Here is a 57,671-nt window from a genome sequence, read left to right as displayed (position 1 = left end):
ATCACAAATAAAAACCTTAATAATTTGTAAATATTCTTTAAGGGCACGTTTTTCACATCCTTTCTAAAAGCTAATAAAATATAAAAATTCGGAGATGTATAGCGGAAGCGGACTACCCGACTAAACATCTTTGTGATAAAAACCCCTACATAGATGTTCGTCTTAACCTGCCCTAGGGTGAGCATAAAGGAATGCTCCATGGAAAGTCTTCGCAGAAACAAGGGATTTTCTTGTTTCGAAGGTGCCCCGATCTTTTCTTACTATAAAGATATTTTTAATTTATGAATAATATGTGGTACTATTAAAATTAGCTTTCGTTTATTAAAGAAAGTAGGGACGAACATGCTAAATCAATCAACCATCTTTTTATTGATTTTATTTTTACTGGGGTATATTGGGAAGAATCAATCAATAATGATCGCAGTATATGTTCTGATTGGATTACAACTATTTAAAATGGATGATAAGTTGTTTCCTTATATTCAGGATAAAGGAATTGGTTGGGGTGTAACAATCATAACTGTGGCGGTATTAGTTCCAATTGCAACTGGAGAGATAGGTTTCAGTGAATTGGCGCAAAGTGTAAAATCTTATTATGCTTGGATAGCTATTGGTGCTGGTATATTTGTTGCAGTAATTGCAAAGAATGGATTAACTCTTCTCGCAGATGATCCGCACTTAACAACAGCTTTAGTAATGGGAACAATCTTAGCTGTGGTATTTTTTAATGGTGTTGCTGTGGGCCCACTAATAGGTGCAGGTATAGCTTATATGATTATGAGAGCCGTTGACTTTTTCTTACCATAGGAATATTGAAACACGAAATTTTTAGGATGAATTCTACATATTTTCTAACCGGATCACTTGTTTAATTACTTTTATAAGCCTTTCTGAAGGATTTCTATTTAATACAAGTCTTATCAAGAAAGATAATGACGTATGGTATGATTCAGTTTTAAGGTTATTATATTCAAAAAAAACAAGTAATTACTTAATTTAATTACATTTCTAAAAATTTAATCGGTTTCATTTCACAAACAATTCCAAATTGTTTATAATTGATAAGGGGATATTCAAAAGCATTATTTCACAGTTTGTTACGATGTTTTTGAAATGTAGAGAAAGAAGTTAGTTGCTAAACAGTCCTTACAATGTTTTGTTAACTAATCAATAAGGATAAAGAAAAGGAGAGGGATGCAATGTCAACCGCCAAAGGACTAGAAGGGGTTATTGCCACAGAGTCATCAATTAGTTCGATTATCGATGATCAATTAACTTATGTGGGTTATAAAATTGATGACCTTGCTGAGAATTCTAGCTTTGAGGAAGTTGTTTACTTACTATGGAATAAGCAGCTGCCAAACAGTGAAGAATTAAAAAGCTTCAAAAAAGAATTAATTAATAACATGGAGCTTCCGAAAGAAGTATTAGATCATTTGAAATCCTATGATTTAGCTACTGTTCATCCAATGGCTGCTCTAAGGACAGCAGTTTCTTTACTTGGGTTATTTGATTCAGAAGCTGACGAGATGGACCAGGATGCGAATGTAAGAAAAGCAATCCGACTTCAAGCTAAAATTGCAACAATTGTGGCAGCATTTGCTAGAATTCGTAACGGCAAGGAGCCAGTAGCTCCCAAAAGTAATTTAGGTTATGCTGAAAACTTTCTTTATATGCTAAACGCAGAGGAACCAAAAGATTTAGAAGTAGAAGCTATTAATAAAGCACTAGTATTACACGCTGATCATGAACTAAACGCGTCCACTTTTACTTCTCGTGTATGTGTTGCAACTTTATCGGATGTTTACTCAGGTATCACTGCTGCTATAGGGGCACTAAAAGGACCATTGCATGGTGGTGCAAATGAACGTGTAATGAAAATGCTTACCGAAATTGGTGAAGTTGAAAATGCTATACCTTATATAAAAGAAAAGATGGCTAATAAAGAGAAAATTATGGGAATGGGACATCGCGTTTATAGAAAAGGTGACCCAAGAGCTAAACACTTGAAAAAGATGTCTAAAGAGTTGACAGAATTAACTGGTCAATCAAAATGGTATGAGATGTCTGTTGAGATAGAAGATTATATTAAAAATGAAAAAGGCTTGCCAGCAAATGTCGACTTTTATTCGGCATCCGTATATCATAGTCTGGGAATTGAGCACGATCTATTTACGCCTATTTTTGCGATGAGTCGTTTTTCAGGTTGGTTAGCGCATATTTTAGAACAATATGATAACAATAGATTAATTCGTCCTCGTGCAGAGTACGTAGGACCAAAGAACCAAGAATATGTTCCTGTTGAAGATAGATAGTACATCTAAGTAATGTGGAGTTAATATTAATTAATTATTCGATTTGAAACACTAAAAATAGTTTTTATTTGTTACAAATCGATGTTAGTAAATAAATAGGAGGATTTTATTTATGGCACAAGGAGAAAAGATTACAGTAAGCAATGGGGTAATTAATGTACCAAACAAACCAGTAATACCATTTATTGAAGGTGATGGAACTGGTCCTGACATTTGGGCATCAGCAAAAAGGGTAATAGAGGCTGCAGTAGAGAAAGCCTATAACGGTGAAAAAGCGATTGAATGGAAAGAAGTTTATGCTGGCCAGAAGGCGTTCGACCTTACAGGTGAGTGGTTACCATCAGAAACACTAGACACAATTAGAAATTATAAAATTGCAATTAAAGGGCCTTTAACTACGCCTATTGGTGGAGGCATACGTTCTTTAAATGTAGCACTTCGTCAAGAATTAGATTTATTTACTTGTCTTCGTCCAGTTCGTTATTTTAAAGGTGTTCCATCTCCTGTAAAACGACCTGAAGACACAGATATGGTTATTTTCCGTGAAAATACAGAAGATATTTATGCTGGGATTGAATGGCAAGAGGGCTCACCTGAAGTAAAAAAGGTAATTGAGTTCTTACAAAATGAAATGGGAGTTACAAATATACGTTTTCCTGAAACTTCAGGGATTGGTGTGAAGCCAGTATCACAAGAAGGTACTAGTCGTCTTGTACGCTCAGCAATTGAGTATGCGATTAACGAAGGTCGTAAAAGTGTAACGCTTGTACATAAAGGTAACATAATGAAGTTTACGGAAGGTTCCTTCAAAAATTGGGGTTATGAGCTTGCTGAAAAAGAATATGGCGATAAAGTATTTACATGGGCAGAATATGATCGCATTGTAGAAAAAGAAGGCAAAGATGCAGCTAACAAAGCGCAGGATGCAGCTGAAGAAGCTGGGAAAATCATTATAAAAGATTCTATTGCTGATATTTTCTTGCAACAAATTTTGACTCGTCCACGTGAATTTGATGTCGTTGCGACAATGAATCTAAATGGTGATTACATTTCAGATGCACTAGCAGCACAAGTGGGTGGAATAGGAATTGCACCTGGAGCTAATATTAATTATGAAACAGGTCATGCGATTTTTGAAGCTACACATGGTACAGCACCTAAATATGCTGGATTAGATAAAGTAAATCCTTCTTCTTTACTGTTATCAGGGGTATTAATGCTTGAACATTTGGAATGGAGAGAAGCTGCAGATTTAATAACTAAAGCCATGGACAAAACGATTGCATCTAAAGTTGTAACGTATGACTTTGCACGAATGATGGAAGGTGCAACAGAAGTTAAAACATCTGGGTTCGGTGATGAATTAATTAAAAACATGGACTAAGGGGATGAAGGATCCATTATGGCAATAAAAAGGAAGAAGGTTTCAGTAATTGGTGGAGGTTTTACAGGTGCTACTACGGCACTGATGGTTGCGCAAAAAGAGTTAGCTGATGTTGTATTAGTAGATATTCCTGATATGGAAGATCCAACAAAGGGAAAAGCATTAGATATGTTGGAGGCAAGTCCAATTCAAGGGTATGATGCTAAGATTACAGGTACTGCTAATTATGAAGATACGCAAGATTCAGATATCGTAATCATTACAGCTGGCATTGCCCGTAAACCAGGAATGAGTCGTGATGATTTAGTTAATACAAATGCGAAAATAATGAAAAGTGTTACAAAAGATATTGTGAAATATTCTCCTAACACTGCAATTATAGTATTAACTAATCCAGTTGACGCAATGACTTACACCATATTTAAAGAATCAGGATTACCAAAAGAAAGAGTAATCGGGCAATCGGGTGTGTTGGATACTGCGAGATTCAATACCTTTGTTGCAGAAGAATTAAATATATCTGTAAAAGATATTACTGGATTTGTATTAGGTGGGCACGGTGATGATATGGTGCCACTAATTCGTTATTCCTTTGCAGGTGGTATCCCATTGCAAAAACTAATTTCTAAAGACCGCTTAGATGCCATCGTTGAACGCACTAGAAAAGGCGGCGGAGAGATTGTAGGACTATTAGGAAATGGTAGTGCCTACTATGCTCCTGCTGCTTCTTTAACAGTGATGACAGAAGCTATTCTTAAAGACCAAAGGCGTTTATTGCCAACAATTGCATATCTTGAAGGTGAATATGGATATTCCAATATTTATCTTGGAGTACCTACGATAATTGGGGGAAATGGTCTTGAAGAAATTATTGAGTTAGATTTAACTGATGAAGAAAAAGCTGCACTAGATAATTCAGCGAAATCTGTGAAAAATGTATTAAGCGTATTAGAGTAAATTAATGGTCCTTGTTGCTTTTTTAGTAACAGGGGCTTCTTTTGTTCTCTTTGCAAAGAATTTATCTTTATGAGAGTTTTATTACAATGTAAATAAAATTTTACATTCAGAGCTCAACTTTGTTCTTTACTAGTATTCACATAAAGGAATCTTCATTGTATGATGAAACTAGTATAAATGATGGGGTGTTAGGATGAATCAAAAGGTATTAATTGTCGATGATGAAGAATCAATTGTAACTTTGCTTAAATATAATATAGAAAAAGCGGGTTTTCAAACGGATGTAGCCTATACAGGGATGGAAGGATTACAAAAAGCAATTTCACAACCCTTTGATTTAATTATATTAGATTTAATGTTACCAGAATTAGAAGGTACAGAAGTATGTAAGCAATTAAGGCAAAAGCAAATAGATACACCAATATTAATGTTAACAGCTAAAGATGATGAGTTTGATAAAGTACTAGGTTTGGAACTTGGTGCTGATGATTACCTTACTAAACCATTTAGTCCAAAAGAAGTAGTAGCAAGAATCAAAGCAATCTTAAGGAGAACAATAAAAAGAGAAATCGAGTTGGATAAACCTTTTATAAAAGTTTCAGAACTTTCCATTTATCCAGAACAATATGAAGCGGAAATAAGAGGCGAAACATTATCCTTTACTAGAAAAGAATTTGAATTATTGTTATATTTGGCTAAACATAAAGGAAAAGTACTTTCTAGAGATCAGTTGTTAAGTGCAGTTTGGAATTATGATTTTGTTGGAGATACAAGAATTGTTGATGTACATGTAAGTCATTTAAGAGAGAAGATAGAACCAGATACAAAGCATCCAGTTTATATAAAAACAATTCGTGGTCTAGGTTATAAAATGGAGGAACCGTATTAAATGCAATCATCAAATTCCCGTTTGTTCTTTTTATATGGAATTATTGTCCTTATTGTAATGATTTGTATAGGTGTTATCATTCTTCCATTAATACAAGGGCAAGAAAAGATTATTGTAGGACTAAGTCTTTTTGGTGGCTCAATTGTATTTTTGGTTCTTATATATAATATTTTTGATAAATACATAAAACCAGTGCAATCTTCAGCAATGGTAGCAAATGAATTAGTTAAAGGTAATTATAAAGCTAGAACATATGTCAATCACTTTGGAGATGCAGGTAAATTAAGTAATGCAATTAATGTCCTAGCGAGAAGCTTGCAAGAGATGACTATACAAGAAAAGATGCAAGGGAGTCAGCTTAGAACAGTTATTGACAATATGGAGAGCGGTTTGATGTTAATCGATGAAAGAGGATATGTTCATCTAGTTAACAGAAAGTTTCTTAATACTTTTGGAAAACACGCAAAGGATTATATAGGTTTTTTATATTATGATGTATTAGAGCAAGAAAACATACATAAAGCAGTGCAAGAGGCCTTTTTATATGAAGAAAAAGTTAAAAACTCATTTACTATATCATTAGAAATTGAAAAGAAGAGGTATTTTGAAATCGTCGGTGCACCAATATTCAATGAAGCTAACGATTTAAAAGGAGCAGTTCTAGTCTTTCATGATATTACTGAATTAAAGCGTTTAGAGCAAATGAGAAAAGACTTTGTTGCGAATGTGTCACATGAATTAAAAACTCCTATTACATCTATTCGCGGTTTTGCTGAGACATTGCTAGAAGATGACATGGTTAATGAGGAGATTAGAAATCAGTTTTTAACAATTATTTTAACGGAAAGTGAACGTTTACAAGCATTAGTGTACGATTTGTTAGAATTATCAAAGCTAGAAAAAGACGAATTAAGACTAAACTATGAAACAATACATATAAACGAACTACTAGTTGGAATTTTAACAATTGTTGAACAACAAGCGCAGAAAAAACAAATTAACTTTACTACTACAATAGAAGAAGACTCCAAAATTAGAGCTGACAGGGATCGGTTAAAACAAATTTTTATTAATCTAATTAGCAATGCTATTAACTATACTCCCGTAGGTGGAAAAGTGGATTTAGGAGTACATATAACAAAAGACTCCATAGAAATAGTTGTAAGTGATACAGGAATAGGTATTCCTGAAGAATTCAAAGATAGGATTTTTGAACGATTTTACCGGGTTGATCGTGCTAGAAGTAGAAATACAGGTGGCACAGGTTTAGGTTTAGCTATTGTAAAACATATTGTAGAAGCACATAGAGGATCGATTAAAGTAGAGAGTAAAGTAGACAAAGGAACAATATTTAGGGTTAATTTGCCTAAGTCTTTTCTTGATTAGTTAATCATTATAAACTATGGATATACAATTAGAGTTCTTGCAAATAAATAAAACATAAAGGAAAGCCACAAGGCTTTCCTTTATGTTTTTAGAAGAAAAGCAATGGTTATTGTCACAATTTCCAGGTAATAAAAATTGAATGATTCTTTTTGTAAACATTGTTGCTGAACAGCGGTCGAACTTGATATGAAATTTGCACTAAATATGCTTAACTTTTTGCACTTTTTCTAGTTAAGTTGTAATTACGCCGCTTTGGAAAAACACTCGCTTTCCATGAGGACCGCTTCAGTCTTTCGCGAGCAAATGTTTTCGGGTGGGCCGAGTAACCGCAGGCCAAAAAAACACTCACTGTAGGGCCTTCAGACTGTTCCTTTCCCACAGGATTCTCGTATTTTTCCTTCGCTCATTAGGTTTATTAATTCATGAGAGCGGTGAGTCGTTCAAAAGCGTAGTATATTTCTTTAGCTGGGTATAGATGTAGTGCTTTTTTTAGAAAACTGCCTTTACTTTTATCTACAAGGAAGAAATAACTTTTCGATCACAAAATAACTGTTTAAATATTTCTATCAAAAATGAAACAAACATATCTTCTATTACGTACAGTTAATATATATATAAAGGGGAGAGAGATGAATGACTTTAAAACAAATATATTCTTGGATTGCAATTGTAATAGGCGTTGCAATTTTAGGTATCGTAGGGCTTACAAGCTGGTACACGGTCGATGAGTCTGAACAAGCAGTAATTTTAACCTTTGGTCATGCCGAAGAAGGTATAACAGACCCAGGTTTGCATTTTAAGATGCCTTGGCCAATTCAAGAGGTTGAAACATTATCAAAAGAAACGTTTAGTTTAGATTTTGGATTTAACCGAGATGAAAAAGAAAATGCAGATAAAGTACGAATGATTACAGGTGATGAAAATATAGTTCAAGCAGATTTAGTTGTACAGTGGAAAATTACGGAGCCTTCTAAATATTTATACAATTCAGAAGACCCCAGAACAGTTCTTTATAATGCCACTTCTGCTTCGTTAAGAGGTGTCATTGGTTCTTCTAAGATTGATGATGCACTAACTTCAGGTAAAGCAGAGATTGAAAACTCTGTCTTTGAATTATTGGTCACATTGATGGAAGATTATGATATTGGGGTTTCTATATCTGACGTAAAGCTTCAGGAAGTTGATCTTCCTAATGAAGAAGTTCGAACAGCCTTTATGAAAGTAACAGATGCAAGAGAAACCATGAATACAAAAATTAATGAAGCAAGAAAATATGAAAATCAAATGGTTGAAGAAGCTTTAGGGGAAAAAGATGCAATAAAAACAAGAGCTGAAGGGGATAAGATAGAGCGGATTGAGATTGCACGTGGAGATATAGCAGGTTTCGATGCGTTATATAATGCCTATTCAAATAATCCTGAAATAACAAGACAGAGACTTGTAATAGAAACTTTAGAAAAAGTCTTACCTAATGCAAATGTTTATATTATGAATGATGATGGTAACACATTAAAATATTTGCCTTTGACACAAAATAGTAGCCAGTCAACAACCACACCTGTCCCAGCTCCAGATGCCGACACATCAACGGAGAGCAGTGAAGAGGAGGGCGAAACAAATGACAGATGAAAACGTAGTGGAAATGAATAGTAAATCCTCTAAAGATGTAAAGAGATATATGAAAATGGGAATCTCGATTCTTGTTCTGATAGCAATTATCGTTTTATTTTTGAGTAGTATGTTTATCGTAAAAGAAGGCGAATATAAGGTTGTTAGACAATTTGGTGAAGTAATACGGATTGAACAAGAGCCAGGTCTTAAATTTCGGGTACCATTATTACACACAATTACAACGCTCCCTAACAAAAAAATGGTATATGATGTAATGGAAAAAGAAATTAATACACTTGATAAAAAGCGAATGATTATTGATAATTATTCGATATGGGAAATAACAGACCCTGAACAAATGATATCCAATGCAAGAACTCAATTGAATGCAGAATCAAGAATGGGCGAATTTATTTTTTCTGTTATCCGATCTGAACTTGGTACAATGAATTATGATGAAATAATAAATGAAGAAGGTTCTACGCGAGGTAGCTTGAACGAGCGGGTTACTGAACGAGTAAATGAATTGTTATCAAGAGATGAATACGGTATTCAAGTAGATGATGTTCGAATCAAACGAACCGATTTACCAGATGAAAATGAACAGTCCGTATTTAATCGAATGATCTCAGAACGTGAATCAAAAGCGCAGGAATATTTATCACAAGGTGAAGCAGAAAAGAACAGAATAAGAGCCCAGACCGATCGGGATGTGCAAGAAATGCTATCTGTAGCTGATGCTCAAGCTGCTCAAATACGTGCTGAAGGTGAAGAAGAAGCAGCAAGTATGTACAATGAATCATTCTCAAGAGATGAAGAGTTTTATCAGTTATACAGAACGCTAGAATCCTATAAAAAGACAATAGATGGAGAAACTACAATTATATTACCAAGCGATTCTCCTTATGCTGAATTATTAACAGGTTATTTAGAGTAAAGTATATTTTTAAAGAGAAATCGTAATATAAATTTAGTGAAAATGGAATGACTCAGGCAGGTGAACTATTTTCCTTCCTGAGTCATTTTTTTATTCTTTAACTAATCATGGTAAAATAAAGCTGAGAACTTTTCGTTAATCACTTTTTACCAAGTTCAGAATGAATTAGAAGGAGTGCAATATATGACAAATAAACTTATTCTTATCGATGGAAATAGCATAGCTTATCGTGCTTTTTTTGCTTTGCCATTGTTAAACAATGATAAAGGTGTCTATACCAATGCGGTTTTCGGATTTACAACGATGCTTTTAAGAATATTAGAGGACGAAAAACCAACTCATATGTTAGTCGCCTTTGATGCGGGTAAAACTACTTTTCGTCATAAGACTTATGGAGAGTATAAAGGTGGAAGACAAAAAACCCCTCCTGAATTATCTGAGCAATTTCCATTAGTAAAAGAATTATTAGATGCATTTAATATTATGCATTATCAATTAAATCAATATGAAGCAGATGATATTATTGGTACACTCGCGAAACATGGAGAAAAACAAGGTTGGGAAGTTAATGTTATTTCTGGAGATAAAGATTTACTACAGTTAGTCTCAAATAAAGTGAAGGTAAGTTTAACTAAAAAAGGATTAAGTGATGTAGATACATATACTCCAACGTTTATGGAAGAAAAGATGGAAGTAAGTCCTGAACAAATTATTGATATGAAGGCTTTAATGGGAGATAGCTCTGATAATATCCCTGGAGTGCCTGGAGTTGGACAGAAAACTGCTGTCAAATTGTTAAAAGAATTTAAGACCCTAGAAGTTTTATACGAAAATCTAGATAAAGTGAGTGGTAAAAAGCTAAAAGAGAAACTTGAAAATCATAAAGAAGACGCTTATATGAGTAAAGAACTTGTCACAATTGAATGTGAGTCTCCAATTGAAATTAGTCTTGAAAATATAACATACAACGGCTATGAGCCTAATCAAGTAAGTGCAATTTTTAAAGACCTTGGTTTTCAATCTTTATTAACGAGGATTGAAGGCGATGTAACAATACCAGTCGAAGAAAAGGAAGAATTAAGTAATTTAGAGATTGAAGTTTTAGATAAAGTTGAAGATAATATCTTCACTGGCGTTGAAGCATTTGAAGTAGAAATGTTAGGTGATAACTATCACTTGGCTGCAATTGAAGGATTTGGGTTAGTTAATGAAAATAAAAAGTACTTTATTCCAACAGATGTTGCTATTAAATCTGATGCTTTTAAACGTTGGGCAGAGGATGGTAAATATAAAAAATGGGTATTTGATGCTAAGAAAGTGACAGTTGCATTATTAAAACATGATATCCAAATAAAAGGGATTGAATTTGATTTATTATTAGCATCGTACTTAATCGATCCTTCTGAGAATCATCACGACATTCCAGCAATAAGTCATCGTTTAGGGCAAAAACAAGTATTATTTGATGAAGAGGTATATGGAAAAGGTGCAAAAATGAAGGTGCCAGAATTTGATGAATTAGTAAATCATATTACTCGTAAAGCAAATATGATTTACTTATTAAAGGAAGAGGTAGAAAAAGAATTAGAGCAAAACGAGCAATTAGAGTTATTGAAGGAATTAGAATTGCCACTTTCCATTGTTTTAGGTGAGATGGAGGCATTAGGTGTACAAGTAGACGTTGACCGGTTAAAGCATATGGGAGAAGAGCTGAAAGAAAGATTACAGACAATTGAAAGTGAGGTTCACGAGCTAGCTGGTGAAACCTTTAATCTGAATTCACCAAAACAATTAGGGCCTATTTTATTTGAAAAGCTAGGTCTTCCAGTGATTAAAAAAACCAAAACTGGTTACTCAACATCCGCTGACATATTGGAGCAATTGCAAAACAAACATGAAATTATTCCAAAGCTACTAGTTTATAGACAGTTAGGGAAGCTCCAGTCAACATATATTGAAGGATTACTTAAAGTTGTTCATAAAGATAACCAAAAAATTCACACAAGGTTTAATCAAGCACTCACGCAAACGGGAAGGTTAAGTTCCATTGAACCTAATTTACAAAACATACCTATCCGTCTAGAAGAAGGTAAAAAGATAAGACAAGCTTTTATTGCTTCTAAAGATGGTTGGGTTATCTTTGCTGCGGATTACTCGCAAATTGAGTTAAGAGTCTTGGCACATATTGCGAACGACGAGAAATTGATTGAAGCATTTAATAATGATATGGATATTCATACAAGAACAGCCATGGACGTCTTTCATGTTGAAGCGGATGAAATAACTGATAATATGCGTAGGCAAGCAAAAGCTGTAAATTTTGGCATTGTTTATGGTATAAGTGATTATGGCTTATCGCAAAATCTGGGCATTACTAGAAAAGATGCAAAAACGTTTATTGATCGTTACTTAAATAGTTATCCTGGTGTACAGACATATATGGATGAAGTCGTTCAAGAGGCTAAACAAAAAGGTTTTGTAACGACACTCATGAATAGAAGAAGGTATTTGCCAGATATTACGAATAGAAATTTCAATCTTAGAAGCTTCGCAGAACGGACAGCAATGAATACCCCAATTCAGGGAAGTGCAGCAGATATAATTAAATTGGCTATGATTAATCTAAATGAAAAATTAAAAGAAGAGAATATGCAGGCGCAAATGTTGTTGCAAGTTCATGATGAATTAATCTTAGAAGCACCAATTGAAGAATTAGACCGTTTAAAAGAGATTGTGCCTTCAGTTATGGAAAGTGCAGTGGAACTATCTGTACCATTAAAAGTAGATTACGCATATGGGAAAACGTGGTACGACGCAAAGTAACAAGGAGATAATATATAATGCCTGAATTACCAGAAGTAGAAACGATTAGAAAAACGTTAAAACAATTAGTAGTTAATAAAACGATTAAGGAAGTATCAGTGTATTGGCCCAACATCATCAAACAACCAGATGATGTTGAGGCATTTAAGCACTTATTAGCTGGAGAAAAAATTGATGATATAAAACGTAAGGGCAAGTTTTTATTATTTGAGCTCACCAATTTTGTTTTGGTATCCCATTTGAGAATGGAAGGTAAATACGGTGTCTTTAAAGAAACGGAACCAGTGATAAAACATACACACGTAATTTTTCACTTAAGTAACGGGGAACAGCTACGGTATAATGATGTTCGTAAATTTGGAACCATGCATTTGTTTGAAAAGGGTGCTGAATTGATGAGTAAACCTCTTAGTCAACTAGGTCCTGACCCTTTCGAGGACAGTTTTAATCTAGATATTTTCTATGAAAGTATTCATAAAAGTGATCGTGTGATTAAAAGTATTTTATTAGATCAAACCATTATTGCTGGTTTAGGAAACATTTATGTAGATGAAACCCTTTATAAAGCTGGGATACATCCGATGAGAAAAGGTAGTGATTTGACAAAAGCTGAGGTCGAACAAATACAACACTTTGCAGTTGAAACGTTAGCAGAAGCGGTTGAACAAGGTGGAACAACGATTCGGTCATATGTAAATACGCAAGGACAAATCGGTATGTTTCAACAACAGTTATATGCATATGGTCAAGAGAATAAACCATGTAAAAAGTGTGGAAATCCAATTGCAAAAACCAAAGTAGCTGGTCGGGGAACGCATATTTGTAATACATGCCAGATCTAAGATAAGCACAAGTAAATAGCTCCATCCATATACTACTATTACTGTAATATCAATGGAAAAGGAGCTATTTAATATGGCTGAAATAACTACTTTTATACTCCTAGCTTTTGCTGTAAGTTTAGATAGTTTTATGGTTTCATTTACCTATGGATTGCGAAAAATGATCTTACCTATTCGGTCGATTATAATAATTGGGATGATTTCAGCTATCACGTTTTTTTTATCTATGTTAATTGGGAAAACTGTTGCATCCTTTTTATCACCACACGTTGCTGAAATGATAGGTGGATGGGTTTTGATTCTTATTGGTATATGGGTGATTTATCAATTTTTGAAGACCGATAAATCCAGTAGTACCGATAATCCAATAATATTGAAATTGGAAATTAAATCTCTTGGTATTGTTATTCAAATCTTAAAAAAGCCAATGATAGCAGATATTGATAATTCAGGTAAAATAACTGGTATCGAGGCATTTTTACTTGGCTTTGCATTATCTCTTGACTCATTTGGTGCAGGAATTGGAGCTGCAATGTTAGGATTCACTCCAATGTTTGCATCCCTTGGGATAGGACTAACAACTAGTCTGTTTCTTGCTATAGGATTAAAGAGTGGCTTGTTGTTTTCCTATTTAAATTGGATTCACAGATTAACATTTATTCCTGGAATTATATTAATCGTAATCGGCATAATTAAAATGACCTAAAATCTTATAAGGTGATGATCATAATGGTACTAATCATTGGACTAACGGGAAGCATTGCAACTGGTAAGAGTACTGTAGCTCGTATGTTGATTAATAACAACATTCCTGTTATAGATGCAGATATTATATCTAGAAAAGTGGTTGAACCTGGAGAGCCAGCTTATTTTAAAATAATTGAAACATTTGGAACAGAGATATTGGAAGTGAATGAAAAAATAGATAGAAAAAAACTAGGTCGAATTATTTTTTCTGATGAATTAAAAAGAAAGCAACTAAATGAGATAGTACATCCAGCTGTTAGAGAGACAATGCTTCAAGAAAAAAACAAACGAATTAAATTGGGGGAAGAAGTGATTGTACTCGATATCCCTTTATTATTTGAGAGTAAGTTAACAGATCTTGTTGATAAAATAGTAGTTGTCTATGTAGAGGAACAAATACAGTTAGCGCGTTTAATGGAACGTGATAAATCCTCACAAGAAGACGCATTAAAAAGAATTAGGTCACAAATGTCTATAAAACAAAAAGCGGAAATGGCTGATCAAGTAATTGATAATAGCGGTACTCTAAAGGAAACAGAGGAACAGTTACAAAAAATCTTAACAATGTGGAATATTTATATATAAAATTAAAGTGATAAAACTTCGCAATATTTTGCCGAAGTTTTTTTGTTTATTCTTCTTTAAAAGTTTAAAATAAACAAAGAACGGATAAAGATATTCGTATACCCCATAATAAGATAGTGGAAAGAAACAACCTTTGTAGTTTCATAAAGGATTTCCATTTTAAAAAATATAAACTGTCTTGCCAAAACGGGGTAAACCATATATACTTTTTTTGCACCTCGAAGCGTACTACCAAAGGTGTTAAAAGTATTAATGATATCACAATTAGCGAATCTTCTGGATATATGCGTTAATGAGAGCTTAAAGGGTTAGAATCTCTTTGGACTAACTTTCCCCCGTGGCAAATCATGCATGTTTTTTCTGGGAGGAAAATCTTTAAAGGGGGAGTTATACAATGGATACAATGGGAAGACACGTCATTGCGGAGATGTGGGATTGTAATATAGATAAATTAAATGACATGGAGTTAATTGAACAAGTTTTTGTTAATGCTGCTTTAAAAGCTGGAGCTGAAATTAGAGAGGTTGCGTTTCACAAGTTTGCTCCTTATGGAGTTAGCGGTGTTGTTATTATTTCGGAGTCACATTTAACGATTCATAGTTTTCCTGAACATGGCTATGCAAGCATCGATGTTTATACTTGCGGTGATATAATTGACCCTAACGTTGCAACAGATTTCATTGCTGAAGCACTTGAATCAAAAACTTGTGAGAAAGTTGAACTTCCTCGTGGAATGGGTCAAGTTGATGTTAACAAATTTAAAGCTTTATAAATATAATGCTTCTTTTACAATATAACATAACCCTTGCTGCATGTAGCAAGGGTTATATTCATGTCTAAATCTAAATATGTCGAATGTTAGAATGATTCATTAAAATCTGTATAAATATTTATCTTATAAATGATATAATAAAAAGTGGTTCATTATCGTTTTATAGTGTAAAACATGTTAAAATAAAATAAGATTTATGATTTAGTGGGAATATTATTATACGATGAGGTGCAGTTCATGACGATTCGACAATCAATTGATAAGTTTTTTAATAACCATTCGGAAACAAGAGATAATCATTGGGATCCCAAACTGCAAACACATTATTTTAAGACAACAAAAGATAAGGGATTTAAAACCGTGGAAGAATTTTTCAGAAAGTCAAAGTCATATGAAATTGTAGCTACGTCTGAGGATCATGGTGAAATTAGTGTGAACTGTTCTGGTAGCAAGAAGTCATTTGTAATTGCAACCATTATTATGGTCAAGCCATTTAGAACAGCTATTGATCTTTCAATCACTACAGAATCTATTCTACCGTTTGATTTAGGCTATAGTCACAGATTAATTCCAAAGATATATGATGATTTGAAAAAAGAACTTGTATTGATAGAAAAATAAAAATTTAATGGTCAAATGATGGGATTGATTACATATGCGCTGTCCACACTGTCAATATAAAAGTACAAAAGTGTTGGATTCAAGACCAATAGAAGAAGGTCGTTCAATTAGAAGAAGAAGGGAATGTGAAGAATGTTCTTTTCGATTCACAACTTTTGAACGCTTGGAAGAAGTTCCATTAATTGTTGTAAAAAAAGAAGGTACAAGAGAAGAATATAGTAGAGATAAACTAATGCGTGGGTTAATTAAAGCATGTGAAAAACGTCCAGTCGTATTGGAACAAATTGAAGCTATTGCTGTTGAGGTTGAAAAGGAATTACGAAATCGTGGTACTTCCGAAGTTAACAGTAAAGAAATTGGAGAAATGGTAATGGACCGTCTGTCATCAGTAGATGAGGTCGCATACGTTCGTTTTGCATCTGTCTACCGTCAATTTAAAGATTTAAGTGTATTTCTTGATGAACTAAAAGATCTAATTAGGGCAGACAATAAGTAGTTTTGCCGATGAGCCAAAGTCGGCTCATTTTTTCTTTGTTTAAAATTTTCATTTGGTTAAAACTACATGTGAAGAATGTCTATGCTTCTTTGGAAATGCATAATAGAAAGGAGTTGGAAATAGTGAAACAACAATATATTGGTAAGCTATTACCAGCTGAAGGATACCAAGTTATTCTTGAAGGAGACATATCGATAAGTTATTTCCACTCATTAACCCATTTATACCAGCCACTTGTAGGAGTTAAAGCTATTTCCTTATACCAAACCCTTCTCAGTGAGTATCAAGTAAAACTGAACAAGGAGATACCACAAACCCATCATACATTGATGAATTACCTTGCATTACCATTAGATGAAATCTATGAAGCACGTTTGAACTTAGAAGCAATCGGTTTATTGGAAACTTTCCAAAATAATAATGAACAAAATAATATCTATCTTTACAAGTTACATGCACCTTGTTCTCCTTTGCAGTTTTTCAGTAATGACATGTTATCCCAACTTTTATACCACCATCTAGGTGGTGAAAAATGCGATAAATTATATCAGACATTTAAAAAGAAAAATCTCTCAGAAGATGATTATGGAAAAAGGATAACGGCTAACTTTAAAGATGTATTTAGTAGTTATTTCTCTAATGGTGAAGATGGTAATAGTTCTGATAATGAAGCTGAAGTTAACCAAGGGCCAGCGATAGATATGGGGAGTGTTGACTTTGAGTGGTTAGAACAAATATTAGAGCAAAGAATGTTACCTGCTAATCGAATTGTAACGTTATCAAATAAAAAGTTAATGGCTCAAATGTCTACACTATATGATTTAACTAGTCAAGATATAGAAAAGGCAGTTTTATGGGCAGTAAGTGATGAAAGTGTTTTAAATGTAACAGAATTTAAATCAGCATGCCTTGACTTATTTCAATCACGACAAAAACAACCAAATGCTAATGTAGTTAATAGAACTTCTACAATTAAGCAACAAAAAAACAGTAATGAAAAGACGAAGTCAGATAGTAAAGAAGATCAATTTATCCGGATGCTTGAAGAGATATCACCAAGACAGTTACTGGAAGACTTATCAGGGGGTAATCAAGCATCGCCACAAGACTTGAAAGTGATTAGTGATGTGATGAGCCAACAAGGGCTTAAGCCAGGTGTTATAAATGTTTTAATTCATTACGTACTACTTAAGACAGATATGAAGTTAACAAAATCCTATTTAGAAAAGATTGCAAGTCACTGGGCAAGAAAAAACGTTACCACTGTTAGACAAGCCATGACACTTGCTAAATCAGAAAATCAACAATATCAACAATGGGGAAACAACAAACAGTCCTATTATAAAAAGCCTACTAAAAAAGAAGTCATACCTGAATGGTTTAAAGAGCGAAATCAAAATAAACCTAAACCTAATGCTAAAGAGACATCAGAAGAAAAAGAAGATGTTAGTGAACTTCTAAAGAATTATAAAAGCAATAAATATAGCCACTTATAAGGGATGATTAATATGGAACCAATCCAAGCTTCACTAAAAAAATGGATGCGAGAAAATAAAAATTTTCAGGAAAACTTTAATCATATAAAAAAAGAGTTATTAAGAGATCCTGAAATAAGTAATATATTAAGTAATAACCCTGAGTTTACAAGCAGTGATATTGATAAAAACCTTATGAAACTATATGAGTATCGATCACAATCAAAAAATTGTGCTGACTGTCCTTCATTGGATAAATGTATAAACATGCTTCCAGGGTACACCCCTCAAGTTCTGGTTGAGGGCAAAGATGTGCATTTAACGTATGATAAATGTAAGAAGAAAATTCAACGAGACGAACAGCAAAAGAAAGAAACCCTAGTTAAAAGTTTATATATGCCAAAAGATATTTTAGAAGCTTCAATCGATGATTTAGATCACCATGAACTGGATCGTCACGATGCAATTCGTGAAGTATTATCTTATGTGCAATCTATTGGGACTAATAAAGCTGAAAAAGGACTTTATTTCTATGGTCCATTTGGAGTGGGGAAAACATATTTTCTTGGTGCCATTGCTAATGAATTAGCTGATAGAAATATATCGTCCATGCTCATTTATATGCCGGAATTTGTTCGAGAGATGAAGTCTTCTTTAAAAGATGACTCCGTTAATACAAAAATCGAGTACTTTAAAAAAGTTCAAGTACTAATGATTGATGATATTGGTGCAGAATCTCTTTCGGCTTGGTTTAGAGATGAAATTTTAGGCTCGATTTTACAGTACCGCATGATGGAAAGGTTACCGGTATTTTTTAGTTCTAACTATAGTTTGAAGCAATTAGAGCAACATTTGGCGACATCTAATCGTGGTGATACGGATTTAGTTAAAGCTGGTAGGATTATTGAAAGAATTAAACAAGTAAGTAAAGAAGTACCGTTGTTTGGGTTGAACCGTAGAGATCTATAATTAATAAAAATACCAATGCAATGTTGCATTGGTATTTTTAATTTCAGGTTGTTAGGAAGTGCATACTTAAAAAATAGCTGGATCAGCCACTTTTTAGGGAGTACGTGGCTTCTAATTCAACTCTAGTACCATTTCTATCAGTATTTTTTTAACTAGAAAATACATTTTTTATTGTATTCACCCATATAATGTAACAGTTTGAGCGTGGTGAGGGTGATATGATTGCTTGAGGTAAATTTTGAATATAAGAAAGAGGCCATTACTTTTTGCGAACGTTTAATTCAATATGATAAGCATTTTCAAATTCGTTGGAACTCAAGTGATGAATTTGAGAATAAGGTTCAAATTGAAACATTGAAAAAAATCTCTAATCAAAAAGAACTCATTGCCCTGGCCCTGGCTGATGTCTTTATTTTTCACAGGGAATTAAATTGGGTTAATCACATTGTAAAACGGAATTTCTATTACACAGATAAAACTGAAATTCAACGAATCATTGATTTAACTCAATCTATTATTTCTGGAGATGATGATGATCTCGGTCAAATCTTAAAGGATAAAAAACCAAGAGATATGCTTATGTCCTTTTTTCAGTCAGAATGGCAACAAAAAAAAGTTCATTTTGATTCTATTGTGAATTTTCGTATGCAAGCTTATCGAAAAGAATTAATTAATGTTGTTGGACTTGCAATTGATGAATTTAAAAGGGAGGAGGAATATCAGTTATTTGTTCATTCATTAAGGGAATATGTTGCTAAGAAAAAATCAAAGTGTTCGGTAATTAGTATTGTGCAAGGTGAGAACTTTACATTCTTTACATCGAATGGTACTGAAATTTCAGAAGTGGAGATTAAAGGAATAATTGAAAATGAACCGATATACATAGTAGGTTTGGATAAATACGAGATGAATCTAACTCCACTCATAGCCATGGCGCCAAAGAAAATCGTAATCTATGGAGATGATCCGTCTGAGCCAAAGACAATGACGATTGTAAATATTTTTCAAGAAAGAGTTAATTATGAGCCACTTATCAATTTTCCTTTTTTTGATGAAAAGATTTGATTTTAAATGTGCTTGATTTTTTATGAAACTCTAGCTATAATACCTTCATACATTGATTTAAATCATAAAGGTATTGATGAGGACAAAGTCATAGGAATGGAGTTCGATAGAGAGAGAAGTTAACAGCTGAAAACTTCTTGTTCATCCATCTAGGATTACCACCTCTGAACCCTATTTTCAAACGCAGATAATGCAAGTAGAAGATAGCGATTCATCTTCGTTACAGATGCTAATGAGCCGTATTTGTCTATGTGATTAATTTTTTATCCTTGTGATATAATTTTAATGACGTTCATACGGGAATTTGGGTGGAACCACGAGTTAACGCTTGTCCCTTTGCTTCTTGCAGATGGACAAGCGTTTTTTATGTTGAAGAAATGTTTTGTAAGGCTGTATTTTAAAAAGTTTTTGCTTAAGAACAACCTATAGAATCCGACAAAAGTGTAGAAACGCGGGAAAGCAACAACTGAAGACCATGACCATACAACAGGGAGTGTTTTTCTTCCGAGGAGACTAAAGCATTGCCCGGAGAGCGACTGCCCTCCGCTGGAATCAACGTTGCTCTAAAGACGGGTTTTGATTAACTTCTATGATTCAAGAGCAATAAAACTTATGAAATGAGTCTTTTAAAAAAAATTAAGGAGTGATTGGTATGTCTAACGAAATCAAAATCAGATTTCCCGATGGGAATATAAAGGAGTTTCCATATGGAACAACAGGCGAAGATATAGCTGCATCCATTTCCCCTGGACTTAAAAAACAAGCTTTAGCTATTAAGTTAGATGGTACAAGTTATGATCTAAGGACTGCATTACCGGGAGATGGCGAGATTGAAATTATTACGATTAAGAGTGATGACGGTATTGAAGTTATGCGCCATTCGACAGCGCATCTAATGGCTCAAGCAATTAAGCGACTCTATGATAACGTTAAATTAGGAGTAGGGCCAACGATTGAAAATGGATTCTATTATGACATAGATATGGAAGAGTCGCTCACGCCAGAAGATTTGCCGCGTATCGAAAAAGAAATGAAAAAAATAATAGATGAAAACTTAGAAATCGTTCGGAAAGAAGTATCAAGACAAGAAGCAAAAGAAATGTTTGAAGAAGTTGGCGATAATCTAAAGTTAGAACTACTTGAAGCGATCCCAGAGAATGAGAAGGTAACAATTTATCAACAAGGTGAATTTTTCGACCTTTGTAGAGGTGTACATGTTCCGTCAACTAGTAAAATAAAAGTTATTAAATTACTAAGCATATCAGGTGCCTATTGGCGAGGTGATAGTAAGAATAAAATGCTTCAACGGATTTATGGTACTGCATTTGAAAAGCAAGGACAGTTAGATGAATATCTTCGTATGCGTGAAGAGGCAAAGGAACGAGACCATCGTAAGCTTGGAAAAGAGCTAGAGCTTTTCACAGTTTCTCAACAAGTGGGACAAGGACTTCCTTTATGGCTTCCTAAGGGTGCCACAATTCGTCGCACTATTGAAAGGTATATCGTTGATTTAGAAGAAAGATTAGGATATGACCATGTATATACACCAGTTCTAGGAAGCGTTGATTTATATAAAAAAAGTGGGCATTGGGATCATTATAAGGATGATATGTTCCCTACGATGGAAATGGATAATGAAGACCTAGTGCTTCGTCCAATGAATTGTCCGCACCATATGATGGTTTATAAAAACCAATTGTATAGTTATCGTAATCTACCTGTCAGAATTGCTGAATTAGGTACAATGCATCGCCACGAGATGTCAGGAGCATTAGCAGGACTTCAACGTGTTCGTGCAATGACACTTAATGATGCGCATATCTTTGCTCGACCAGATCAGTTAAAAGCTGAATTTATTCGAGTTGTGGAACTTGTACAAAATGTGTACAAAGACTTCGGTATTGATGATTATTATTTCAGACTCTCTTATCGTGACCCTGAAGATAAGGAAAAGTATGTAGATAATGATGCGATGTGGGAAAAAGCACAAGCGATGTTAAAAGAGACAATGGAAGATATGGAATTGGATTATGTAGAAGCAGATGGTGAAGCTGCTTTTTATGGCCCTAAACTTGATGTTCAAGTCAAAACAGCACTAGGAAAAGATGAGACCCTTTCAACTGTACAGCTAGATTTCCATTTACCAGAGCGTTTTGATTTAACTTACATTGGTGAGGATGGAAAAGAACATCGTCCGGTTGTTATCCACCGCGGTGTTGTATCAACAATGGAAAGATTTGTTGCATTCTTAATTGAAGAATATAAAGGAGCGTTTCCAACTTGGTTAGCACCTGTCCAAGCTAAAATTATACCTGTATCTGCGGGAGTACACCTAGACTATGCTAAAAAAGTGCAAGAGGACTTAAGATTTAATGGTGTCCGAGTAGAAGTCGATGAACGTGACGAAAAAATTGGTTATAAGATAAGAGAAGCTCAAGTTCAGAAGATACCATTCGCATTAGTCGTTGGTGATAAAGAAGTTGAGTCAGAAGCGGTAAATGTTCGTCGTTACGGTGAGAAAGATTCACAAACAAAAGCAGTAAACGACTTTATTACAGAAGTTAAAGCTGAGATTCAAAGTAAAGCATTACACAAGAAGAAATGAGTATATTTAAAAAGCACTTTTCAATAAAATGAAAAGTGCTTTTACTAAATAATGATGGGAATGTATCTCTTTCATCAAATTATATTATGTGAAGGATATACGAGGAGGGAAAACATGAAATATAGAAACATTGGTAAAAGTGGATTAAAAGTCAGTGAGCTAGGATTAGGTAGTTGGTTAACATATGGCAACTCAGTAAATAATCAAACGGCAGATAGCTGTATTAAAAAGGCATTTGAATTAGGCATTAACTTTTTTGATACTGCAAATGCATATGAAACTGGAAAAGCAGAAGAGGTTTTAGGTGAATCATTAAAAGATTATCGACGTAGTAGTTATGTCGTAGCAACGAAAGTCTTTTTCCCAATGGGAACTGGCCCAAATGATCGAGGTCTTTCAAGAAAACATATTATTGAACAGTGTGACGCTAGTTTAAAGCGGCTTGGCTTGGACTACATAGACTTGTACCAATGTCACCGGTTTGATGAGGAAGTTCCAGTAGAAGAAACGCTTTTAGCAATGGATGACTTAGTGAAGCAAGGAAAAGTACTATATACAGGTGTAAGTGAATGGTCAGCTGCTCAGATTGAGAAGGCAGTTGGAATAGGAAAAGAATTAAGATTACATCCGCTTATATCTAATCAACCAATTTATAACATGATAGAAAGATATATTGAAGACGAAGTACTTTCTACTTCTGAACAATTAGGTTTGGGACAATTAGTCTTTTCACCACTAGCACAAGGAGTATTAACTGGTAAGTATAAACCTGGCACTACTATACCTGACAACAGTCGTGCAGCTAATGATTCAACAAATATGGTGATTAATAGTTATATGAGAGAAGATGTTCTTCAAACAGTCCAAAAGTTAGATACTGTAGCAAAAAAGAATGACTTAACATTGACACAATTATCTTTGGCTTGGATTCTTCGCCAACCTGGAGTAAGTTCTGCTATTATAGGTGCTAGTAGGACAGAGCAAATAGAGGAAAATGTTAAAGCTGTTGATGCTGAATTGACAATAGATACGCTTGAAGAGATAGAAACTATTCTAGACACGATTAAAAATTTTCATCCGGCCAGATAAAATTTAATTAATAAGTACTGGACAGCTTTGTCCAGTACTTTAGTTTTATAAGATATGTTGTTAAGCTTGTATATACTTGAAGAAAATGCTATTATAAATTTACTGATTGTGTATCTGGTTGACAGAATGCTTCAACCATGATATTATTTTGTAGGTGAAATTGAATATGATCTGTGACAAGTAGAGGCACCCGCTTCTCACCTGATTGACGCATGTATTGCAGTTGACAGGTTACTATTCCGATATGAAACAGGAGTTGTGTGGGTGCAGTGTGTACCGACACTTTTTTTATTGCATAATAATAAAATAGCAACCAACTTGTCAGTGGCCTGTACAAAAGGGTCATGTCACTATTGTGTTTATGACTTTAGTAAAAGATCATTGAAATTTTCTTTAAAAATTTTCGGAGGTGGCTGATTATTAGCAAAGATATGAATGTAAATGAGAAAATTCGCGCTCGCGAAGTACGTCTTATTGATTCAAATGGGGATCAACTTGGTGTTAAAACTCGTCAAGAAGCGTTAGAAATTGCTCAAACTAGAGAATTAGATCTTGTTCTTGTTGCACCGACTGCAAAACCGCCGGTGTGTCGTATCATGGATTATGGTAAATTCCGTTTTGAGCAACAAAAGAAAGAAAAAGAAGCACGCAAAAAGCAAAAAATCATCAACGTTAAAGAAGTACGTCTTAGCCCTGGAATTGAAGAGCATGACTTTAATACGAAGTTACGTAATGCAAGGAAGTTCCTTGAAAAAGGTGACAAAGTTAAAGTATCTATTCGTTTCCGTGGACGTGCAATTACCCACAAAGAAATTGGCCAAAAAGTGCTTGAACGTATGGCGGAAGAATGTAAGGATCTTTCAACAATCGAACAAAGGCCTAAAATGGAAGGTCGTAGCATGTTCTTAATGCTAGCACCTGTAAACGAAAAATAATTAGCACTTATAGAGAATCATTAAATTAGTTTTAGCTTACAAGGAGGAACAACTCATGCCAAAAATGAAGACCCACAAAGGTACTCAAAAACGTTTTAAAAGAACAGGTTCTGGGAAGGTAAAACGTTCCCATGCATATACTAGTCACTTATTTGCTAACAAGTCTACGAAGCAAAAACGTAAACTACGTAAAGGAACTCTAGTTTCTGCAGGAGATTACAAGCGTATCAAACAAATGTTACCAAAAAAATAAAATGAACTATAGCAGTGTGCTCGTGCTTAAATAATAAAGAACATCGCACTGATGAAAAAAACTTACACGATATTTCGTTGATATATACTAGGAGGGAATTACTATGCCACGTGTTAAAGGTGGAACAGTTACACGCAGACGTCGTAAACGTATTTTAAAGCTAGCTAAAGGATATTACGGCTCAAAACATGCGCTATTTAAAGTAGCAAAGCAACAAGTTTGGAAATCAGGTCAATATGCATATAGAGACCGTAGAAATAAAAAACGTGATTTTCGTAAACTATGGATTTCTCGTATTAATGCAGCAGCACGTTTGAACGGACTTTCTTATAGCCGTTTAATGTTCGGTTTAAAGCAAGCTGAAATTGAAGTGAATCGTAAAATGCTTTCTGAATTAGCTATTAATGATGAAAAAGCATTTGCTCAATTGGCTGAAAAAGCAAAAGCAGCACTTAAATAAAAAAATTATTACAAAGGTCATTTTCTAATATGGAAAATGACCTTTTCTTATAGCATATGAAATTATAGATTTAGTGTCCTGTGGATAACTGATTATTGCATGTGCCACGTCTAGCTACAGCGCCTACCCGAGTCAAACATCTTTGTGGTAAAGAGCAGCACATAGATTTTCGTCTTAATTGCCCTAGGGTGAGCAAGGCGACCTGCGCTTTTTCTACTATAAAATATTGTAATAGGGGGATTGAGCATGGAGATTTTATCATTTACTCTTATCTACCTCTTCACCATGAACTTACTAGCGTACATACTAATGGGCATCGATAAGAAACGATCTAAAAATAATGAATGGCGTATCTCTGAAAAAACATTGTGGTCAGTGTCTGTTATAGGGGGAGCAATTGGTACACTAGTAGCTATGAAATATTTTAGGCATAAAACAAAGCATGCTAGTTTTAAGTATGGAATCCCATTGATTTGTGTTACTCATATAGTTATTTTCTTTTATTCAGTAATCTAATATATATTTTACTCCAATTGTCATAATAGCTCGTCTCTTGTCATAGAAATAATATAGAACATCTATGAAGGAGGCTATCTATGGAATATTTGAGTGCGTATTTGATGGCCATTATCGAATCAGGAGGATTATTTGCTCCATTATTATTCATCGGATTCCATCTTCTAAGGCCAATATTTTTTCTTCCTGTAGTTTTTATTTGTATTTCAGGAGGGATTATCTTTGGTGCGGTAGCTGGTACTCTTTATTCCATTATTGGTATTACTCTTTCCAGTTTAGTCTTCTATCGTATGGCAAAATGGATGCCGAAAACGGTTGATAAACTTGTTAGAATGAAACAGAAACTAGTTGGGGACAACTCACGCTTTACAACATCTCAAGTAGCCTTATTAAGACTCGTGCCATTTATTCACTTTCATTTATTGTCTTTATGTATATTAGAAATATCCGTTAATTTTAAAGAATACATGCGTTCTTCTTTTATTTCAAATATCCCAATGGCTATACTTTACACTTCTGTAGGGAAATGGATATCGAGTTTTTCTCCAGTGATGGTAATAGGGCTACTGTTAGCTTTACTCCCATGCATTTATTTATTACGGAGAAAAGAGATAAGTATAAAGTGGGAAGAGTTTTTTAATACGAAGACAGTTAAAACGGACGCCTAAGGTTAGCGTCCGTTTTAACTGGAATTTTTAAGAGCTATATAAATTCAGAGATGTCTAGCTCTAGCGTCTACATCGTATAAAGGTATTAAGTGAAGCATCCTTTGTGGTAAAGAGCCCCACATAGAATTTCATCTTAATTTGCCCTAGGATGAGGACAAAGGAATGTTACATAGATAGACATCTTTCGAAACAAGGTTTTTTCTTGTTCAAGAGGAGCCCGAGCTTTTCTTAAAGCAATCGTGTTCTTCATTTAACTTCTAAAGAAGTAAGTATGTTCACAGGCTATAATTTACAAAGGAAATAATGATTAAACCTCTGTTATAATTAATTTATTTATCGGGTACTGCCATTCAATCTTTGCAAAAGGGTACCTTATTAAAATTTCTTCCTCTAGAAAATATAAATCATTTCTTTCGAGTCCCTTTAATTCCCCAGGGTTATGTGCATGAACACTAATATTTACAACATCAAATGACTTCTCAGTCGTGCCAAGGTATTTCTCTCCCTCGAACAAAAATCCCTTGTATGTCATCAGTAAATTTTTCTTTATATTGTCAGCATCATCAAGAAAATAGAAGGTTTTCTTCTCTTTAGCTACCTCTAGTTTCCTTTTTGGATTCATCACATATTTATAGGCTGTATAAAGAAGGAGAATCATTGCAATAAAAATAAGTAACCGAAATATTAGGTAAATCATACTTATCGTCTCCCTATTTATTAGTTCAATCACATATACGATTAACAAGTTGATTTGGTTTCAAAAATAGTCGAATTGCATGTTATAATCATAAAAAAAGAATGGGAAGGCGAATTAAAATGAATTGGAATCAATTATTTACCATGCAAAAACAATTAGACACGTATATTCAAGCAAATCACGAGTTAGAAAATAATGACTTATTTGATAAAAAAATACTAGCTTTACTTGTTGAAGTAGGTGAGTTAGCAAATGAAACAAGATGCTTTAAGTTTTGGAGTACTAAATCACCTAGCGAACAAAAAATCGTATTAGAAGAGTATGTTGATGGGATTCATTTTATTTTGTCATTAGGCTTAGATGATCAGTTTTCATATGATGGAACTCAATCCCAAACAAAGTCAAAAGATGTTACCCATGTATTTAATAATGTGTTTGAAAAAATCATAGCATTTAAGCAACAACGAAGTAAAGAAAATTACAATCAGTTATTTGGAACGTACATATATCTAGGAGAAGTTTTAGGGTTTGATGAGCATAATATAATGCAAGCCTATTTTGAAAAGAATAAGGTTAATTTTGAAAGGCAAGATAAAGGGTATTAAGAAGTTTATTTTTGAGAATCAAAACAAAAAGGTCTATAATTTAAGTCGTAACACTTAAAAGGAGGTTATACATATGGTGAAAACTGATGAAACACTAAATATGTTAAAGGAATTAACGGATGCTAGGGCAATCCCAGGTAACGAAAAAGAAGCTAGAGACGTAATGAGTAAATTTATTTCCCCATATGCTGATGAAGTATATACAGATAATTTAGGTAGTTTAATTGCAAAAAAAGTAGGACAAGAAAATGGTCCAAAGATCATGGTAGCTGGTCACCTAGATGAGGTCGGCTTTATGGTTACGCGAATCGATGATAAAGGCTTTATTTATTTTCAAACAGTTGGTGGCTGGTGGAATCAAGTGATGCTTGCACAACGTGTGACACTGTTAACAAGAAAAGGTGATGTAACTGGTATTATCGGTTCAAAACCACCACATATCTTAACGCCCGATGCTAGAAAAAAACCAGTAGAAATTAAAGATATGTTTATTGATATTGGTGCTTCAAGTAAAGAAGAAGCTGAAGAATTTGGGGTGAAGCCTGGGGATTCTGTTGTGCCTTACTTTGAATTTACGCAAATGAACAATGAAAAGTTGTTATTAGCAAAGGCATGGGATAACCGTATTGGTTGTGCTATTGCCATTGAAGTACTAAAACAACTAAAAGATCAACAACACCCAAATGTTGTTTATGGTGTTGGAACAGTTCAAGAAGAAGTCGGCCTACGTGGTGCCAAAACATCAACTAACACAATTCAACCAGATATTGGTTTTGCTGTTGATGTAGGAATTGCAGGAGATACTCCGGGGATTTCTGATAAAGATGCAGATAGCAAAATTGGTGAAGGTCCACAAATCATTTTATATGACGCTTCCATGGTGTCTCATAAAGGCCTGCGTGATTATGTCCTTGATACTGCAGATGAGAAGAAGATTCCTTATCAATATGCAACCATTGCCGCTGGTGGAACAGACTCTGGTTCAATTCATTTGACTGCAAATGGTGTTCCAGCACTTTCAATCACGATTGCAACACGATATATTCATACACACGCAGCCATTCTTCACCGTGATGATTTTGAAAATGCGGTCAAGCTAATTGTCGAAGTTATTAAAGGACTAGATAAAGACAAGGTTAATCACATAACTTTTAATTAATATCAAAAACCCCTCATCTAGTTAGATAAGGGGTTTTGATTATAATGGTATTAGGTTAAAAAAGAGTTCATTACTTTCTTTACATAATTTTGCGTTTCTTTAAATGGTGGTATTCCATTGTATTTATCAACATTTCCAGGTCCAGCATTATATGCTGCTAATGCTAGTGTAGTATTACCATTGTATTTTTCTAGCATTTGCTTCAGATAACTTGTTCCACCTGATATATTTTGCCTTGCGTCAAACGAATTGGTCACACCAAGGCCCCTTGCTGTTGCTGGCATAAGTTGCATTAATCCTTGTGCACCTGCATGACTTTCAGCATTAACATTAAAGTTAGATTCATTCTTAATGACAGAACGAATTAACTTTGCATCTACTCCATAAGTATTAGCGGCTTCAGTAATCAAGTCATCGATATCCTTACTTGATTGGTGCTGTGATGCTGGTTGTAGAGAAGCGGTATAACTGCTGCTTGTGGTGCTATTTAGAAAATTATTAGTTGATACTTTTGTTCTAGAAGGTGTATTGGAAGTCATTGCGGACATTTGATTTTCTAAAATCTTCTGGAAGGCTTGTTCCATAATTGGAGATTGATATGATAATGAGCTATTGCTATTTGTGAAAAGTGACATTGCTTGTAACTGCATATAGCTTTGAATTTGTTTCATTTCCATCGATAGAGATCCCCTTCAATAAAACGATACTTAATATATATTAGTTTACTTTAAAAGTATCATGTAGACAATCTCTTTTTGTAAATTAGAAAAAATTTCCGGGGGGGTTAGCTCTAATAATATTTAACTTTAAAAAGCAAGGAAGGTTGAACCCATTTGGATAACCTTCCTTCCATACATATCTATGGTTGTTTAACGCTCTGTTCTAGTGTTGTAAGCATTTCTTGTTTATCTGTTTGGTCAGATTGTTGCCAAATCAACTCAAATAGTACGCCTAAACCAGGCAACATTTTTTCTTCACCGCTTTGGATAGCATCTACAATGGTTGATTCCAGTTGATCGGTAGTATTGTCAGATACATTTTCTAAGATTGCTTTTCTTAAATTTAAATCCATACTTTCACCCCACCTAAATATATTTACGTAACAAGGAAAACATAGAAAGGAATTTAATATTTCCTTATTTTCGATAAAATTAGTTTGACCCTATAGTAAATAAATATGTATGATAGAAAAGAAATTTGCTCAGAGGATGATTGGATGATAACTTCAGTACAGAATAATAAAGTGAAACAATGGAATAAATTAAAATTGAGAAAAGAAAGAAAGAAAAGCAATGCTTTTTTAATCGAAGGATATCACTTGGTTCAAGAAGCTTGTAAAAGTAATTGGGAAGTACAAGAAATTGTTATCCAAGAGGGAATAGAGTTGCCTGAATGGATAACTGTAAGTAATATTACGATTGTCTCGGATCATGTATTTAATGCGATTTCTACTACTAAAACCCCACAAGGCATTGCCGCAGTAGTTGAAATGAAACAGGCTGAATGGGGTGACTTTTCTAAACTGTTATTAATTGATACTGTACAGGACCCAGGTAATTTAGGGACGATTGTCCGTACAGCAGATGCAGCTCGGTTTGATGGTGTTATACTAGGTGATGGAACTGTTGATTTATATAATGAAAAGGTAATAAGAGCAACGCAGGGCTCTTTATTTCACCTACCTATCTTTGAAAGAAACCTTAAAGCCACGGTAGAAGATTTAAAGCACAAAGATTTTAGTATCTGGGCTTCTACTTTAGAAGGAGCAGAAACTTATCATACAATGGAAGTACCAAAAAAAATAGCTTTGATTGTTGGGAATGAAGGTTCAGGCATTGATGAAGCGCTAATCGACCAAGCAAATAATAAAGTGCATATTCCTATTTATGGAAAAGCAGAATCTTTAAATGTAAGTGTAGCTACTGGAATATTAATTTATTACATTGCAAATAATGATAAAAATTAATGAAACTGCTGATTTTTATGAAAAAATAGAAGTTCAAGGTTGCATCTTTGCTTCCCATTTTCTATAATAAGAAAATAATACGAATATCGACAGGCAAAGAAAGAGTCAGTAAACATTACCTTTATCGATTTTAGGGATGAAATGCCAAGGACTGGGAGCATTTCTATCGATGTAATTGTTGAATCTTCACTCTGGAGCCGACACTAGGACCTTGCGTGCAAGTAAAGGTGTTCCGGAAAATTTCCGTTATCAAGCTCAAGTGGACATATGTAATTACATGTGTCAACAAGGGTGGTACCGCGATTTCCAAGTCTCGTCCCTTTTTGGGGGATGGGACTTTTTTGGTGTCTATTTATAGATAGTGTATTGTAAGAGGTTATGTTAAGTAAGCCAATTCAGATGTTTACGAGGAGGGAGTTCCAAACTATAGGTCCCTAATTTAAAATTTACATATAAAAACAAGGAGGTTGTTAACATGAAGGAACGTTTACAAGAATTACAGCAAGAAGCGTTATCTAAAGTAGAAGAAGCAGTCACATTAGCTGATTTGCAAGAAATTCGAGTTGCCTACATGGGTAAAAAAGGTCCAATTACCGAGGTATTACGCGGTATGGGGAAACTGTCAAAGGAAGAGCGCCCAGTAATAGGTGAGTTGGCAAATAAGGTTCGCGAAGCTATTGCTGATGAGTTGGATCAAAAGAAAGCAAAATTGGAAGATGCTGAATTGGAAAAGAAATTAGCTGAAGAAACCATTGACGTAACATTACCTGGCAGGCCTGTCCAAGTTGGTGGGCCACATCTGTTAACAAGTATCGTTGAAGAAATTGAAGATCTGTTTATTGGAATGGGTTTTGAAATTAGAGAAGGTCCAGAAGTGGAGACGGACTATTACAATTTTGAAGCCTTAAATTTACCTAAAGGTCATCCGGCTCGTGATATGCAGGATTCCTTCTATATTACAGAAGATTTATTGTTGCGCACACATACATCACCAGTACAGGCCCGTACGATGGGTGAATACAATGGCAGTCAGCCTGTAAAAATGATTTGTCCTGGAAAAGTTTATCGCCGTGATACTGATGATGCTACACACTCTCATCAATTTACACAAGTCGAGGGACTTTATGTTGATAAGGATGTGCGTATGAGCGATTTGAAAGGTGTTTTAAATCGTTTCGCTAAGCAGATGTTTGGTGAAGAAAGAGAAATTCGCCTGCGACCTAGTTTCTTTCCATTTACTGAACCATCTGTAGAAATGGATATCTCTTGTAAAGTTTGTAACGGAAATGGCTGTTCGGTTTGTAAAGGTACAGGTTGGATTGAGATTCTTGGTGGTGGAATGGTTCATCCTCGCGTACTTGAAATGGCTGGGTATGACCCAAAAGTCTATAATGGTTTTGCTTTTGGTATGGGACCAGAACGAATTGCTATGTTAAAGTATGGTGTTGATGACATCCGTCATTTTTATACGAATGATATTCGCTTCTTAAAGCAGTATCATAAGGCATAATTGAATCGGAAAAAAGGAGGTTAAATAATGTTTGTTTCTTTAAATTGGTTGAAAAACTACATTGATATAGGCAGTATTTCGCCAGAAGAATTGGCGGAGAAAATAACAAAAACAGGAATCGAAGTGGAAGGCATTGAATATGTTGCCGAAAAAAGTTCGAATGTTGTTGTTGGTCTAGTAGAATCGTGTGAAAAGCATCCAAATGCGGATAAACTTAATTTATGTCAAGTTAATGTTGGCGATGAAGTACTTCAAATTATTTGTGGTGCACCAAATATTGCAAAAGGACAAAAAGTAGCAGTAGCTAAACCAGGTGCTGTTTTACCAGGGAATTTTAAAATTAAAAAAGCTAAGCTTCGTGGTGTTGAATCAAACGGAATGATTTGTTCATTACAAGAGTTAGGGATAGAGGAAAAATTTGTGCCAAAGGAAGTAGCAGATGGTATTTTTGTTTTTCCAGAGGATGTAGAGGTAGGAGCAGATGCACTACAACTATTGAATCTTGATGATGCTATTTTGGAGCTAGGACTTACACCAAACCGGTCTGATGCATTAAGTATGTTGGGGGTCGCCTATGAAGTAGCTGCAATTTTAGACGTACCTATTCATCTCCCAGAAGAAGCGGTTGAAACAGGAAAAGAGCAGGCTGCAGATTATGTGGAAGTCAAAGTGGATGCTCCAGATTTGAACCCTTACTATGGGGCCTTTGTTATTAAAGATATTAAAGTTGGCCCTTCACCGTTATGGATGAGAAACTACTTAATTGCAGCAGGAATCCGTCCCATCAATAACGTAGTTGATATTACAAACTATGTATTACTTGAATATGGTCAACCACTCCATGCCTTTGATTTTGATGATTTTGGATCCAAAGAAATTGTCGTAAGAAGAGCTGAGCAGGATGAAAAGATAATCACATTGGATAATCAAGAACGGTCATTGACATCAGATCATTTAGTAATCACTAACGGCCAAACAGCTACAGCATTAGCAGGTGTGATGGGTGGAGCGAATTCAGAGGTATCTGATCAAACAACAACTGTGTTATTAGAAGCTGCATACTTCAGCCCTGTCGCAGTCCGAACTGCTTCAAAGGACCATGGACTTCGCAGCGAATCGAGCACTCGATTTGAAAAGGGGGTCGATCCAGACCGTGTGAAGCGAGCAGGTAAACGTGCCTGCCAATTATTGTCAAAGTATGCAAATGGAACAGTACTAAGTGGAGTTGTTGAATTCGATCAGCTTGATAAATCAGAAGCAACAGTAGAAATTAAAAGAAGTAATATCAATGCAAGACTAGGAACAGAAATTAACAATGATGAAATAGCTGACATCCTTAGAAAACTAAACTTTACCTATAATCAAAATGATGAAGCCTTTACTATTCAAGTGCCTACACGTCGTCAAGATATAACGATATTTGAAGATATGGTGGAGGAAGTAGCACGTATATATGGATATGATAACTTGCCATTCACCTTGCCACAAGGTGCTTCACAAGCTGGTGGATTAACCAACCTACAACAGTTGAAAAGAGATGTTAAGCATTATTTTGAAAGTGCAGGATTGATGGAAACCATAACGTATTCCCTTACAACTAAAGAAAGAGTGGATTTAATAGTAAGTCCTGAGATAAAGGAGCAAAGTGTTACACCCGTTGAGCTTTCCATGCCAATGAGTGAAGAACATAGCACGCTCAGATTAAGTATGTTACCAGAGATGCTTGATTCACTTTCCTATAATAGTGCTAGAAAACAGTCTAATTTAGCTTATTATGAAGTGGGAACGGTATTTGTTTCTCAACAAGAAAAAATTACAAAACAACCAAATGAATTGTTACGTGCAGCTGGTGCATTAACAGGAGCTTGGTTAGCACACCCATGGCAACAGGAGAAAAAAGTAGTAGATTTCTTCCTAGTAAAGGGAATCGTGGAAGGTCTATTTACGAAATTAAATATAACAGCAGAATATAAGCAAGCAAATATAGAAGGTATGCATCCGGGTAGAACAGCCCAAATATTCACAAGTGGTACACCGATTGGCTTTATTGGCCAAGTACATCCAAAACTTCAAAAAGCTTATGATTTAGCTGATACGTATATCTTTGATATTGACTTGGATTATATTTTCAGTATTCATCAGAATGAACCAAACTTTATAAAGATACCACGTTACCCATCTGTCTCTAGAGATATTGCTTTAGTAGTCGATGAGGATGTTTTAGCTGGTGATGTAAGATCAACCATCCAATCAGTCGGTGGTGACTTGGTAAAAGAGGTGGGAGTTTTTGATGTGTATCAAGGTGAACATTTGCAGCAAGGTAAAAAATCGTTAGCCTTTAATTTACTCTATTTAGATCCGGAAAGAACATTAAAGGATGAAGAGGTTGAAGCGTCTTATAAAGCAATTCTAGAAGCGGTAAAAGAAGCACATCAGGCAGAGTTAAGAGGATAAAGTATTTCTTTAGAGAAAGAGTGGAGTCTTAGAAAATTTAAGGCGTCACTCTTTTTTTGTCATATTTCTGGTTAATTCTGTGTAATGTTAAAATGGACTCATATATAATTTTCTGCCTAGGAGGGTAAAAGTGGAATTTATCTTGTTGTTAGGTCTAGGAGTAGCGCTAAGTATTATAACGCTAATAAGTATTACATTAATGGTAGCTATACGTGCGACGGAACCAAAAGAAGATTTAAAAAACAAAGTAAACAATTTAGAGAAAGAAGTAAATGATTTGAAAAATAAACGAATGTCCAATAAGGATGAAGGATAATCATTTATAAAATAATACACTTTAATTGGAGTATTTTTAATTGAAAGAACTTACTCAAATGATTCACACATGAAAATTGTTCTAGCTGGGTAATTAATGCGATCCACCAAAAGAACAACCATCTTAGTATTGTCGGTATAATTGAGCCTTGGTATAAACATCCATATCTGTAAAACAGCCAATAATTATTTGATTATTGGCCTGGTAGTTATTAATATTTTTCAGCTTTTTGTGTATTTGCGAAGTGCACTTTCGCTAGTTTATATAATGCGTCTTTTCCTTGGTTTTTCATAATCTTACTAGCTACTTGGTCGACTTTCTGTGATGCTCCCTTTGGTATGGTAACACCTGCTAATTGTGATAACTTATCCATTTCCTTAACAAAGCTTGCCCTAGCAATTATGGACCCCGCTGCGACAGCAATAGAATAGCTTTCCGCTTTTGTCATAAAATAAACGTTTTCTTGAAGTTGAGTAGTTTCGGACTTCAGGTGTTTGATATAGACTTGTGGTTGGGAAAATTGATCAACTAATATACCTTCAGGCTTGGCTGGTTCTATTTTACTTAACAACTTATTGATAGCGTGGTTGTGAAGCATTGTTTTCATTTTTCCTTGGGACCATCCTTTAGCTTGCAACTTATTATACTTTTCGTTATGAAGGATGACTAGTGAGTAAGGAATTTCCATTTCAACTAATTGTTTAGCAATAGATCTAATCATATCATCAGTTAAATTTTTTGAATCTTTAACACCAATCTTTTTGAGTAATGGAATTTGGTCTTTTGTTATATATGCAGCAGCTACCGTAATGGGTCCGAAATAATCCCCTGTACCTGCCTCATCAGAGCCGATATGTGAACTCGAAAACAGCGTATGAGGTGGTGCATAATTATGAGTAGATGCGATACTTGTTTTCTTTTGGTTCGATGTACTTACTTCAATTTCCCCCCACTTTTTGGCCTCGAATTCGGGTGCAGTTCCTTGAAATAATACCTTTCCGGAATTATATGCTGTAATGGAAGCTTTACTTGTCTTGGCAGCGAAAACGGCACCTGGTGGTGAAGATTTTAGATCATTTGCATAATGCGTTTTCATCTCATTAATTTTATCTTTTGATAGTTTTAATACAACTTGTGACATCGAATCTCTCCAATTCTTAAAGTACTTCTAGTATATCAAAGATTATACACTACAGAATAGTTTCCTAAATGATAGTCTTCATGTTAATATTAAATTTAGGATTTGATAGAAATGAGGGGGTATAACCATGTCCCAATCTGATAAAACACGAGCAACAGTTGATATATATGGAAGATCTTACACAATCATAGGAGAAGAACAAGCACACCATGTACGAATGGTTGCTAGTCTTGTTGATCAAAAGATGCGGGAAATACATGATAAAAATAAAAGTTTGGATACAACTAAGTTAGCTGTATTAACTGCGGTTAATACAATGAATGATTATTTGAAATTAAAAGATGATTATGCAGAGCTTCGTAATTCAATAAAACAGAAAGAGGAACAAAATAAAAATGATTGATTTAATTTTATTGGTGATATTAGTATTAGGATTATTGATTGGTTTAAAAAGAGGATTTATTTTACAGTTATTTCATTTAGTTGGTTTTGTAATTGCATTTATCGTTGCAGCTTTATATTATGATAATATTGCTTCGAAATTAACGATGTGGATACCTTATCCAGATTTACCTGAGGGGGAAACTTGGGCTGTATTTTTGGATTCACTTCCTTTAGAAACAGCATTCTATAATGCGATTGCTTTTGCAGCTTTATTTTTTATAACTAAAATAATATTACAAATTATTGCGTCAATGCTTGATTTCGTAGCTGACTTACCAATTTTAAACTCCATTAATGGTTTTTTAGGGGCAATATTAGGGTTTGTGGAAACGTATCTTTTATTGTTTGTCTTTATTTACATAATAGCGTTAGTTCCTGTAACAATTGTACAAGATTTAATGGAACAGTCAACGATTGCAGCTTTTATGATTGATCACACCCCGATTGTTTCGGAGCAAATTAAAAGTTTATGGTTTGAACATATAGCAAGTTTAATAAAAAGTTAATTGCGTTTGTTTTTTTGTATAGCATTAATTGTAGAAAAACCCTTGCAAAATTAGCAAGGGTTTTTACAACTTAAGTGGACCAAAGTGAAATATATTCTGTTAGGATGGTGGTAAGAATGTCTATTGATAAAAAAGATGTCATTAAATTACTAGAGACAATCGCAGTATATTTAGAGTTAAAAGGTGAAAATCCATTTAAAATATCAGCTTATCGAAAAGCTGCCCAAGCATTAGAAGCGGATGATCGATCTTTAACAGAAATTGAGGATTTCACCAAAATAAATGGTGTAGGTAAAGGGACTTCTGCTGTAATAGATGAGTATATTACTAATCAGAGTTCTGACACACTAAAACAACTACAAAATGAAGTTCCAGAAGGATTAATTCCGTTATTAAATTTACCGGGGTTAGGTGGGAAAAAACTTTCTAAATTATATCAAGAACTAGGTGTAATAGATGCTGCTTCTTTGAAGCTTGCATGTGAGCAAGGTAAAGTGGAGTCATTAAAAGGATTTGGAAAGAAATCTGCAGAAAAAATTGAAAAAGCTATTGATGAAGCTTCAAGTAGACCAGAAAGGTTACCGTTAGCGTTTATGCTTCCAATTTTAGAAAGAATAGAATCATATTTGAGTGAACTTGAATCTGTTGAAAGGTTCTCTAGAGCGGGAAGTATTCGCAGAATGCGAGAGACCATAAAAGATTTGGACTTTATAATCGCTTCTAACCACCCACTTGCAGTAAGAGATGCGTTATTAAAAATAGAGAATATAAAAGAAGTTATTGCTTCCGGTGAAACGAAAGTATCTGTTGTTTTGACTGAAGGTTATGATGTGGGCGTGGATTTTAGGATTGTGACACCTGAAGAGTTTGCGACAACTTTGCATCATTTTACAGGTTCTAAAGATCATAATGTAGCAATGAGACAACTTGCAAAAGCACAAGGACAAAAAATAAGCGAATACGGAATAGAAGATGTTGAAACTAGTGAAGTGACAAGATTTGAAACTGAAGAAGATTTCTTTAAACACTTTGGTCTTAACTTTATTCCTCCAGAAGTTAGAGAAAATGATGGGGAAATTGAAGCATTTCGTTCTGATGTATCATTAATTACTTACCAGGATATTCGCGGCGATTTACATATGCACACAACCTGGAGTGATGGGGCTCAATCTATTGAGGAAATGGTTCAAAGTGCAAGAAGTCGTGGATATGAGTATATTGCAATAACAGATCATTCAAAATATCTAAAAGTGGCAAATGGTCTAAACGAAGATAGACTGCGTAAGCAACGAGATGAAATTGAACGTCTTAAAGATAAGTATCCTGATTTCCACATTTTCGCGGGTATTGAAATGGATATTTTACCAGATGGTAAAATGGACTTCTCTAATGATTTTTTAAAAGAAATGGATTATGTGATTGGTGCGATTCATTCTAGTTTTAACCAATCACAAGAACAAATAATGGAACGCCTTTTTGCAGCATTAAAAAACCCGTATGTTAATATTATTGCACATCCTACAGGCCGTATAATTGGACGTAGACAAGGCTATGCGGCTGATGTTAACCAACTTATCGAAGGTGCCAAAGAGACTGGTACTGTGCTCGAACTAAATGCAAATCCTAATCGGTTCGACCTAGCTGCAGAATGGGTTAAATTAGCGCAGGAAAAAGGAGTTAAGATTGCTGTTAATACGGATGCACATAGTTATAAAACATTAGACTTTATGGAAGTAGGAGTTAGTGTAGCTAGAAAAGGTTGGTTAAGACCAGAATCAGTTATAAATACGTGGTCAAAAGATCAATTAATTGAATTATTCAGAAGTAAGCAAAAAAAGGAGTAAACTAGTCATGAATCAACGAATATTTCATGTGCTTGAATATAATAAAATAGTAGAAATGTTAAATGGACAAGCATCCTCGTCTTTGGGAAAAGAAAAAACCCGCTCGATTAAGCCATCAACTAATTTAAGTGAAGTTATTGAGTGGCAAGAACAAACAGATGAGGCTGCCCATGTACTTCGGTTAAAAGGGAACGTGCCACTCGGTGGTATATTTGATATTAAACCAAGTATTAAACGTTCGGTGATTGGTGGCTTGTTAAACGCACATGAGTGTCTTGACGTAGCAAGTACCATTTATGGTGGCAAGCAAATAAAATATTTTATTGAAGCAATGGAAGAGCCAGAAATGCCAATTTTAAGAGATTTGATAGAACAAATTGTCCCATTGAACGAATTAGAAAGACAAATAAAAAGTTGTATTGATGATAACGGTCATGTTATGGATGGTGCTTCCGACAAGCTAAGAACAATTAGATCCAAGATTAGAACAAATGAAAGCAGAGTACGTGATAAACTCGACGGCTACACGAAGACAAAAAGTAAAATGCTTTCAGATGCAATTGTGACAATTCGTAATGATCGCTATGTTCTGCCTGTGAAACAGGAGTATCGAGGAGCAATTGGTGGTATTGTCCATGACCAGTCGGCATCGGGTGCAACTTTATTTATTGAACCACAAGCAGTTGTAGATATAAATAATCAGCTTCAGGAAGCAAGAGTACAAGAAAAAAATGAAGTAGAACGTATTTTAAGAGAATTGTCTGAAAAAATTGCAGATGATCAAGACTTTTTATACCAAAACGTAGAAGCTTTAGGACAAATTGATTTCATGTTTGCACGTGCTAAGTTAGCTAAGTTAATGCGTGCATCAATGCCTAAAATGAATGATCAAGGAATAATAAAAATGAAGCAGGCTAGACATCCACTGATTAGTGATGATGAGGTTGTAGCTAATGATGTTGAACTCGGAGAATCTTATACTACCATAGTTATAACGGGCCCGAACACCGGGGGGAAAACAGTTACGTTAAAGATGGTTGGCTTATGTACTTTAATGGCTCAATCCGGATTACAGGTGCCTGCGCTGGATGGTTGTGAACTGTCGATATTTTCTAATGTGTTTGCTGATATTGGTGATGAACAATCGATTGAGCAAAGCTTAAGTACTTTTTCCTCTCATATGACTAACATTGTAAATATTATGGATCAAGTTGATCATCAGACGTTAGTGTTATTTGATGAACTTGGAGCTGGTACTGATCCTCAGGAAGGAGCAGCATTAGCTATGGCGATTTTGGACGATGTTGTAGGAAGAGGGGCAAGAATTATTGCCACAACCCATTATCCAGAACTTAAAGCGTATGGTTATAACCGTAACGGTGTCACAAACGCATCGGTTGAATTTGATATTCAAACATTAAAACCCACGTATAGATTGTTAATTGGAGTACCTGGAAGAAGTAATGCTTTTGAAATCTCACGCAAACTTGGTCTTAATGAATCGGTTATTGAAACAGCTAAGAGTCATATTGGAACGGACTCAAAAAGTGTAGAAAATATGATTGCTTCTCTAGAAGACTCAAGAAGAGGAGCAGAACGGGATTATGAACAAGCTGAAGATGTACTAAGAGAAGCGGAAGATTTAAAACAAGAACTACAAACGCAATGGGAGCTTTTTGATAAAAAAAGAGAAGAACTTTATAAGAAAGCGGAACAAAAGGCTGAAAAAGCAGTTCAAAAAGCTCGAGAAGAAGCGGAAGCAATTGTTTCTGAGTTAAGATCGATGAAAAATCAGGCGAGTCTAAAAGAACATGAGTGGATAGAAGCAAGAAAGAGTCTAGATGAAGCACAACCTAAATTAAGTAAACAACGGCCGGGGCAGGAGAACCGACCGACAATAGCGAAAGAGTTACAACCAGGTGATGAGGTTCAATTATTAACACTAAACCAAAAAGGAACGATTCTTGACAAAGTAGGTAACAACGAATTCCAAGTACAAGTAGGAATTATGAAGGTGAAAGTGAAACAAAAGGATTTACAATTTATTAAAAGAGAAGAACCGCTGATTGAAAAGCCTATGGCTACTGTTAAAGGATCAACTTATCATGTGAAACCAGAACTAGATTTAAGAGGTGAAAGGTTTGAAGACGCCTTGCATCGGTTGGAGAAATATGTAGACGATGCTCTTTTAGCTGGGTATCCGATGGTTTCTATCATTCATGGAAAAGGGACTGGAGCATTAAGAAATGGCGTACAAGCTTTTGCTAAAAAACATTCTCAAATTAGTACTTATAGAATCGGTGGAATGAATGAGGGTGGAAGTGGAGTTACCATTTTTGAGTTTCGTTAAGTTTAGAAATACTTATTTTAATTTTTATGTAAAAGATTAGTCGAAAACCTATAACGAGGTGTAGTTATGACACTATTTTGGGAAAATATATTTGTTGAGACTGCCGCAAGATACAGTGTGGTAGTACTATGTCTTATCGTTTCTCTTGCTATTTTTGAAATCGTAACATCCTATAAAAACTGGGAGGAAATAAAAAAGGGGAACTTTTCAGTAGCCATGGCAACTGGAGGGAAAATATTCGGTATTGCTAATATATTTAGGTACTCTATTGAACATAACGATACTATAATTGAAAGTATTACATGGGGTGCCTTTGGATTTTTGTTATTGCTGATGGGTTATTTTATATTCGAATTTCTAACTCCTACATACAAAATTGATAAGGAAATTGCAGATGATAACCGAGCAGTTGGTTTTATTTCTATGATTATTTCGGTCGGTCTTTCATTTGTGATTGGGGCTAGTATAGGGTAAAGGAGAGAAGTTTAGTTGAAAACACTTGCTAAAGTATTAGCTATTGTAGCAATTCTCTTTTTAATAGTTGGAGTTGTATTTATCATAAACAGTGGATGAAGGTGATTTTGGATAGCAATCAAGTTTTGGTGGTTTTCCGGATACACTCTATTCTTTAAATTGTTGTGCTAAAGCTTGAAATATATAGTTAGACAAAATCAGTGGGAGGGTTGCTTTGGCTCTCCCGCTGATTACTAACTAGATGATAATTTAGATACTTTTAATATTAAAAAATAAAAATATTTAAATATTATCGTTTAGTCGTTATAATATATATAAGAATAAGAAGGAGGTTTTTAGATGGACGGGAAAATATGGCATAAGCATTACCCTGAAAACATTCCAACAAGTATTGATTATGAAGAGAAACCCTTACATGCTTTTTTAATGGAAAGTGCACAACGTCACCCTAAAATGAAAGCGCTTCACTTTATGGGAAAAGAACTAACTTACAGTCAGGTCTATAAAGAAGCAAAAAATGTAGCGGTTTATCTTCAAGCACTAGGTTTAAAAAAAGGGGATCGTGTTTCCATTATGCTACCCAATATTCCCCAAGCTGTGATAAGTTATTATGGGGTATTGCTAGCTGGTGGTACAGTAGTACAAACAAATCCGCTTTACAAGGAACGTGAATTAGAGTTCCAGTTAATTGATTCTAGTTCAACAATAATTATTTGCTTAGATCTTTTATTACCAATTGTCTCATCTGTGAAAAAGAACACCTCGATTGAACATGTTATTGTAACACAAATCAAAGAATATTTACCTTTTCCAAAAAATCTATTATATCCTTTCGTTCAAAAAAAACAGCAAAATGTAAAGATTAATTTGAAGCAAAGTAAAACATCCCATCTTTGGCAAACGATTATGGCTTACAATGATATGAACCTCCTAGAGCACAAGATTAACCCAAAAGAGGATTTGGCTTTATTACAATATACAGGAGGAACTACAGGATTTCCTAAAGGGGTCATGTTAACACATTACAATTTAGTCTCCAATGTTCAAATGTGTAAGATGTGGATTCATAAAGAAAAAGATTTTCAAGACATCGTTCTAGGAGTATTACCATTTTTTCATGTGTATGGGATGACAACCGTTATGAATTATTCCTTGGTTACAGGATCAAAAATGATACTTTTACCAAAGTTTGAAGTGGACGATGTGTTAAAAACAATAGAAAAACAAAAACCAACCGTTTTTCCAGGAGCCCCAACGATTTATATAGCGCTACTAAATCATCCAAACATTAAAAAGTATGACCTATCTTCAATTGAAGCTTGTATTAGTGGATCTGCTCCTCTACCATCAGAGATTCAAGAACAATTTCAACAAATTACTGGTGGCCGTCTTATTGAAGGGTATGGGCTAACAGAATCTTCACCTGTAACACATGCTAATTTCTTAGCTCCCGAGTATGTTCAAGGTGGTATAGGTGTTCCCTGGCCAGATACTGACGCGAAAATTGTGAGTATCGGTACGATGGAAGAAGCTGTGATTGGAGATGTAGGAGAAGTTATGGTGAAAGGGCCTCAAGTGATGCAAGGATATTGGAATAATCCAGAAGAAACAGAGCAGGTATTAAAGGATGGCTGGTTATTAACTGGTGATATAGGCTATATGGATGAGAATGGATGTTTTTATATTATCGATAGAAAAAAAGATATGATTATAGCTGGAGGTTACAATATTTATCCTAGAGAAGTGGAAGAAGTATTATATGAGCACGAAGCCATTCAAGAAGCTGTTGTAGTAGGAATTCCTGATCCTTATCGTGGAGAGACTGTTAAAGCATTTGTTGTTATTAAAGAGAATCATAATCTTAGTGAAGAAGAACTAGACAGATTTTGTCGTAAATATATGGCCTCTTATAAAGTTCCACGGTTTTATGAGTTCCGTGATGAATTACCGAAAACAGCAGTTGGCAAAATTTTAAGAAGAAAATTGTTAGACGAAGAGCATAGTAAGTTGGAAAAACTGAAAGATCAAACTATTTAAATAGCCTGTCTATTCTAAGTCAAAGACAGGCTTATAGTAGTTGACAAAAAGAAAAAAGTTCTGTACGATTATTATGAATGAATAATCATTCATAATAATCGTACAGGTAGGGATTAACAAAATGAATAATAACAAACCGAAATTCAAACAAATTATTGATGCTGCAGTGAAGGTGATAGCTCAAAACGGTTACCATGCATCACAAGTTTCTAAAATTGCTAAACAAGCAGGCGTAGCAGATGGTACAATTTACCTTTATTTTAAAAATAAAGAAGATATTCTTATTTCATTGTTTCAAGATAAAATGGGGCAATTCATTGAAAAAATCGAGGAGGAAATTCTGAAGCATCAAGGTGCGGATGAGAAATTAAAAGCTTTAATTGGAATGCATTTTAAACAATTAGCAGAAGATCACGATTTAGCAATAGTTACTCAACTAGAGCTTAGGCAATCAAATAAAGAGCTTAGAATTAAAATTAACGAAGTACTAAAACGGTACTTAATTGTAATGGATCAGATAATTAAAGACGGGGTTGACGAAGGTATCTTTAGGTCAGATTTGAATCCTAGACTGGTCCGACAAATGGTGTTTGGAACATTAGACGAAATAGTCACAAATTGGGTCATGAAAGATCAAAAGTATGAACTTATAAATCAAGTGGATGAGATTCATACATTAATCATTAATGGTCTAAAGAAAGTGTAATTATTTAATTGTAGAAAGGAAGATTTGTAATGAATATTTATGTGTTAATGAAAAGTACATTTGACACAGAAGAAAAAATAGTAGTTGAAAACAATAAAATAGTAGATGATGATGCTGAGTTTATCATTAATCCATATGACGAGTATGCAGTTGAAGAAGCTATCAAACAAAAGGATAATCATGGAGGTAAAGTCACGGTTGTTACTGTTGGAAATCAGGAATCTGAAAAGCAGCTTCGGACTGCATTAGCAATGGGTGCCGATGAAGCTGTGTTTATTAATACAGAGGATGACTTGGAAAACGGAGATCAATATACAACAGTCAGAATTTTAGAAGCATTTTTTGATGGTAAGGATTTTGACCTTATTTTAGCAGGTAATGTTGCGATAGATGAAGCAAGTGGTCAAGTTGGCCCTAGATTAGCAGATAAGTTAGAGATTGCCTATGTTACTACGGTCACGAAATTAGACATCAAGGATAAAAATGTGAGTATCGAAAAAGATGTAGAAGGTGATATAGAAAAAGTTGAGTCTAGTTTGCCTTTATTAATTACATGTCAACAAGGTTTAAATGAACCACGTTATCCTTCTTTACCTGGTATTATGAAAGCGAAGAAAAAACCATTGGAGGAATTAGAAATTGATGATTTAGACCTGGATGAAGATGATGTAGAACAAAAAACAAAGACAATTGAAATATTCCTTCCACCTGAACGTCAATCAGGAAAAGTATTAGAAGGTGAAATGGATAATCAAGTTAAAGAGCTTGTCTCTTTATTAAAAAAAAGTGCGAAAGTGTTATAGAGGATTAAAGAAACACTACTGGAAAGGAGAAATGACATGAGTAAAAAAGTACTGGTAATAGGTGAGGCACGTGATAACAAATTACGAAATGTTACATTTGAGGCTATTGCGGCTGCAAAAAGTGTGAGTCAAGGTGGTGAAGTAATTGGTGTTATCTGTCACTATCAGGATGCAACTGAACTAGCAAAAGAAATGATATTTTACGGTGCTGATCGTGTGCAAATGATTGAAAACGAAAATATGAAAACGTATACATCTGATGTGTTTGCGCAAGCCATCCTTCAAACTGTTGAAGAGGAATCTCCGGAAGCTATTATTATGGGGCACTCTTCAATTGGAAAAGATTTAACTCCTAAACTTGCAAGTAAGTTAGATTCTGGGTTGATTTCGGATGTCGTCGAAATTGATTATAATGGAGAAAATGTTATTTTCACAAGACCAATTTATTCAGGTAAAGCATTTGAGAAGAAGATTATTACTAATGGGATTATGTTTGCAACGATTCGTCCAAATAATATTTCACCTTTGGAGAGAGATACAAGCAGATCGGGAGAAATTTCGAAAAGAGAAGTAGAATTATCAGATCTTCGTACAGTAATTAAAGAAGTGATACGGAAAACTAAAGAGGGTATAGATTTATCAGAAGCAAAAGTGATTATTGCTGGTGGCAGGGGTGTGAAAAGTAAAGAGGGATTTGAACCGCTATACAAGTTAGCTGAAGTTTTAGGTGGAGCAGTTGGTGCTTCGCGAGGGGCGTGTGATGCAGACTATTGTGACTACTCACTACAAATTGGTCAAACAGGTAAGGTTGTTACCCCAGATTTATATATAGCTTGTGGTATTTCTGGTGCTATTCAGCATTTGGCTGGAATGTCTAATTCAAAAGTAATTGTAGCCATTAATAAGGATCCAGAAGCAAACATCTTTCAAATAGCAGACTATGGAATTGTTGGGGACCTATTTGATGTGATACCGATATTAATCGAAGAAATCGAGCGAGTGAAAGTAGGCGTTTAACTACTAAAACAACAGCAACAGTATTTTATTACTGTTGCTGTTGTTTAGTAACTTTTCGTATGCTATGTTCCTTTTAAATATTCATAGTTGATATAAAGTCCACAATAAGCATTCTTAACTTTTGTGCATTCTTCCCTAGTTTAGTTGTGATCCAACGCTGCGGAAAAACACTCGCTTTCCATGGGGAACGCTTCAGTCTCCTCGCTCGCAGTATCGTTTTCTTTTCAAGTGAGAGGTAGTTGGGCCTTGGTTAAATGCACTGTAACGGAACATATTAAAAAAATTTACAATCATAAGAAAGATTATTCAATAGATGCTGTTTTTCAGCGTATCAAGTTAAATTGGCGACACTCCTGCAGGAACAGCGCGAGCTGAAGATCCACTCAGAAGCGGTTTTATTCTGAGTTAGCTGAAGCCGTGCCTGCGGAAAGGGAGCCAATTTTGCTTGAGGAGCGAGGCCAGTGCTCTATTGCGTACTTTATATTTATTATGTAATAAGAATTTTTTTAGTGAGCATCCTTTATTTATATACATGAAAGCATATTTGATTGGATAGACTATGTGTAAAGCAAACTAGTAGCATTTCTTTAAATTAGAATGATATACTCGAATGGAAATATATTTATTGGAATCAAGAGGAGGAATTATAAATGGCAATCGTAACAGCTACAGATCAAAGCTTTAATACAGAAACTAGTGAAGGCGTAGTTTTGGCAGACTTTTGGGCACCTTGGTGTGGACCTTGTAAAATGATCGCTCCAGTTTTAGAAGAAATTGATGGAGAAATGGAAGATAAAGTTAAAATCGTAAAATTAGATGTTGATGAAAATCAGGAAACCGCTGGTAAATATGGTGTAATGAGCATCCCAACACTTCTTCTATTTAAAGATGGTGAGGTTGTGGAGCAGGTTGTTGGTTTTCAACCAAAAGAAGCTCTTGAAGAATTAATAAACAAACATGCTTAAAAGTTTTCACTAAATATAATTTAGTTTAATCCCTTGTCATATCTTTGGCAGGGGATTCTTATTTAACAACATAGTCAGAATTCCCCCTTCTATAAGATTTAGAGGGAGAGGTCCACATATGATACAATGAACATGAATTATAGTGCTTATGGGGTGAAAAAATGAATAAACAAATAAAAGAGAAATTAGCCGTTCTCCCCTCTCAACCAGGTTGCTACTTGATGAAGGATAAGAATAACACAATTATTTATGTGGGAAAATCTAAATTACTGAAAAATAGAGTCCGTTCTTATTTTACAGGAGCAAATGACCAAAAAACACAACGATTGGTCCAAGAAATTATTGATTTTGAATATATTGTTACATCTTCAGAAATTGAAGCACTCATTTTAGAAATGAATTTAATTAAAAAATATGACCCTAAGTATAATGTGCTTCTGAAAGATGATAAAACGTATCCATATTTAAAAGTGACTGCGGAAGAGCATCCGAAGTTAATAGTAACTAGAAAAGTAAAAAAAGATAAAGGGAAATATTTTGGTCCATATCCAAATGTTATAGCGGCACGTGAGACTAAAAAATTACTTGATCGGTTATATCCCTTAAGAAAATGCAATAAAATGCCTGATAGAGTTTGTTTATACTATCATATGAATCAATGTCTAGGACCTTGTGTTTATCCGGTTTCTCAGGAAACCAATAAAAGTATTGTTCAAAGTATTTCTTCCTTTTTAGGTGGTGGGCATAAAGAAATTAAAAGTGACCTTAAACAAAAGATGTTGCAGGCATCGGAAGTACTAGATTTTGAACGCGCAAAAGAGTTACGGGACCAAATACAACATATTGAAGCCGTCATGGAGCAGCAAAAAATGACGCTAAACGATAAAATAGATAGAGATGTGTTTGGTTATGCATATGACAAAGGTTGGATGTGCATCCAAGTATTCTTTATTAGACAAGGAAAACTAATTGAAAGAGACGTATCTATCTTTCCATTTTTTGATAATCCAGAAGATACCTTTGTTAGTTATATTGGAAGATTTTATTTACATCAAAATCATCCAAAACCGAAACAAATACTAGTACCGGCACCTACAGATAATGATATTTTGAAAGAATTATTAAACATAGATGTTCATATTCCATATCGAGGAAGAAAGAAAGAGCTTGTCGAGCTAGCAGCTAAAAATGCCAAAATAGCATTAGAAGAGAAATTTTCAATTATTGAACGTGATGAAGAGCGTACAATTAAAGCTATAGAAGGATTAGGTACAAAACTTCATATTGAGATACCACATCGTATAGAAGCATTTGATAATTCAAATATACAAGGAACAGATCCAGTTTCAGCAATGGTTGTATTTATAGATGGTAGACCTCAAAAAAAGGAATACCGAAAATATAAAGTGAAAAGTGTGATAGGACCAGATGATTACGAAACAATGCGTGAAGTGGTAAGAAGAAGATATGCAAGAGTCTTAAAAGAAAATTTACCTTTACCTGATTTGATTGTAATTGACGGTGGTAAAGGTCAAATGAATGCGGCCAATGATGTGCTAGTTAATGAGTTGGGTTTAGACATACCGTTATGTGGATTGGCTAAGGATGATAAACACAAAACAAGTGAATTGATGTATGGTAGTCCACCAGAAGTAATACCTTTAGAAAGACAGTCACAAGAATTTTATTTAATTCAACGGATACAAGATGAAGTACATCGATTTGCAATTACCTTCCATAGACAATTAAGAGGAAAAAGTGCATTCAAATCAGAACTTGACAATATACCAGGTGTTGGAGAAAAGCGGCGAAGGTTACTCTTAACACATTTTAAATCAATAACTGAAATAAAGAATGCTTCAATGGATGAATTAAAGAAGCTAGGACTACCAAGTCCAATTGCAGAAGCAATTCTTGATCATTTAAATAAAAATCAAAACCGAGTAGAAACAGAGTAAACCTAGTCATTTATACAGTTCTATGAAATCATAAAAAAACAAAAAAAGAAACAGACCACCTCACCATGTTGATAAGGTCTGTTTTTTTATATTCCTAACGAATGGATTTTATTGCTAGTTCGTTTTTGTTATTACTTGCAAGCAATTTGACAATTTTTTATTATAGGGAAGTTAAAGAAAGTATAGATGTATTCAAGTATTATCTTGAATACATCACATGAAACTCTACCGTATGTTTTTTCTTTTTAATTTCCTCTACACATTCACATTGTGCTGATTTAATTTGTTGCATCGCTTCTGCTAGGAATCCCGATTCTATGCGATATTCATCAAGTATACCGGATTCAGATCTATTTTTAATTACATCGCCAGTTAATTCAAAAATATACTCTCTTCTTTTTTCTTTAATCTGGTTTAGGTCACCCCAACCAGTTTTGTGGAAAAAATCAATAATATCTTCAACCGTTTTTAATTCTAGCTTTCTTGCTAAATTTTTACCTAGTACGTATAAAATCGTATTAGCATCTTTTCCTAAGAGGTCTGGTAGACATACGTAACGTATAAGATCGTATCCAGCACCTGATGTATGTAATTCATTCACTATTAACTCAATGTTATCGAGATTTTTATGCACAATTTGCCTCCTCCTAAAAACCAGTAACAGATTGGACATTACTAGAATAAAACAAAATTATTTTATAATGATATAAGGGTTAAGTCTATTTGTTATTATCGCTTGAATTAGAAGACAATGCAACTTGTTTTATTGATTGTAAGTGCTAATTTCAAGAATTCGTTTTCTTGACGCTTTTCGCGGATAGAAGTACAATAGTTGTGTCACAAAATATACATTTTTCTAATTATTAAAATAAAGTAGCTTTTCTATAAAGTAAAGCGCTTTAATATCAGGATATGTATATGGATTGAAATAATAAAATTAGAATATTGTTGAGGGGGGTAACGTATGGCAGAGAATAGGGAATTTTTTTATCGTAGACTACACTCATTATTAGGGGTAATTCCGATAGGGGTATTTTTAGTTCAGCACTTAGTAATTAACCATTTTGCTGTATATGGCGAAGAAAGTTTTAATAAAGCAGCTGGATTTATGCATGATTTACCATTTCGGATTTTACTAGAAACGTTTATTATCTTTCTTCCCATTTTGTTCCATGCTATTCTAGGGGTTTATATCGTCTTCGTTGCTAAAAACAATGTAAAACGATACGGTTTTTTCAGAAATTGGATGTTCTTTTTACAACGTATAACTGGTATTGTTACGTTAGTATTCATTGTATGGCACGTATGGGAAACTAGAGTTGCAATTGGTATGGGAAATGCAGAACTAGATTATAGTCTGATGGAAGGTATATTATCTAGTACGTTCATGTTTTGGTTTTATATCGTAGGTGTGGTTTCTACAACTTTCCATTTTGCAAATGGATTATGGAGCTTCCTTGTAACATGGGGAATAACAGTTACACCACGATCTCAGAAAATAGCTACTTATGCAACACTTTTAGTATTTGTTGCAGTTACTTATATTGGTGTTAGAACACTTATTAAATTTGCGTACGGTGTATAAAAAAATCAAGTTATTTAATAGATAGTTAAACTAGGGGAGTGAGCAAGGAATGAGTAATCGCAATATTGTTGTAGTGGGCGGTGGACTGGCTGGCCTAATGGCAACCATTAAAGCGGCAGAAGCAGGTGTGCACGTTGATTTATTATCTATTGTACCTGTAAAACGTTCTCACTCTGTTTGTGCTCAAGGCGGAATCAATGGAGCAGTTAATACAAAGGGTGAAGGTGATTCACCATGGGAACATTTCGATGACACTGTCTATGGTGGGGATTTCTTAGCGAATCAACCACCAGTAAAAGCAATGTGTGATGCAGCGCCTGGTATCATACATATGTTAGATCGTATGGGCGTTATGTTTAACCGAACACCAGAAGGTCTACTAGACTTCCGACGTTTTGGTGGTACACAGCATCACCGGACTGCCTATGCAGGTGCAACAACAGGTCAACAATTATTGTATGCACTTGATGAACAAGTAAGACGTGCTGAAGTGAATGGGCTTGTTACAAAACATGAAGGTTGGGAGTTTATCTCTGCCATCATTGATGATGAGGGTACGGGACGTGGGATTATAGCACAAAATATTCAATCCCATGAAATAAGAGATTTTAAAGCGGATGCAGTTATATTAGCAACTGGTGGACCAGGAATTATCTTTGGTAAGTCTACAAATTCTGTAATTAACACAGGATCAGCTGCTGCTGCGTTATATCTGCAAGGCGGTATTTATGCTAATGGTGAATTTATCCAAATCCATCCAACGGCGATTCCAGGTGATGATAAGCTGCGACTAATGAGTGAGTCTGCACGTGGAGAAGGTGGACGAGTTTGGACTTATAAAGATGGTGAACCTTGGTATTTCTTAGAGGAAAAATATCCTGCTTATGGTAATCTTGTACCTCGTGACATTGCTACAAGAGAAATCTTTGATGTATGTGTAAATCAAAAGCTTGGTATCAATGGAGAGAACATGGTTTATTTGGATCTATCACATAAAGATCCTAAAGAACTAGATGTAAAACTAGGTGGAATTATTGAAATATATGAAAAATTCGTTGGAGAAGATCCTCGTAAGGTACCGATGAAGATATTCCCTGCAGTTCATTATTCAATGGGCGGCATATGGGTAGATTACGATCAAATGACGAATATTCCTGGTATTTTTGCTGCTGGTGAATGTGATTATTCACAACACGGTGGAAATCGTTTAGGGGCTAATTCTTTACTATCATCTATATATGGTGGAATGGTTGCTGGACCTAATGCAATTAAGTATATCGATGGGTTAGAAAAAACAATAGATGATGTTCCTGCTTCTCTTTTTGAAACGAAGTTAAAAGAAGAGCAAGATTACTTTGAACAGTTAATGAATATGGATGGAGAAGAAAATGCATTTCAACTTCATAAGGAGTTAGGAGAGTGGATGACAGATAATGTGACTGTTGTTCGCGATAATAAAAAATTATTAAAAACAGATGAGAAACTTCAAGAATTACTTGAGCGCTGGGAAAATATAAATATTAATGATACCTCACGTTGGAGTAATCAAGGTGTTATGTTTACACGTCAGTTGAAGAATATGATTCATCTTGCTCGTGTAATTACTATTGGGGCATATAATCGTAATGAAAGCCGCGGAGCGCATTACAAGCCAGAATTCCCAGAACGTAATGACGAAGAGTTTTTGAAAACAACAAAAGCAAAATTTGATCCTGAAACTAATTCTCCTATATTCTCTTATGAGGACGTAGACGTTTCGCTTATTGAGCCAAGGAAACGTGATTACAGTAAGAAAAAGTAAAGGGGGTAACGAATAATGGCTAATCAAAAGATAAAGTTAATCATTACACGTCAAGATAGTCCAGATTCTTCTTCCTATGAGGAGACATTTGAAGTAAACTATAGAGAAAATATGAATATTATTTCTGCGTTAATGGAAATTCAACGGAATCCCTATAACGCTAATGGTGATAAAGTAGCTCCAGTTGCATGGGAGTCTAATTGTTTAGAAGAAGTTTGTGGCGCTTGTTCCATGATCATAAATGGAAAGCCAAGACAATCGTGTTCGACTTTAGTTGATAAACTAGAGCAGCCAATCAGGTTAGCTCCAATGGCAACTTTTCCTGTTATGAGAGATTTAGCAGTGGATAGAAGTCGTATGTTCGAATCACTGAAAAAGGTTAAAGCTTGGATCCCTATTGACGGCACGCATGATTTAGGCCCCGGACCGCGTATGCCAGAGAAGAAACGTCAATGGGCTTATGAATTATCAAAATGTATGACTTGTGGTGTTTGTTTAGAGGCTTGTCCAAATGTTAATAGTGACTCTGAGTTTATTGGACCAGCAGCTTTATCCCAAGTTAGGTTATTTAACTCACATCCGACAGGTGAAATGAACAAGGGTGAACGGCTTGATGCATTGATGGAAGAAGGCGGGCTAGCAGGTTGTGGAAATTCACAGAATTGTGTACAAGTATGTCCAAAAGGCATCCCGTTAACTACATCAATTGCAGCGTTAAATCGAGACACAAATATCCAATCATTTAAAAATTTCTTCGGAAGTGACTATGCTTATTAATAAATGAGGAAGAAGCCTTTACCTAGTGGTAAAGGCTTCTTTTACGATTATATTGTGAGGTGGATTATGAAAAAAATAAATTATATAGATGATATAGATAAATGGCAAAAAGAATTTACATTTTCAATACCCATCACTCCTAGGTTCCAAGAAACTGATATGTTTGGTCACGTTAATAACACAGCAGCATTCATTTATTTTGAGGAAGCAAGGATACAATATTTAAAAAAAGCGGGATTGTTTCTAGAACTAACTGATAAGACAAAACCAATCCCTATTGTTGCAGATCTTCAGTGTGATTACCATAAACAGATATTTTTTGGTGATTTGTTGCAGCTTTATGTGAAGCTACACTATATAGGCACCACTTCATTTGATATACATTATTTAGTAAAGAATCAAGATGACCAATTATGTATTACTGGAAGAGGAAGAATGGTGCAAATAAATCCACAATCAGGAAAGCCAACACCGTTTTCCGAGGAGATGAAGAAAAGTTTGAGTAAACTCTAGGTCTGTCAACTATTTGTATATATAAAATAAGCTAAAATATATACAAAGGAAAAATAAAGCAGTGATAAAGCAAATTCACTAAATGAATATAAGAGTGCTGCATTTAAGCTCTTTTTGAATTTTGTAAGCACGTATATCCTTTAGAATACATAATATATCATGACTAAATAAATACCCTTCATAATGCGGCTCTGAAGACAGCAAGGAGGGGTTAAGACTTGAAGGATAATGACTACAAGCCGAAGCAACTATTAACTAAACGTGAAAAAGAAGTATTTGAGCTATTAGTACAGGATAAAACAACAAAGGAAATAGCCCAGGAATTATTTATATCACAGAAGACTGTCCGAAACCACATTTCAAATGCGATGCAAAAGCTAGGTGTTAAGGGGCGTTCACAGGCTGTAGTAGAGCTCTTGCGTATGGGGGAGCTTAAGCTCTAATAAAAACCGACTTTCTTTTGGGAAGTCGGTTTTTTAAGTTGTCGAGAAAATTAATTTAAACTTCTGAAATAGTTTAACTGAAGACTAATAAAGATATATAAAATGCAATATCTCTATTTAAAAGATATACTAAATTTATAAAGGTTATTTGGTTATTTCCTATTTTGACGATGCTGTGAAGGATAATAAAATAAAGGGCTGTTCAGAAGTCTATTAAACATAAAAATATTGACAGGCATTTAAGTGAAATAATATATTTAAGTGCGTAGGTAACGAGGAGGCCAAAATAAATTGTCAAAAATCACAACTACTTCTACTATTGCCGAAATTGAGAAGGAATTAAGGTATATATCGGGTATCATCAAACAAAAAGGAAGAGAAATATTAGATAACTATCCAATTACTATGCCTCAATTTATTGCATTACAGTGGTTATTAGAAGAAGGGGATTTAACAATTGGGGAGTTATCGAATAAAATAAACTTAGCTTTCAGTACAACAACTGACCTCGTGGATAGAATGGAAAAGAATGAATTAGTCGAAAGAAAACGGGATACAAAAGATCGTAGAGTAGTCCGAATTCATTTGCAGGATAAGGGTAAGGTTATTATCCATGAAGTAATTCGAAAGCGTCAAGATTATTTAGGTGAAGTGCTAGAGAATGTTTCCACAGACAACATTGATGTACTTCATTCTATTCTTACATTATTACATGGTCAAATGAAACTAGTCAGAGAGAAATAACATCATGATAAAGAGGGGTTTGCAATGGATCAACCGATAGGGGTAATAGACTCTGGAGTTGGCGGTCTTACTGTAGCGAGTGAACTAATGCGCCAATTACCTAAAGAACAATTGATTTACCTTGGTGATACGTTAAGATGTCCTTATGGTCCCAGACCGAAAGAGGAAGTAATTCAGTACACTTGGGAAATGGTTGAGTTTTTATTGGAAAAGAATATAAAAATGTTAGTTGTAGCTTGTAATACTGCAACTGCTTTCACTTTAGAACAGCTTCGTCAAAAACTAGATATACCAGTGGTTGGAGTAATACAACCTGGTGCAAGAGCAGCAATTAAAATGTCTCAAAACATGCGTATAGGTGTCATCGGTACGGAAGGCACAATTAATAGTAAAGCATATCCTAAGGCACTACAAATTATTAATTCTAAGATAAGAGTTAATGATTGGGCGTGTCCCAGGTTTGTTCCAATGGTGGAAGACGGGATATTATCTGGTTCACAAGCTCTTAAAGTAGTTTATGAATCACTTAAGCCACTAAAGGATAAAAATCATATTGATACATTAATTCTTGGATGCACACATTATCCCCTTATTCGGGATATTATCCAAGAAGTTATGGGAGAACATGTTCATATTATATCCTCTGGAGAAGAGACAGCACGAGAAGTAAGTACGATCATGGGGTATCATAAAAAGCTCTATAATGGTGAGCGAGTCCCACAGCACAAATTTTATACTACTGGGAGATTGGATGTTTTTGAAAAAATAGCTAAAATTTGGTTAGATCAATCGATAAATTTTGTTGAGAAGGCTAATATATCAAAAGATTAGAGTAAGCTACGTTTAGCTTGCTTTTTTTGTTGTTAGGAAATTATAAAATATGCAGAAACAGCCATGTAAAACTCCATTGCTTACTTTGCGTGACTTAATATCTTGGTCATATAAGGACGAAAACAACATTAGATTATTAAATAAAAAAAAGTCTATGATTGTATATTAAAATATCGAAAGTTTAAATATCCACATTAGAACGTAAAAACTTTATTTATAAAAATAAAAACTTTTTCATGCATGGTCTATTTTGATATAAAGCTCGTATATATAGTAGTACAAACCATCGTAGGAGGGAAAAGCATGAAGAGAAGTTCAATTTGGATTTTCACTTGTTTAATCAGTTTAACACTACTATTACTATCTGGATGTGGTGTTTTTCAAGGGGAACAAACATTAGAAGAGATAGACGCGCCTGAGAATGCAAGTTTAGATAACGTAGAAGAACTAGAAACAAGCGAGACTGAACCAGAGGAATCAGAAGAAACAGATGAGATGGATTCTGAACAAGAGGAATCAGATTCAGTTGAAGAAGTTGAAACTGTGGAGAGACAGCTATACTTGCTTGATTCGAATGGTATGGTTGCACCACAAACATTAGAATTACCTAAAGAAGATTCCAAGGCAGTTGCAACTCAGGCTCTTGAATATTTAGTTAAAGGTGGTCCAGTAACAGAATTATTACCAGATGGGTTTGAAGCAGTTATTCCTTCAGGTACTGAAATAATAGGTTTGAATATAAAAGAAGACGGGACATTAATAGTGGATGTATCAAAAGAGTTTGCTGAATATCGTCCTGAGGATGAAAAGAAAATTATTCAAGCAATGACATTCACGCTAACGCAGTTTGAGAATGTGGAAAAAATAAATTTATGGATTAATGGTCATGAACAAACAGAAATGCCGGTAAATGGCACACCAATTTCAGAAGGATACTCCAGAGCAAATGGAATCAATATTCATCAAGCTGGGTCAGTAGATTTAATGGATAGTAAAGCTGTTACGCTTTACTATCCAGCTCAACATAATGATACGTTTTATTATGTACCTGTAACACAGCATGTTGAAGTAGAAGATAATGAATATCAATCAATTGTACAAGCTTTGATGGAGGGGCCATCCCTAGAGTTAGATGTATTAAATGTATTTAATACTGGCATTAATGTAACAGAAGAACCAGAATATAAAGATGGTACATTAACGCTAAACTTCAATGAGAATATATTGGACAATGTTGAAAAAGGGTCTATATCTGATGAAGTGATGGAGACATTGGTATTAACTTTAACAGAACAACCCGGAGTTGAAGCAGTAAATGTAAAAGTAGAAAATCTAGAAGAGGTATTTAATGAAGACGGGGTACCTTATTCAGAACCTGTAACTAGAGACATGTTTGTTCCAACAGGAAGCTTATAAAGTGGACAAGGAGGCTGGATATTTCCAGCCTTTCTTTTTTTGTGTTAGCTTTCTTTAAATATTGTTGCTTATAACCGTCAAACTTGATATAAAGTCCGCAATAAGTATTCTTTGCATTTGTAAAATTCTTTCTGTTGCAATGGGGATTGAGTTGTAATACTTCGTTCGGGCAGAATACTCCGCTTTCCACGGGCACGGCTTCAGCTAAC

At 34.7% G+C, this 57,671-nt stretch carries 57 protein-coding genes and 2 other annotated features (1 of these 59 running past the window's edge); of the genes, 50 read left to right on the top strand and 7 right to left on the bottom strand.

What is annotated here, in order from left to right; genetic code table 11:
• On the bottom strand, positions 1 to 47 hold the 5' portion of the coding sequence (gene ytvI / locus QQS35_RS09400) for a sporulation integral membrane protein YtvI (RefSeq protein ID WP_285931784.1). Its footprint begins 1,075 nt before the window's first position; only the first 47 of its 1,122 coding nucleotides appear in the window; its start codon is at positions 45 to 47; its stop codon lies off the left edge, out of view.
• Between the two features lie 295 nt (positions 48 to 342).
• Between ytvI and QQS35_RS09395 the strand changes: the two genes are divergently transcribed.
• The 25 genes from QQS35_RS09395 (at position 343) to QQS35_RS09275 (ending at position 26,400) form a co-directional block, all read left to right on the top strand.
• Positions 343 to 807, top strand: a complete 465-nt coding sequence (locus QQS35_RS09395) for a DUF441 domain-containing protein (protein ID WP_285931783.1) — start codon at positions 343 to 345, stop codon at positions 805 to 807.
• A gap of 392 nt (positions 808 to 1,199) precedes the next feature.
• A complete protein-coding gene (citZ, locus tag QQS35_RS09390; RefSeq protein ID WP_285931781.1) occupies positions 1,200 to 2,315 on the top strand; it encodes a citrate synthase in 1,116 nt (371 codons plus the stop codon).
• A 103-nt stretch (positions 2,316 to 2,418) separates the two neighbouring features.
• Positions 2,419 to 3,699 (top strand): NADP-dependent isocitrate dehydrogenase, encoded by a 1,281-nt coding sequence (icd, locus tag QQS35_RS09385; protein WP_407933955.1) that lies wholly within the window; start codon positions 2,419 to 2,421, stop codon positions 3,697 to 3,699.
• A gap of 18 nt (positions 3,700 to 3,717) precedes the next feature.
• On the top strand, positions 3,718 to 4,656 hold the full coding sequence (gene mdh, locus QQS35_RS09380) for a malate dehydrogenase (RefSeq protein WP_285931779.1): 939 nt from the start codon (positions 3,718 to 3,720) through the stop codon (positions 4,654 to 4,656).
• A 193-nt stretch (positions 4,657 to 4,849) separates the two neighbouring features.
• Positions 4,850 to 5,545, top strand: coding sequence for a response regulator transcription factor (locus QQS35_RS09375; RefSeq protein ID WP_285931778.1), 696 nt, complete (start codon positions 4,850 to 4,852; stop codon positions 5,543 to 5,545).
• A complete protein-coding gene (gene pnpS / locus QQS35_RS09370; protein ID WP_285931776.1) occupies positions 5,546 to 6,931 on the top strand; it encodes a two-component system histidine kinase PnpS in 1,386 nt (461 codons plus the stop codon).
• Between the two features lie 633 nt (positions 6,932 to 7,564).
• The gene (gene hflK / locus QQS35_RS09365) at positions 7,565 to 8,560 is read left to right on the top strand and encodes an FtsH protease activity modulator HflK (protein WP_285931775.1); all 996 of its coding nucleotides are present in this window, start codon (positions 7,565 to 7,567) and stop codon (positions 8,558 to 8,560) included.
• Positions 8,550 to 9,479 (top strand): protease modulator HflC, encoded by a 930-nt coding sequence (hflC, locus tag QQS35_RS09360; protein WP_285931771.1) that lies wholly within the window; start codon positions 8,550 to 8,552, stop codon positions 9,477 to 9,479. The genes hflK and hflC overlap by 11 nt, the downstream gene beginning before the upstream one ends.
• A 183-nt stretch (positions 9,480 to 9,662) precedes the next feature.
• Positions 9,663 to 12,302 (top strand): DNA polymerase I, encoded by a 2,640-nt coding sequence (gene polA, locus QQS35_RS09355; RefSeq protein WP_285931770.1) that lies wholly within the window; start codon positions 9,663 to 9,665, stop codon positions 12,300 to 12,302.
• A gap of 17 nt (positions 12,303 to 12,319) precedes the next feature.
• Positions 12,320 to 13,144: a DNA-formamidopyrimidine glycosylase gene (mutM, locus tag QQS35_RS09350; RefSeq protein ID WP_285931769.1), complete on the top strand. Its 825-nt coding sequence runs from the start codon at positions 12,320 to 12,322 to the stop codon at positions 13,142 to 13,144.
• A 73-nt stretch (positions 13,145 to 13,217) separates the two neighbouring features.
• Entirely contained in the window at positions 13,218 to 13,850 is a 633-nt protein-coding gene (gene ytaF / locus QQS35_RS09345; protein WP_285931768.1) for a sporulation membrane protein YtaF, read from the top strand.
• A 23-nt stretch (positions 13,851 to 13,873) separates the two neighbouring features.
• Positions 13,874 to 14,476: a dephospho-CoA kinase gene (gene coaE, locus QQS35_RS09340; protein ID WP_285931766.1), complete on the top strand. Its 603-nt coding sequence runs from the start codon at positions 13,874 to 13,876 to the stop codon at positions 14,474 to 14,476.
• Between the two features lie 394 nt (positions 14,477 to 14,870).
• Positions 14,871 to 15,248, top strand: a complete 378-nt coding sequence (speD, locus tag QQS35_RS09335; RefSeq protein ID WP_285931764.1) for an adenosylmethionine decarboxylase — start codon at positions 14,871 to 14,873, stop codon at positions 15,246 to 15,248.
• Positions 15,249 to 15,485: 237 nt separating this feature from the next.
• Complete coding sequence (locus tag QQS35_RS09330; protein WP_285931762.1) at positions 15,486 to 15,869, top strand: cytosolic protein; 384 nt, start codon at positions 15,486 to 15,488, stop codon at positions 15,867 to 15,869.
• A gap of 34 nt (positions 15,870 to 15,903) precedes the next feature.
• A complete protein-coding gene (gene nrdR, locus QQS35_RS09325; RefSeq protein ID WP_285931760.1) occupies positions 15,904 to 16,365 on the top strand; it encodes a transcriptional regulator NrdR in 462 nt (153 codons plus the stop codon).
• A gap of 122 nt (positions 16,366 to 16,487) precedes the next feature.
• A complete protein-coding gene (locus tag QQS35_RS09320) occupies positions 16,488 to 17,861 on the top strand; it encodes a replication initiation and membrane attachment family protein (protein WP_285931758.1) in 1,374 nt (457 codons plus the stop codon).
• Between the two features lie 12 nt (positions 17,862 to 17,873).
• A complete protein-coding gene (gene dnaI / locus QQS35_RS09315) occupies positions 17,874 to 18,809 on the top strand; it encodes a primosomal protein DnaI (protein ID WP_285931756.1) in 936 nt (311 codons plus the stop codon).
• Between the two features lie 222 nt (positions 18,810 to 19,031).
• The gene (gene ytxC / locus QQS35_RS09310; protein ID WP_285931753.1) at positions 19,032 to 19,874 is read left to right on the top strand and encodes a sporulation protein YtxC; all 843 of its coding nucleotides are present in this window, start codon (positions 19,032 to 19,034) and stop codon (positions 19,872 to 19,874) included.
• A gap of 652 nt (positions 19,875 to 20,526) precedes the next feature.
• Positions 20,527 to 22,479: a threonine--tRNA ligase gene (thrS, locus tag QQS35_RS09305; RefSeq protein ID WP_285931751.1), complete on the top strand. Its 1,953-nt coding sequence runs from the start codon at positions 20,527 to 20,529 to the stop codon at positions 22,477 to 22,479.
• Positions 22,480 to 22,593: 114 nt separating this feature from the next.
• Positions 22,594 to 23,568: an aldo/keto reductase family protein gene (locus tag QQS35_RS09300; protein ID WP_285931749.1), complete on the top strand. Its 975-nt coding sequence runs from the start codon at positions 22,594 to 22,596 to the stop codon at positions 23,566 to 23,568.
• Between the two features lie 172 nt (positions 23,569 to 23,740).
• Positions 23,741 to 23,863: a sequence feature (ribosomal protein L20 leader region), on the top strand.
• A gap of 136 nt (positions 23,864 to 23,999) precedes the next feature.
• Positions 24,000 to 24,503 carry a translation initiation factor IF-3 gene (gene infC / locus QQS35_RS09295; RefSeq protein WP_285931747.1) on the top strand — a complete coding sequence of 168 codons (504 nt, stop codon included), beginning with the start codon at positions 24,000 to 24,002 and terminating at the stop codon, positions 24,501 to 24,503.
• Positions 24,504 to 24,558: 55 nt separating this feature from the next.
• Complete coding sequence (gene rpmI, locus QQS35_RS09290; protein WP_285931745.1) at positions 24,559 to 24,756, top strand: 50S ribosomal protein L35; 198 nt, start codon at positions 24,559 to 24,561, stop codon at positions 24,754 to 24,756.
• A gap of 103 nt (positions 24,757 to 24,859) precedes the next feature.
• The gene (gene rplT / locus QQS35_RS09285; RefSeq protein WP_285931744.1) at positions 24,860 to 25,216 is read left to right on the top strand and encodes a 50S ribosomal protein L20; all 357 of its coding nucleotides are present in this window, start codon (positions 24,860 to 24,862) and stop codon (positions 25,214 to 25,216) included.
• Between the two features lie 246 nt (positions 25,217 to 25,462).
• The gene (locus QQS35_RS09280; protein WP_285931743.1) at positions 25,463 to 25,732 is read left to right on the top strand and encodes a DUF1294 domain-containing protein; all 270 of its coding nucleotides are present in this window, start codon (positions 25,463 to 25,465) and stop codon (positions 25,730 to 25,732) included.
• An 80-nt stretch (positions 25,733 to 25,812) separates the two neighbouring features.
• Entirely contained in the window at positions 25,813 to 26,400 is a 588-nt protein-coding gene (locus QQS35_RS09275; protein WP_285931742.1) for a TVP38/TMEM64 family protein, read from the top strand.
• Between the two features lie 307 nt (positions 26,401 to 26,707).
• Here QQS35_RS09275 and QQS35_RS09270 read toward each other — a convergent pair whose 3' ends face one another.
• Positions 26,708 to 27,097 carry a sigma-w pathway protein ysdB gene (locus tag QQS35_RS09270; protein WP_285931740.1) on the bottom strand — a complete coding sequence of 130 codons (390 nt, stop codon included), beginning with the start codon at positions 27,095 to 27,097 and terminating at the stop codon, positions 26,708 to 26,710.
• Positions 27,098 to 27,216: 119 nt separating this feature from the next.
• On the opposite strand from QQS35_RS09270, the gene QQS35_RS09265 reads away from it, so the two are divergent.
• Both QQS35_RS09265 and QQS35_RS09260 read left to right on the top strand, forming a co-directional pair.
• Positions 27,217 to 27,702, top strand: coding sequence for a dUTP diphosphatase (locus tag QQS35_RS09265; protein ID WP_285931739.1), 486 nt, complete (start codon positions 27,217 to 27,219; stop codon positions 27,700 to 27,702).
• A gap of 73 nt (positions 27,703 to 27,775) precedes the next feature.
• Positions 27,776 to 28,861: a M42 family metallopeptidase gene (locus tag QQS35_RS09260; RefSeq protein WP_285931736.1), complete on the top strand. Its 1,086-nt coding sequence runs from the start codon at positions 27,776 to 27,778 to the stop codon at positions 28,859 to 28,861.
• A 50-nt stretch (positions 28,862 to 28,911) separates the two neighbouring features.
• Here the strand turns inward: QQS35_RS09260 and QQS35_RS09255 are convergent, their stop codons facing one another.
• On the bottom strand, positions 28,912 to 29,538 hold the full coding sequence (locus QQS35_RS09255) for a lytic transglycosylase domain-containing protein (protein ID WP_285931735.1): 627 nt from the start codon (positions 29,536 to 29,538) through the stop codon (positions 28,912 to 28,914).
• 182 nt (positions 29,539 to 29,720) lie between these two features.
• Entirely contained in the window at positions 29,721 to 29,933 is a 213-nt protein-coding gene (gene sspI, locus QQS35_RS09250; RefSeq protein WP_285931734.1) for a small acid-soluble spore protein SspI, read from the bottom strand.
• A 144-nt stretch (positions 29,934 to 30,077) separates the two neighbouring features.
• On the opposite strand from sspI, the gene QQS35_RS09245 reads away from it, so the two are divergent.
• From QQS35_RS09245 to QQS35_RS09230, 4 genes are all read left to right on the top strand, one after another.
• Positions 30,078 to 30,827 carry a TrmH family RNA methyltransferase gene (locus QQS35_RS09245; protein ID WP_285931733.1) on the top strand — a complete coding sequence of 250 codons (750 nt, stop codon included), beginning with the start codon at positions 30,078 to 30,080 and terminating at the stop codon, positions 30,825 to 30,827.
• 87 nt (positions 30,828 to 30,914) lie between these two features.
• Positions 30,915 to 31,151: a binding site (T-box leader), on the top strand.
• Between the two features lie 151 nt (positions 31,152 to 31,302).
• Entirely contained in the window at positions 31,303 to 32,337 is a 1,035-nt protein-coding gene (pheS, locus tag QQS35_RS09240) for a phenylalanine--tRNA ligase subunit alpha (RefSeq protein WP_285931732.1), read from the top strand.
• Between the two features lie 27 nt (positions 32,338 to 32,364).
• Complete coding sequence (pheT, locus tag QQS35_RS09235; protein ID WP_285931731.1) at positions 32,365 to 34,791, top strand: phenylalanine--tRNA ligase subunit beta; 2,427 nt, start codon at positions 32,365 to 32,367, stop codon at positions 34,789 to 34,791.
• A 130-nt stretch (positions 34,792 to 34,921) separates the two neighbouring features.
• Entirely contained in the window at positions 34,922 to 35,107 is a 186-nt protein-coding gene (locus tag QQS35_RS09230) for a hypothetical protein (protein ID WP_285931729.1), read from the top strand.
• 211 nt (positions 35,108 to 35,318) lie between these two features.
• Here QQS35_RS09230 and rnhC read toward each other — a convergent pair whose 3' ends face one another.
• Positions 35,319 to 36,248 (bottom strand): ribonuclease HIII, encoded by a 930-nt coding sequence (gene rnhC, locus QQS35_RS09225; RefSeq protein WP_285931728.1) that lies wholly within the window; start codon positions 36,246 to 36,248, stop codon positions 35,319 to 35,321.
• Positions 36,249 to 36,375: 127 nt separating this feature from the next.
• Between rnhC and zapA the strand changes: the two genes are divergently transcribed.
• From zapA to uvrC, 11 genes are all read left to right on the top strand, one after another.
• A complete protein-coding gene (gene zapA / locus QQS35_RS09220) occupies positions 36,376 to 36,651 on the top strand; it encodes a cell division protein ZapA (protein WP_285931727.1) in 276 nt (91 codons plus the stop codon).
• Positions 36,644 to 37,198 carry a CvpA family protein gene (locus QQS35_RS09215; RefSeq protein WP_285931726.1) on the top strand — a complete coding sequence of 185 codons (555 nt, stop codon included), beginning with the start codon at positions 36,644 to 36,646 and terminating at the stop codon, positions 37,196 to 37,198. Before zapA ends, QQS35_RS09215 begins: the two co-directional genes overlap by 8 nt.
• Positions 37,199 to 37,314: 116 nt before the next feature.
• Entirely contained in the window at positions 37,315 to 39,042 is a 1,728-nt protein-coding gene (polX, locus tag QQS35_RS09210; RefSeq protein ID WP_285931724.1) for a DNA polymerase/3'-5' exonuclease PolX, read from the top strand.
• 7 nt (positions 39,043 to 39,049) lie between these two features.
• Positions 39,050 to 41,392, top strand: coding sequence for an endonuclease MutS2 (locus QQS35_RS09205; protein WP_285931722.1), 2,343 nt, complete (start codon positions 39,050 to 39,052; stop codon positions 41,390 to 41,392).
• A 66-nt stretch (positions 41,393 to 41,458) separates the two neighbouring features.
• Entirely contained in the window at positions 41,459 to 41,866 is a 408-nt protein-coding gene (locus tag QQS35_RS09200; protein ID WP_285931721.1) for a DUF350 domain-containing protein, read from the top strand.
• A gap of 339 nt (positions 41,867 to 42,205) precedes the next feature.
• Entirely contained in the window at positions 42,206 to 43,903 is a 1,698-nt protein-coding gene (locus QQS35_RS09195; RefSeq protein ID WP_285931719.1) for an AMP-binding protein, read from the top strand.
• A 121-nt stretch (positions 43,904 to 44,024) separates the two neighbouring features.
• Positions 44,025 to 44,609, top strand: a complete 585-nt coding sequence (locus tag QQS35_RS09190) for a TetR/AcrR family transcriptional regulator (RefSeq protein ID WP_285931717.1) — start codon at positions 44,025 to 44,027, stop codon at positions 44,607 to 44,609.
• 29 nt (positions 44,610 to 44,638) lie between these two features.
• Positions 44,639 to 45,412 carry an electron transfer flavoprotein subunit beta/FixA family protein gene (locus QQS35_RS09185; protein ID WP_285931716.1) on the top strand — a complete coding sequence of 258 codons (774 nt, stop codon included), beginning with the start codon at positions 44,639 to 44,641 and terminating at the stop codon, positions 45,410 to 45,412.
• A gap of 36 nt (positions 45,413 to 45,448) precedes the next feature.
• A complete protein-coding gene (locus QQS35_RS09180; protein WP_285931715.1) occupies positions 45,449 to 46,429 on the top strand; it encodes an electron transfer flavoprotein subunit alpha/FixB family protein in 981 nt (326 codons plus the stop codon).
• A gap of 650 nt (positions 46,430 to 47,079) precedes the next feature.
• On the top strand, positions 47,080 to 47,394 hold the full coding sequence (gene trxA, locus QQS35_RS09175; protein ID WP_285931713.1) for a thioredoxin: 315 nt from the start codon (positions 47,080 to 47,082) through the stop codon (positions 47,392 to 47,394).
• A gap of 161 nt (positions 47,395 to 47,555) precedes the next feature.
• Positions 47,556 to 49,352 carry an excinuclease ABC subunit UvrC gene (gene uvrC, locus QQS35_RS09170; protein WP_285931711.1) on the top strand — a complete coding sequence of 599 codons (1,797 nt, stop codon included), beginning with the start codon at positions 47,556 to 47,558 and terminating at the stop codon, positions 49,350 to 49,352.
• A gap of 199 nt (positions 49,353 to 49,551) precedes the next feature.
• Here uvrC and QQS35_RS09165 read toward each other — a convergent pair whose 3' ends face one another.
• Positions 49,552 to 49,986 carry a YslB family protein gene (locus QQS35_RS09165; RefSeq protein ID WP_285931709.1) on the bottom strand — a complete coding sequence of 145 codons (435 nt, stop codon included), beginning with the start codon at positions 49,984 to 49,986 and terminating at the stop codon, positions 49,552 to 49,554.
• Positions 49,987 to 50,316: 330 nt separating this feature from the next.
• Here QQS35_RS09165 and QQS35_RS09160 point away from each other — a divergent pair, with 330 nt between their 5' ends.
• The 8 genes from QQS35_RS09160 to QQS35_RS09125 all read left to right on the top strand — a co-directional run bounded on the left by QQS35_RS09160 (position 50,317) and on the right by QQS35_RS09125 (position 57,462).
• Positions 50,317 to 50,937 carry a succinate dehydrogenase cytochrome b558 subunit gene (locus QQS35_RS09160; protein ID WP_285931707.1) on the top strand — a complete coding sequence of 207 codons (621 nt, stop codon included), beginning with the start codon at positions 50,317 to 50,319 and terminating at the stop codon, positions 50,935 to 50,937.
• A 49-nt stretch (positions 50,938 to 50,986) separates the two neighbouring features.
• On the top strand, positions 50,987 to 52,738 hold the full coding sequence (gene sdhA, locus QQS35_RS09155) for a succinate dehydrogenase flavoprotein subunit (RefSeq protein ID WP_285931706.1): 1,752 nt from the start codon (positions 50,987 to 50,989) through the stop codon (positions 52,736 to 52,738).
• 15 nt (positions 52,739 to 52,753) lie between these two features.
• Positions 52,754 to 53,515 carry a succinate dehydrogenase iron-sulfur subunit gene (sdhB, locus tag QQS35_RS09150; RefSeq protein ID WP_285931705.1) on the top strand — a complete coding sequence of 254 codons (762 nt, stop codon included), beginning with the start codon at positions 52,754 to 52,756 and terminating at the stop codon, positions 53,513 to 53,515.
• A gap of 66 nt (positions 53,516 to 53,581) precedes the next feature.
• Complete coding sequence (locus QQS35_RS09145; RefSeq protein WP_285931703.1) at positions 53,582 to 54,028, top strand: acyl-CoA thioesterase; 447 nt, start codon at positions 53,582 to 53,584, stop codon at positions 54,026 to 54,028.
• A gap of 218 nt (positions 54,029 to 54,246) precedes the next feature.
• Positions 54,247 to 54,471 carry a helix-turn-helix domain-containing protein gene (locus QQS35_RS09140; protein WP_077621319.1) on the top strand — a complete coding sequence of 75 codons (225 nt, stop codon included), beginning with the start codon at positions 54,247 to 54,249 and terminating at the stop codon, positions 54,469 to 54,471.
• A gap of 291 nt (positions 54,472 to 54,762) precedes the next feature.
• A complete protein-coding gene (locus QQS35_RS09135) occupies positions 54,763 to 55,215 on the top strand; it encodes a MarR family winged helix-turn-helix transcriptional regulator (RefSeq protein ID WP_285931701.1) in 453 nt (150 codons plus the stop codon).
• 24 nt (positions 55,216 to 55,239) lie between these two features.
• On the top strand, positions 55,240 to 56,046 hold the full coding sequence (gene racE / locus QQS35_RS09130; protein ID WP_285931700.1) for a glutamate racemase: 807 nt from the start codon (positions 55,240 to 55,242) through the stop codon (positions 56,044 to 56,046).
• Between the two features lie 303 nt (positions 56,047 to 56,349).
• Positions 56,350 to 57,462 carry a GerMN domain-containing protein gene (locus QQS35_RS09125; RefSeq protein WP_285931699.1) on the top strand — a complete coding sequence of 371 codons (1,113 nt, stop codon included), beginning with the start codon at positions 56,350 to 56,352 and terminating at the stop codon, positions 57,460 to 57,462.
• Here the strand turns inward: QQS35_RS09125 and QQS35_RS09120 are convergent.
• The coding region (locus QQS35_RS09120; RefSeq protein ID WP_285931697.1) for a hypothetical protein at positions 57,428 to 57,671 on the bottom strand (244 nt) is incomplete at its 5' end. The two genes, QQS35_RS09125 and QQS35_RS09120, sit on opposite strands and share 35 nt — an antisense overlap.

Origin of the sequence: Aquibacillus rhizosphaerae, from assembly GCF_030282825.1 — a bacterium.
GTDB classification, from domain to species: domain Bacteria; phylum Bacillota; class Bacilli; order Bacillales; family Amphibacillaceae; genus Aquibacillus_C; species Aquibacillus_C rhizosphaerae.
Note: the sequence above shows the minus strand (reverse complement) of the source record. Positions and strands in the feature narration are given on the sequence as shown.

What these genes read in the sequence shown, in the direction of transcription:
- QQS35_RS09395 (WP_285931783.1), top strand. Translation starts at nt 343, where the DNA reads ATGCTAAATCAATCAACCATCTTTTTATTGATTTTATTTTTACTGGGG.
- citZ (WP_285931781.1), top strand. Translation starts at nt 1,200, where the DNA reads ATGTCAACCGCCAAAGGACTAGAAGGGGTTATTGCCACAGAGTCATCA.
- mdh (WP_285931779.1), top strand. Translation starts at nt 3,718, where the DNA reads ATGGCAATAAAAAGGAAGAAGGTTTCAGTAATTGGTGGAGGTTTTACA.
- QQS35_RS09375 (WP_285931778.1), top strand. Translation starts at nt 4,850, where the DNA reads ATGAATCAAAAGGTATTAATTGTCGATGATGAAGAATCAATTGTAACT.
- pnpS (WP_285931776.1), top strand. Translation starts at nt 5,546, where the DNA reads ATGCAATCATCAAATTCCCGTTTGTTCTTTTTATATGGAATTATTGTC.
- hflK (WP_285931775.1), top strand. Translation starts at nt 7,565, where the DNA reads ATGACTTTAAAACAAATATATTCTTGGATTGCAATTGTAATAGGCGTT.
- hflC (WP_285931771.1), top strand. Translation starts at nt 8,550, where the DNA reads ATGACAGATGAAAACGTAGTGGAAATGAATAGTAAATCCTCTAAAGAT.
- polA (WP_285931770.1), top strand. Translation starts at nt 9,663, where the DNA reads ATGACAAATAAACTTATTCTTATCGATGGAAATAGCATAGCTTATCGT.
- mutM (WP_285931769.1), top strand. Translation starts at nt 12,320, where the DNA reads ATGCCTGAATTACCAGAAGTAGAAACGATTAGAAAAACGTTAAAACAA.
- ytaF (WP_285931768.1), top strand. Translation starts at nt 13,218, where the DNA reads ATGGCTGAAATAACTACTTTTATACTCCTAGCTTTTGCTGTAAGTTTA.
- coaE (WP_285931766.1), top strand. Translation starts at nt 13,874, where the DNA reads ATGGTACTAATCATTGGACTAACGGGAAGCATTGCAACTGGTAAGAGT.
- speD (WP_285931764.1), top strand. Translation starts at nt 14,871, where the DNA reads ATGGATACAATGGGAAGACACGTCATTGCGGAGATGTGGGATTGTAAT.
- QQS35_RS09330 (WP_285931762.1), top strand. Translation starts at nt 15,486, where the DNA reads ATGACGATTCGACAATCAATTGATAAGTTTTTTAATAACCATTCGGAA.
- nrdR (WP_285931760.1), top strand. Translation starts at nt 15,904, where the DNA reads ATGCGCTGTCCACACTGTCAATATAAAAGTACAAAAGTGTTGGATTCA.
- dnaI (WP_285931756.1), top strand. Translation starts at nt 17,874, where the DNA reads ATGGAACCAATCCAAGCTTCACTAAAAAAATGGATGCGAGAAAATAAA.
- thrS (WP_285931751.1), top strand. Translation starts at nt 20,527, where the DNA reads ATGTCTAACGAAATCAAAATCAGATTTCCCGATGGGAATATAAAGGAG.
- QQS35_RS09300 (WP_285931749.1), top strand. Translation starts at nt 22,594, where the DNA reads ATGAAATATAGAAACATTGGTAAAAGTGGATTAAAAGTCAGTGAGCTA.
- infC (WP_285931747.1), top strand. Translation starts at nt 24,000, where the DNA reads ATGAATGTAAATGAGAAAATTCGCGCTCGCGAAGTACGTCTTATTGAT.
- rpmI (WP_285931745.1), top strand. Translation starts at nt 24,559, where the DNA reads ATGCCAAAAATGAAGACCCACAAAGGTACTCAAAAACGTTTTAAAAGA.
- rplT (WP_285931744.1), top strand. Translation starts at nt 24,860, where the DNA reads ATGCCACGTGTTAAAGGTGGAACAGTTACACGCAGACGTCGTAAACGT.
- QQS35_RS09280 (WP_285931743.1), top strand. Translation starts at nt 25,463, where the DNA reads ATGGAGATTTTATCATTTACTCTTATCTACCTCTTCACCATGAACTTA.
- QQS35_RS09275 (WP_285931742.1), top strand. Translation starts at nt 25,813, where the DNA reads ATGGAATATTTGAGTGCGTATTTGATGGCCATTATCGAATCAGGAGGA.
- QQS35_RS09270 (WP_285931740.1), bottom strand. Translation starts at nt 27,097, where the DNA reads ATGATTTACCTAATATTTCGGTTACTTATTTTTATTGCAATGATTCTC.
- QQS35_RS09265 (WP_285931739.1), top strand. Translation starts at nt 27,217, where the DNA reads ATGAATTGGAATCAATTATTTACCATGCAAAAACAATTAGACACGTAT.
- QQS35_RS09260 (WP_285931736.1), top strand. Translation starts at nt 27,776, where the DNA reads ATGGTGAAAACTGATGAAACACTAAATATGTTAAAGGAATTAACGGAT.
- QQS35_RS09255 (WP_285931735.1), bottom strand. Translation starts at nt 29,538, where the DNA reads ATGGAAATGAAACAAATTCAAAGCTATATGCAGTTACAAGCAATGTCA.
- sspI (WP_285931734.1), bottom strand. Translation starts at nt 29,933, where the DNA reads ATGGATTTAAATTTAAGAAAAGCAATCTTAGAAAATGTATCTGACAAT.
- QQS35_RS09245 (WP_285931733.1), top strand. Translation starts at nt 30,078, where the DNA reads ATGATAACTTCAGTACAGAATAATAAAGTGAAACAATGGAATAAATTA.
- pheS (WP_285931732.1), top strand. Translation starts at nt 31,303, where the DNA reads ATGAAGGAACGTTTACAAGAATTACAGCAAGAAGCGTTATCTAAAGTA.
- pheT (WP_285931731.1), top strand. Translation starts at nt 32,365, where the DNA reads ATGTTTGTTTCTTTAAATTGGTTGAAAAACTACATTGATATAGGCAGT.
- rnhC (WP_285931728.1), bottom strand. Translation starts at nt 36,248, where the DNA reads ATGTCACAAGTTGTATTAAAACTATCAAAAGATAAAATTAATGAGATG.
- zapA (WP_285931727.1), top strand. Translation starts at nt 36,376, where the DNA reads ATGTCCCAATCTGATAAAACACGAGCAACAGTTGATATATATGGAAGA.
- QQS35_RS09215 (WP_285931726.1), top strand. Translation starts at nt 36,644, where the DNA reads ATGATTGATTTAATTTTATTGGTGATATTAGTATTAGGATTATTGATT.
- polX (WP_285931724.1), top strand. Translation starts at nt 37,315, where the DNA reads ATGTCTATTGATAAAAAAGATGTCATTAAATTACTAGAGACAATCGCA.
- QQS35_RS09205 (WP_285931722.1), top strand. Translation starts at nt 39,050, where the DNA reads ATGAATCAACGAATATTTCATGTGCTTGAATATAATAAAATAGTAGAA.
- QQS35_RS09200 (WP_285931721.1), top strand. Translation starts at nt 41,459, where the DNA reads ATGACACTATTTTGGGAAAATATATTTGTTGAGACTGCCGCAAGATAC.
- QQS35_RS09195 (WP_285931719.1), top strand. Translation starts at nt 42,206, where the DNA reads ATGGACGGGAAAATATGGCATAAGCATTACCCTGAAAACATTCCAACA.
- QQS35_RS09190 (WP_285931717.1), top strand. Translation starts at nt 44,025, where the DNA reads ATGAATAATAACAAACCGAAATTCAAACAAATTATTGATGCTGCAGTG.
- QQS35_RS09185 (WP_285931716.1), top strand. Translation starts at nt 44,639, where the DNA reads ATGAATATTTATGTGTTAATGAAAAGTACATTTGACACAGAAGAAAAA.
- QQS35_RS09180 (WP_285931715.1), top strand. Translation starts at nt 45,449, where the DNA reads ATGAGTAAAAAAGTACTGGTAATAGGTGAGGCACGTGATAACAAATTA.
- trxA (WP_285931713.1), top strand. Translation starts at nt 47,080, where the DNA reads ATGGCAATCGTAACAGCTACAGATCAAAGCTTTAATACAGAAACTAGT.
- uvrC (WP_285931711.1), top strand. Translation starts at nt 47,556, where the DNA reads ATGAATAAACAAATAAAAGAGAAATTAGCCGTTCTCCCCTCTCAACCA.
- QQS35_RS09160 (WP_285931707.1), top strand. Translation starts at nt 50,317, where the DNA reads ATGGCAGAGAATAGGGAATTTTTTTATCGTAGACTACACTCATTATTA.
- sdhA (WP_285931706.1), top strand. Translation starts at nt 50,987, where the DNA reads ATGAGTAATCGCAATATTGTTGTAGTGGGCGGTGGACTGGCTGGCCTA.
- sdhB (WP_285931705.1), top strand. Translation starts at nt 52,754, where the DNA reads ATGGCTAATCAAAAGATAAAGTTAATCATTACACGTCAAGATAGTCCA.
- QQS35_RS09145 (WP_285931703.1), top strand. Translation starts at nt 53,582, where the DNA reads ATGAAAAAAATAAATTATATAGATGATATAGATAAATGGCAAAAAGAA.
- racE (WP_285931700.1), top strand. Translation starts at nt 55,240, where the DNA reads ATGGATCAACCGATAGGGGTAATAGACTCTGGAGTTGGCGGTCTTACT.
- QQS35_RS09125 (WP_285931699.1), top strand. Translation starts at nt 56,350, where the DNA reads ATGAAGAGAAGTTCAATTTGGATTTTCACTTGTTTAATCAGTTTAACA.